Source organism: Streptomyces sp. NPDC014991 (assembly GCF_043080665.1).
Taxonomy (GTDB): domain Bacteria; phylum Actinomycetota; class Actinomycetes; order Streptomycetales; family Streptomycetaceae; genus Streptomyces.
Window position 1 is genome coordinate 559,247 of sequence record NZ_JBIBVY010000001.1, and the last position, 56,030, is coordinate 615,276.

Sequence of the window (56,030 nt, forward strand, 5' to 3'; positions counted from 1 at the left end):
CCAGGCCGTTGCGCAGGAGCAGGTAGAAGGGGATCAGGAAGAGCAGGGCGAGCGCGATCAGCAGCACCAGCCGCAGCGCCCGGCCGGCCCGCACCAGGGCGTCATCCATCGGCGTCCGTCCTTCCCAGCCTCAGCCAGCGCGCCTGCCCCACCGTGACGACGGCGACGACCAGCGCCAGGATCACCGCGCCCGCGCTGCCGAGCCCCAGGTTCTGCCCCTGCCCGAGCGCGGTGTAGTACAGGTAGACCAGGGGCGGCCGGGCGTACGGCGGATAACCCCGCGCGTCCGAGAGCAGGTTGTAGAACTCGTCGAAGGCCTGGAAGGCGTTGACGACGAGGAGCAGCACGACCGCGACCGAGGTGGCCCGCAGCTGGGGCAGGGTGATGTGCCGCAGCACGGTCCAGCCGGGCCGGGCCCCGTCCACGGCCGCCGCCTCGTACAGCACCGGGTCGATCCGCTGGAGCCCGGCGAGGAACAGGAGCATGTAGAACCCGGCCTGGAGCCACAGCCGTACGGTCACGATGACCAGCCAGTACCAGGGCGGGTCGGGGGAGGCCAGCCAGGCGACCGGGCCGGCGCCGAACCAGCCCAGCACGGTGTTCGCCAGCCCGAACCGCACCCCGCTGAAGACGGACATCTTCCACACGAGCGCGGCCACGACGTAACTGCACGCGGCCGGCAGGAAGAACACGGACCGGAAGAAGGCCCGGGCGCGCCGGACCCGGTTGACCATCAGGGCCAGGGAGAGGGAGCACCCGTAGGTGACGGGCACGATGAAGGCGGTGAAGACGAGGAAGGTGCGCAGGCTGTCGACGAAGGCGTGATCCCGCAGCATCGCCGTGTAGTTGCCCAGCCCGGTGAAGTGCGTGGGCATGACGGTGTTGTGCGCGTCGAAGAAGCTGAGCGCCACGCTCCACAGCAGCGGTACGTACGTGAACAGGGCGAGACCGAGTGCGAACGGCCCGACGAACACCCAGAACCACAGCGCCCGCCGACGCCTCACGGCTTCTTCCTCACCCGGTCGAGTTCGGCCGACACCTTCCGTACGACCGGCCTCAGCTCACCCGCGGGATCCGCCCCGTCCCTGATGATCCGGCTGAGCGCGTCCTGGTAGGCGGTCTGGCCGGCCGGGGTCCACAGCAGCGGCTGGGCGTAGCCGTGGTCGGTGGTGAACCGGACGGCGTCGGCGGCGGCCCCCGACCTCAGCCGGGCCGCCTTCTTCGCCAGGGAGATCCGGGCCGGGATGTGGAAGCCGTACGACAACGCGAAGTCCTGCTGGTAGTCGGTCCGTTCGACCCACAGCCACTTCACGTACGCCTTGGCGGCCTCCCGGTGCCTGCTGCGCGCGCTGACGGCGGACCCGTACGCGCCGACGGGTACGGCGGGCCGGCCGCCGGCACCGTCCGCGGGGAACGGCAGCACCCCGAAGTCGTCGCCGAGTTCCTTGCGCACCTGCGGCAGCGCCCACAGCCCGGACCACTGCATCGCGGTCAGCCCCTGGACGAAGGCGGACGGGTCGGACCAGTCGCTGGGCGCGCCCAGGAGCAGCGATCCGTCGGCGTACAGCCGGTGCAGCTTGCCGAGGGTGCGGGCGGCGGCGGGGTCGTCGAAGCCGGGCTTCCCGTCCTCGGTGACGAGGCTGAGTCCCGCCGCGTACAGGGGTGTCCCGCCGAGCACGCCCGCTCCCCCGTCGTTGCCGAGGAACAGGCCCTTGGTCCTGCGGTCGGTGAGTGTGCGCGCCGCGTCCACCAGGGCGTCCAGGGTGGTGGGCGGCTCCACGCCGGCGTCCTTCAGCAGGCTCTTGCGGTAGTAGAGCAGCTGCGTGTCGATGACCTGCGGGACGGCCCAGATCCTGCCGTCGTACGTCTTCGGCGCGAGCACGGCCGGCGCGAAGTCGTCCTTGACGCCCTCCAGCAGCCCGGTGACGTCGACGACCTGGCCGCCCCGGATCTGGTCGAGTGTCGGCCCGTTGACCTCGAAGACGTCGGGCCCGGAGCCGGTGAGCAGCGCGGCGGCGGTCTGCTGGTCGTAGTTCCCCGGCCGCCACTGCACGTCGACGCGCGCCTTCCTGTACGCGCCGGCGTAACGCTGCACGGCCTGTTCGGTGCCCTGCTCGCCGTACTGGTGGTACCACTGCGACAGCGACGGCCCCGAACCACCGCCTCCGCGCCCGGTGTTGCCCCCGCACGCCGTGAGCAGTCCGGCGCCCGCACCCGCGGCCAGCAGGGTCCTGCGGCTGATCGTCATCCTGTGCCCCCAGACATCCGTCATCGATGCACGGCCCAACGATCAACCATCCACGACGATTACGAAAGGGGTGTTGCACGCACGTGTCCGTCGCCGGGGGTTCCTTCCGTCCGCACCGCCCTTGTCCTCCTGTCAGCTCGGCCGTCCCATGCCGGGAACGACCTCGGGCCACTTGCGCAGTTCACTCAGGGTCTTCGTGAGCCCGAGTACCGCCTCGTCCGCCTGCTGTCGGTTCAGGGCGTATTCCATACCGGCCGAGTCCGCTCGCTTCCGCAACTCGGTGAGCACCTCACCGATCTCCGTCGCCCCGTCCACCATCGCGTTGATCTGCGTCGCCAGCTCCCGCACCAGGCGTTCGACTGCCTGGGCGTCGGTTTCGTCCGGTGCCTGCGCGGTGCTCGCCGTGTCCGCGCCGGCCGGGTTGCTTCCGGAACCAGCGAAGGCGTCGAGCGTCACGCCCGTGCCGCCGGTGTCCTGCACGACGGCCTGGGCGCGTTCGATACCCCGGCGTGTGTAGGGGCGGGTACCGGTCTCCTTGGGGAAGGTCCGGTTGAACCAGGCCCGGCTGGCCGTCCCGTCCAGCACGTCACCCAGCAGGGAGACCTTCCGTGGGGTCCGGCCCTCGTCCATGGCCAGGGCCAGCTCCCGCAGCAGGGGAACGGCCGCGGCCGGGTTGTTCCGCAGGGCGTTGAGGTTGTTCTTCACCGTCCGTCGGACGCGCTCGGCCTCCGTGCCGTCCTCGTCCACGGTCTTCTGGCCCTGGAGTGAACCACGGTCGGCATCGATGACGTCATAGGCCGCGAGCCAGTGCGCGGCCCGGAACATGACGAGTTCGTCGAAAGCCACCGGATCGTGGTCCGCGTCGGCGAGCAGCTCGTCCACAAGCCGCTCCGAGGGCGAGAATCCGGCCCTCGCCTGGCTGAGGGGGAACACCTCGGCGATACGCGGGTTCCAGGGCTCGGGGTAACTCTCCGAGGTCAGCGCGGACCACGCACGCGCCCGTCGGTTCGCCTCACGGGAGGTGAGCTGAGAGGGCGGCCCCTCGCTCAGGGCGCGACGAATGATCTCCCGCTTGCGCGGGTCCACGGGGAAGAACTCCCGCAGCAGGCGCATCGACCGCAGATCCCGCAGGGTCGAGATCGACGCGTTCTCCGGAACCCCCGGCAGTTCGGTGATCGGCGCCGCCCCGGACAGGACGTCCGCGGTGGCCTCGTCCAGCACCCCCTGGGCCACATAGGCGCCCAGCACGCTCCGCCCCAGCGCCCGGCCCTGGTCGTTGGGTGTGAACTCGAGCGGCGGATGGACATGGTCACGGCGGTTGCTCACCTGCACGATGCGGAAGAGGCGCATCGGCGTGGGGCTGCCCACGACCAGGTGGGCCTCCACGTCCGCGATCAGACGGGCTCGGTGTGCCCGCGCGTTCGGATCCGGCTTCGATCGCAGGGCAGCGCACTCGGTGTTGAGCCGCTCCGCCAGAGTTCGCAGCCAGTAGCCGGAGTTCACCGCCACGCCGTCGCCCTCGACACCCAGCTTCTTGAAGGGGACGCCGGTCAGCACCTCGGCGGAACTGATGTCGAATATCTCTTGCCGTCGCCGCGTGCGGTTGTTGCCGCGCACCGCCATCCAGCCCCAGTAGGAGGCGGGGCGCAGGGGCTTGCCGTCGGGGCCTTCGCCGATCTCCTCGTCGAGCCGGAAGTGGTGCGCCACCAGCATGCAGGGTTCGTGCTGTCCGTTCAGGACCAGGTCCTCGCCCAGGTTGTACGTGCGGTGACCGTCCCGGTTGTCCAGTTCGGCCGCCGCCTGTTCGACGTTGCCCAGCAGCCGCCCCAGGCTCTCCACGCGGCTCTCCAGCGCGGCGAAGACCTTCTCCCTGCCGTCTTCGGTGGTGCGCGTCCACGGCAGGACACGGGTGAGGGAGCGCCGTCCGGCGGCCGCGGGGTCGGCGGCGGAGTGCCAGGCCGAGCTGATCCTCTCGTTGTGCTCCCAGACAACGCCGCCCACGCCGTTCATGCGCACGACGAGCACCACCATCTCGCCGGCCTCGGTGTGCACCGTACGCAGCCGGTTGGCCTTCAGGCGGCGCCGGCCGTCGGGTTCGGCGTCCGTCAGCGCGTCCTTGGGGCGGACGATGAAGGGGGCGATGTTCTCCAGGGCGTCCCGTGGCACGTTCACCCCGGGCGCGGACACCACCGCGTCGATCCACTTCTCCTGCCAGTCCTGCGGTGCCGGAGCGTGGAAGGGGTTCGTCAGTGCGGCATCGGGCATGGCGGACGACCTCTCTCATGAGCAAGGGACGATCCGTTCGGGCCGGGAGGCCCTCGGGCCGTCAGGGAAGGAGACCGGGGAGGACACAGGAGACACCCGCCCGGATCCAGTAGACGATGCGGTCGTTGCGCCGTCGCCGCTCCAACTCGTCCAGACGGCGCTCGAGTACGCTCAGCCGCTGCGCGCAGTCACCTGCGTGCTCTTCTGACGAGGAGCTGTTCTCCACATGGGGCGAGGTGGGCATGACGGTTCCCTGGTGTCACGCGGTGCGATGGCGCCGCCGCTCAGTCCACCGCCGCCCGGCGGGCGGCGGAGTGGAGGTAGCAGGTGCCCCGCGTGGGGATCGTTGCCGTCACAGCGACCGTGATCCGCCAGAACGGCGGCAGCCGGCGCGATGACCGCCTTCCGGGCGTTCTCCCGTTGCTCCGGTGCTCGTGACGTGCACTGCACGCCTGCGGCACATGAGGAGGCGGACCCTCCGGTGGCATCCGGTACGGCCGACGGGAGTGGTGACCCAGCATGGGCGAGCTCCGCGATCCACTCTGCCCGTCCGGCATCGTCGTCACCCAGGGCTGATCGAAACACGTCACGATCTGCCCAATGGCTGGACATGATCCTCTGAAGGCCGGCCATGTCGTGTCGAGTCGCTTCGCGAATGATCTATTGGTACGTCTGATTCCGGAAGCCCGGACAGCGCACGCGAAGCGGCGGCACCCCCCGCACAGGGATGCCGCCGCTTCTCTTTTCGTGTGCCGGAGCCGTCGCCGATCGGATGAGGGTCGGGGACCGGTGACGGCTCCGGGGTCCGGACCGGACTAGGGTCTTTCGTTCGGATCAGGCCGGACCCGCGAGCCCGGCATGAGCCGAACGAGAGGGCCTAGCGGTGGTCGCTGCCCGTCGACTGCGTGGCCGCGCGGCCGGCCTCCAGGCGGGCGACCGGGATGCGGAACGGGGAGCAGGAGACGTAGTCCAGGCCGACCTCGTGGAAGAAGTGCACCGACTCCGGGTCACCGCCGTGCTCGCCGCAGACGCCGAGCTTCAGGTCGGGGCGGGTACGCCGGCCCGCTTCCGCCGCCGCCTTCACGAGGGAGCCGACGCCGTCCCTGTCGATCGTCTCGAACGGGGAGACGCCGAAGATGCCCTTCTCCAGGTAGGCCGTGAAGAAGGAGGCCTCCACGTCGTCGCGGCTGAAGCCCCACACCGTCTGGGTCAGGTCGTTGGTGCCGAAGCTGAAGAACTCGGCGGCCTCCGCGATCTGGCCGGCGGTCAGCGCGGCGCGCGGCAGCTCGATCATCGTGCCGATCGCCAACCTGAGCTCCGTACCGGTCGCCGCCTGGACGTCGGCGATGACCTGGTCCGCCTCCTCGCGGACGATCTCCAGCTCCTGGACGGTGCCGACCAGCGGGATCATGATCTCCGCACGCGGGTCGCCCTTGGCGGCCTTGCGCTCCGCCGCGGCCTCGGCGATCGCGCGGACCTGCATGGTGAACAGGCCGGGGATGGCCAGACCGAGGCGTACGCCGCGCAGGCCCAGCATCGGGTTCTGCTCGTGCAGGCGGTGGACGGCCTGGAGCAGGCGCAGGTCGTTCTCGTGCGGCTCCTGACGGGACTCGGCCAGGGCCACCCGGACCGACAGCTCGGTGATGTCGGGGAGGAACTCGTGCAGCGGGGGGTCGAGGAGGCGGACGGTGACGGGCAGGCCGTCCATCGCCTCGAACAGTTCCACGAAGTCCTTCTTCTGGAGCGGCAGGAGGCCCTTGAGGGACTCCTCGCGCTCCTCCTCCGTGTCCGCCAGGATCAGGCGCTCGACCAGCTCGCGGCGGTCGCCGAGGAACATGTGCTCGGTGCGGCACAGGCCGATGCCCTGGGCGCCGAAGCGGCGGGCGCGCAGCGCGTCCTCGGCGTTGTCGGCGTTGGCGCGCACGCGCAGGCGGCGCTTGCGGTCGGCGAAGGCCATCATGCGGTGGACCGCCTCGACCAGCTCGTCCGCGTCGTCGGCGCCGGGGTGCATCCGGCCCTCGAAGTACTCCACGACCGGGGAGGGCACGACGGGGACCTCGCCCAGGTAGACCTTGCCGGACGAGCCGTCGATGGAGATCAGGTCGCCCTCCTCCACCACATGGCCACCGGGGACCGTCATCCGGCGGCGCTTGGTGTCGACCTCCAGCTCCTCGGCGCCGCAGACACAGGTCTTGCCCATGCCGCGGGCGACGACGGCCGCGTGGGAGGTCTTGCCGCCGCGCGAGGTCAGGATGCCCTCGGCGGCGATCATGCCGTCGAGGTCGTCGGGGTTGGTCTCGCGGCGGATCAGGATGACCTTCTCGCCCGAGCGGGACCATTTCACGGCGGTGTAGGAGTCGAAGACGGCCTTGCCGACGGCGGCGCCCGGCGAGGCGGCGATGCCCCGGCCGACCTGCGCGGCCTTGGCGTGCTCGTCGAAGCGCGGGAACATCAGCTGGGCCAGCTGGGCGCCGGTGACGCGCTGGAGCGCCTCGGTCTCGTCGATCAGGCCCTGGTCCACGAGCTGGGTGGCGATGCGGAAGGCGGCACCGGCGGTGCGCTTGCCGACACGGGTCTGGAGCATCCAGAGCTGGCCGCGCTCGATGGTGAACTCGATGTCGCAGAGATCCTTGTAGTGGTTCTCCAGGGTCTCCATGATGTGCATGAGCTGGTCGTACGACTTCTTGTCGATCTGCTCCAGCTCCGCCAGCGGGACGGTGTTGCGGATGCCCGCGACGACGTCCTCGCCCTGCGCGTTCTGGAGGTAGTCGCCGTAGACGCCCTGGTGGCCGGAGGCGGGGTCGCGGGTGAAGGCGACACCGGTGCCGGAGTCCGGGCCCAGGTTGCCGAAGACCATGGAACAGACGTTGACGGCGGTGCCGAGGTCGTGCGGGATGCGCTCCTGCCGGCGGTAGAGCTTGGCGCGGTCGCCGTTCCAGGAGTCGAAGACCGCCTTGATGGCGAGGTCCATCTGCTCGCGCGGGTCCTGCGGGAAGTCGCGGCCGGCCTGCGCCTTGACGATCTTCTTGAAGGTCGTGACCAGCTTCTTCAGGTCGGCGGCCTCCAGGTCGGTGTCGACCGTGACCTTCTTGGCGTGCTTGGCCTTGTCGAGGGCCTCCTCGAAGAGGTCACCGTCGACGCCGAGGACGGTCTTGCCGAACATCTGGATCAGGCGGCGGTAGGAGTCCCAGGCGAAGCGGTCGTCGCCGGCCTGCTTGGCCAGGCCCTGCACCGACTTGTCGGAGAGGCCGATGTTCAGGACGGTGTCCATCATGCCGGGCATGGAGAACTTGGCGCCGGAGCGGACGGAGACCAGCAGCGGGTCGTCGGGCTGGCCGAGCTTCTTGCCCATCTTCTGCTCGAGGGCGTCGAGGTGCGCACTCACCTCGTCACGCAGTGCCGCGGGCTCCTCACCGCTGTCCAGGTAGACCTTGCAGGCCTCCGTGGTGATGGTGAAGCCGGGAGGGACCGGGAGACCCAGGTTGGTCATCTCGGCGAGGTTGGCACCCTTGCCACCGAGGAGGTCCTTGAGGTCCTTGTTGCCCTCGGTGAAGTCGTAAACGAACTTCGCTACGTGGGGATCTTTGTTTTCCGACACGGGTCTCGACTCCTTGAGGCCACGGTGGCTGCCCTGACGGCGAGGAACATACCCAGATCGAAGGCCCCTGGGTACGTCCACTTGCGCGTCATACGCCCGTAACCACCTGTCCGCCAGCGGATCGAAAGTCAAGGCTTGGCAAGCCAAGCGCGGTTTGTGTTTTCACTTCTTGAAGGCAACGCCTCCTCTGATGCGCAATTTCATGCTCATGTGAGCACCACTCGGCACGCCTGAGTTCGATCGATGAACGATCAGAGGGTGGCACCCAGTGCCACCCCTTGGAGAAGTGCAACCGCGCATGATCCGCTCATGTGAGCGCAACTCTTATCAGAGGTGGCGAGAATCACGCTGCCACACGGCGGCCCGTTCCACCATGCGGACCCGGTCGCGGACGGGCCGTGCCCCGCCGGTCCCCCGCGTCACACGCCCATCGCCGTGAGCCGCTCCTCCACCCGCTCCGGCGCGTACAGGTGCTCCACCACCAGCGCGCCGGCGCCCAGCAGCCCGGCCCGCTCCCCGAGCCGGGAGGTGACGACCTCCAGGCGGGCCGTGGAGCGGGGCAGCGCCCGCTGGTAGAGCAGCTCGCGCACGCCGGTGACGAACGGCGTCCCTGCCAGGTCACCCGCGATCATCAGAACCCCCGGGTTGAGCAGCGTCACGACGGTCGCCAGCACGTCCCCGACCCGGCGCCCGGCCTCCCGGGCCAGCGCGGCGGCCTCCGGATGGCCTGCGGCCAACAGGTCCCGTACGTCCGAGCCGGAGGCGGCCGGCACCCCGGACGCGGCGAGCCGGCGGGCCACGGCGCCACCGCTCGCGACGGCGGCGAGACAGCCGTACGAGCCGCACCGGCACAGCGTGTCGGTGCCCACCCGGATGTGCCCGATGTCGCCGGCGCCGCCGTCCACGCCCCGGTAGACCGAGCCGTGCACGACCACCCCGGCGCCGATGCCGGTGGACACCTTGACCAGAACGAAGGCCGTGCAGTCGGGGTGTCCGGCGCGCTGTTCGCCGTACGCCATCAGGTTGGCGTCGTTGTCGACCAGGACCGGGACCGGGTGGGCGCCGGTGTGCTCGGTGAAGGCCCGGGACAGCCGGCCACGTATGTCGTAACCGTCCCAGCCCGGCATGATCGGGGGCTGCACGACCCGGCCGGTCTCACTGTCCACCGGGCCGGGTACGCCGAGTCCGATGCCGCAGACCTCCCCGGCCCGGTGCCCGGTCCCGGACAGCAACCGGGCGAACCAGCGGCCCAGTTCGCCCAGGACGGCCTCCGGGCCGTCGTCGACGGCGAGCGTGCCGGAGTGTTCGGCGAGGAGCTCGCCGGTCAGGGTGAGGACGGCCGCGCGGGCGTGCCGGGTGTCGAGGTCGGCGGCGAGGACGACCGCGTGGGAGTCGTCGAACTCCAGGGTGAGGGCGGGGCGTCCGCCGAGCGGCGAGCCGGCCGGGCCGCCGGCGCCCTCGCGCAGCCAGCCGGCCCGGAACAGCCGGTCCAGGCGGTGGCCGACGGTGGCCCGGGACAGTCCGGTCGCCTGCTGGAGCGCACCCCGTGTCACGGCCCGTCCGCTGCGCACCAGTTCGAGCATGTCGCCGGAGCTGGCCTGCCCCGCGCCCCTGCCCGTCCGTCCCGCCCGCCCGGTCATGCGCACCCCCTTGTGTTCATCAAGCTTCCCTTACATATTGGGTTTTGCGTGTTAAATAGACGTAACCCTGCGGTAGCCGTAGCCAAACCCGGTCGGCCGGACGTCTTCGGGGAGCCCCGAGTGGATCGCACTGCCCAGCTCACAGCCTGTCCCACGCCCGGCGTGACCGCATACGATCCGCCGGGCGTGGCGGCCGCCGCCCACGTCGCAGCGGCCCGGGTGCTGGACGCCAACTGGACCGGCGGCTCGACGGTCCCGTCCCGCAACCTGTATCCGCACCAGTGGTCCTGGGACTCCGCGTTCATCGCCATCGGACTGCGGCACGTCTCGCCGCTGCGCGCCCAGACCGAGCTGGAGACGCTGCTGGCGGCCCAGTGGGCCGACGGGCGCGTCCCGCACATCGTGTTCAATCCCTCCGTACCGCTCGACGCGTACTTCCCGAGCCCCGACTTCTGGCGCTCCGCCACGGCCGGGCGTGCCGCGGGCGCCCCGCGCACCGTACAGACGTCCGGGATCGTGCAGCCACCCGTGCACGCGCTGGCGGCCTGGCTGGTGCACCGCGCCGACCCCGTACTGTCCCGGGCCCGCGGCTTCCTGGCCCGGGTCCACCCGCGGCTGGCCGCCTGGCACCGGTATCTGCTGCACCGGCGGGACCTCGGCGGCGGCGGCCTGGTGTCCGTCGTCCACCCCTGGGAGCAGGGCATGGACAACAGCCCCTGCTGGGACGCCCCGCTCGCCCGGATCGCTCCGGCCCCGGCCCGTTCCTTCCGCCGCGCCGACCTCGACCACGGCGCGCCCGGGGACCGGCCGACGGACCTGGACTACGGGCGGTACGTGCGGCTGGCCGCCGACTACCGGGACCGCGGATACACCCGGGAGGACGGGGAGTTCGCCGTCGAGGACCCGTCGTTCAACGCGCTCCTCATCGCCTCCGAGTACGCCCTCGCCCGGATCGCCCGGGAACTGGGCGCGGCCGGCACCGCCCGCCTCGCCCGCGCCGAACGGCTGACGGCGGCGCTGGTGGACCGGCTGTGGGACCCGCGGGCCGGGATGTTCCGCTGCCGGGACCTGCGGGGCGGGGGCCTCGTCGCCGAGCGCGGTGTCTCCGGCCTGGTCCCGCTGCTGCTGCCGGGCCTGCCCCGGGACATCGCCGCCGCGCTCGTCCGCACCCTGCGGGGGCCGCACTTCTCGTTCGGCGACCGCACCCGGCTCGTGCCGAGCTACGACCTCCTCGGCGAGGCCTTCGACCCGCACCGGTACTGGCGCGGCCCGGCCTGGTTCAACACCGGCTGGCTGGTGGAGCGCGGGCTGCGGGTGCACGGCGAGACGGCGGCGGCCGACGCCCTGCGCGCGGCCGTGGTGCGGCTGGCCGGCGCCTCCGGTTTCGCCGAGTACGTCGACCCGTTCACCGGTGAGGCCTGCGGCGCGACCGGCTTCAGCTGGACCGCCGCGCTCGCGCTCGACCTGCTGGCCACGGACCGCCCGGAGCCGGGCGTGTCCCCGACGGGCACCGGCGCGTTCGACAACAGTGACAAGGGAGGGGACCGGAGATGACGGAACGGCATCATCTGCTCGTGCACGGTGCGACGTTCGCCGCCGTGGGTGACCGGGGTGACATCGGCGGGGTGCGGGGCGGGTGTGTGCCGGACGGGTTGTTCGTCCGGGACGCCCGGCACCTCAGCCGCTGGCAGCTCACCGTCGACGGCGCGGTGCCCGAGGTGCTCGCACCGGTCGCGGACGGGGACGCGGCCCGCTGCGTGCTGGTCCCGCGCGGCGGCCGGCAGGAACCGCCGGCCCACACCCTCTTCCGTGAACAGGCCGTCGGGGACCGTTCGTTGGTGGACTCGGTGAAGGTGACCAGCAACCGCCCCGTGTCCACCACCGTGCGGCTCGCGCTCACCGTCGACGCCGACTTCACCGACCAGTTCGAACTCCGCTCCGACCACCGCACCTACGTCAAGGCCGGCGCCGTACGCTCCCGCGAGATCCTCGACGACGGCATCGAGTTCACCTACCGGCGCGCCGAGTGGCGGTCCAGTACGACGATCACCGCCGACCCGCCCCCCGACTCCGTGGAGGAGACGGGCACCGGCGCCCGCCGGCTGGTGTGGACCCTCGGTCTCGCACCGCACGGCACGACGGAGCTGGTGCTGCGGGTCATCGCCCGGCCGCACGGCGAGAAGCGCGCCGTGCGCGTGCCCCGCGACCCGGCCGCCGTGCACGCTCAGGTCCGGGAGCTGCAGGGCGAGTTCGTGGAGGGGGTCGCCTTCCCGACCGGCTGGCCGGAGCTGGCGACGGCCTGCGCGCGGGGCCTGGCCGACCTGGCGACGCTCCAGGTCCCGGCGCGCGGGCCCGACGGCGAGGAGCTGCGGGTCCCGGCGGCCGGCGCCCCCTGGTTCCTCACCCTGATCGCCCGTGACGCGCTCCTCACCTCCCTCTTCGCCCTGCCCTACCGCCCCCGGCCGGCCGCCGCCACGCTCCTCGCCCTGGCCGCCACCCAGGCGACCGGTGGTGGGATCTCCCCGCTGGCCCAGCCCGGCAAGATCGTGCACGAGGTCCGGCACGGCGAACTGGCCCACTTCGGGCAGGTGCCCTACGGCCGCTACTACGGCTCGGTGGACGCCACCCCGCTGTTCCTGATCCTGCTCGGCGCGTACGTCGAGCGGACCGGCGACACGGTCCTGGCCCGGCGTCTGGAGCCGCACGCGCGCGCCGCCGTCGGCTGGATGCTCGACCACGGCGGCCTCACCTCACGCGGCTACCTCGTCTACCGCGCCGACGAGGGCGGCCTCGCCAACCAGAACTGGAAGGACTCCCCCGGCGCGATCTGTTGCGCCGACGGCACCCGGCCCACCGGCTCGGTGATGGCGGCGGGCGCCCAGGGTTACGCGTACGACGCGCTGCGCCGCACGGCGGGGGTGGCGCGCGGGGTGTGGGCCGACGAGACGTACGCGGCGCTGCTGGAGCAGGCGGCGGCCGACCTCCGGGACCGGTTCCAGCGCGACTTCTGGATGCGCGAGCACTCCTTCCCGGCGCTCGCGCTGGACGGGCAGGGCCGCCGCATCGACGCGCTGGCGTCCGACGCCGGGCACCTGCTGTGGTCGGGGCTGCTGGACAAGGAGTACGGGGAGGTGGTGGGCCGGCGGCTGCTGGAGCCGGACTTCTTCTCCGGCTGGGGCGTGCGCACGGTCGCCGCGGGCCAGCCGGCGTACCACCCGCTGTCCTATCACCGTGGCTCGGTCTGGCCTCACGACAACGCGCTGATCACACTGGGGCTGGCGCGGTACGGGCTGCACGACGAGGCCCGTACGGTCGCGCACGCGCTGGTCGACGCGGCGGCGGCGACCGGGCACCGGCTGCCGGAGGTGTGGGCGGGGTACGGGCGGGACACCCGCGGTGAGCCGGTGCCGTATCCGCACGCGTGTGTGCGGGAGGCCCGCTCGGCGGCGGCACCGCTGGCTCTGCTGACCGCGGTCGGTGGCGTCTAGGTGTAGGAGGGCCGAACGTTGGTGACGCCGTTCTTGAGGCGTGCTGCGGGCGGCAGGCCGCCCGTTCCGCTGTGCGGGCGGTGGTAGTTGTAGTGGATGTTCCAGTTGCCGAGGGCGGCAGCGCGGTCTTCCTCGCTGGTGAACTCGCGGGCGTGGAGGATCTCTTCGGCCATGATCCGTTGGTAGCGTTCCACCTTCCCGTTGTGGCGGGGCGTGTAGGGCTTGGTCTTCTGGTGCCGGGTTCGGTTGCCGATGATGCGGGCGAAGTCGCGCGAGCGGTAGCAGGCGCCGTTGTCGGTGACGACGCGCTGGAGGTGGTTGATGCCGTGGGCGGCGAACCAGACCTTCGCCCGGGCCAGAAAAGCGGCTGCCGTGGCGCCCTTCTCGTCAGCGAGCGGCTCGGTATAGGCGAGCCGGGAGAAGCCGTCGATGGCGGAGTGGAGGTATACGTAGCCACGCTTCGCGCCCGCTGACTTCGCGCGGCCTGCTGCCTTGGCCTGTTTGGAGTCGCGACCGTGGATACGCCAGCCGCCACCGTGGGGAATCCGTCCGACCTTCTTCACGTCCAGGTGCACCATGTGGCCGGGCCAGCGGGCGGTGATCTTTCCTGGCGTCCGGTTGCTGGCTCCGCACGGATCGAGGAACCGGCGGCGTCCGAGTCCCAGCCGGTGCGGCGGTTGACCGTGTAGCCGAGCTCGGCCAGCTCGTAAGTGATCCGCTGCGCGGACCACTTCTTCTGGCGTCGCCAGGATTCGATCTTCTCGATGACCCATGCCGGGGTCGCACGCGGGATGTGGTGTGGGGTCGACGGACGGTCGAGCAGACCGAGGTCACCATGACGGCGCCACCGGTTGACCCACTTCGAGGCGCACGCCCGAGAGATACCCATCTCAGCGGCGACGTGCGCGATCGGGCGGGCGCGGCAGCGTTCGACGAGGCGACGTCGGCCTTCGATGGTCAGTGGTGCGTTGCGGTGTGGCGTCGTCATCGGATGATCGGGGCGGTGCCGGTCGCGGCGATGGACAGGTCCCACAGCCGTGCGGCTGCATCGGGGTCGATGGCGTAGGCGCGGACGCCGCCGTCGTCCATGGGCGCTTCGGGGGCGGAGATGCCGGCGATGTCGCAGTCCTCCAGGTAGAGGCCGCCGCAGTCGGCGAGGAGAGGGGAGGTGGCGGCCCACAGGCCGGTGGCGGCGCCCTGGGAGGGGGTCTTGAAGTCGGTGGCGATCACGTTGCCGTGCTCGTCCACCCACCCGCGGTCGATCTGTTCTTGGAGTGCCATTTCCCGCTGCAGCCCGGTGATGATCTTGCCTGGATGAAGTGAGAAGGCCCGGACGCCCTCGCCGCGCCCGAGCGTGTCGAGGTGTACGGCGAAGAGGGCGTTGGCGGTCTTGGCCTGGCCGTAGGCCAGCCACTTGTCGTAGCCGGTGCGGAAGTGCGGGTCGTGCCAGCGGATGTCGGTCAGGGTGTGGCCGGCGGAGCTGTTGACCACGACGCGTGCACCGTCGGCGGCGGCCAGGAGCGGGTAGAGCTCGCAGGCGAGGGCGAAGTGCCCGAAGTGGTTGGCGGCGAGCTGGCCCTCCCAGCCGGGTCCCACGCGCCGTTCGGGGGTGGCCATGACTCCGGCGACGGCCATGAGCAGATCGAGCCTGGCCAGGTAGTCGCGGATGTGTGCGGCGGCGGCCCGCACGCTGGCGAGGTCGGTCAAATCCATGGGGATGACCTCGCAGCCCTTCACATTCGCGAGTGCTGCCCGCGCGATGTCAGGCCGGCGCGCCGGAACGATGACGCGGGCTCCGGCGGCCGCGAGGGTACAGGTGGTTTCCAGGCCGAGCCCGGAGTAGCCCCCGGTCACCACGGCGTTCGTGCCGGACAGGTCGAGGCCCGCGGTGACGTCCTCGGCAGTGCTGGTGGCGGAGAAGGGCGAGCCGAGCGGCTGTTGATCAATGCTGGTCATGCCGTCGAAGCTACGATCTAGAGCGAGGTCTAGATCAAGTCCTAGACTGCGACGCATGGCTGACACCGAGACTCCTGCAACGCCACTGAGCATCGGCGACGTGGCCGAGCAGACCGGACTCAGCGTCCACGCGCTGCGCTTCTACGAGCGCGAGGGACTGCTCGTCGGACCGGTCCAGCGAACCTCCGGAGGCCGGCGACGGTACAGCGCGTTCGACGTCGACTGGCTGCTGATCTGCGTCAAGCTACGGGAATCCGGGATGCCGCTGGCCGACCTCAAGCAGTTCGCCGAGCTGGTGCGGCACGGTCCGGGAAACGAGGCGGAACGCCTGCAGCTTCTGGAAGCCCACCGGCGGCGCGTCGACGCACAGATCCAGGCACTGGAGGAGTGCCGGTCCGTCATCACCTGGAAGGTCGGCGTCTACGCCGACCACCTCGCCCGCGGCAAGGCCGAAGGACTCTGGGACCCCACGACCTGAAACCTCACCGGCAGCGTCAGCAACCTTCCACCCCGCAACATCTAGGGTCTTTCGTTCGGATCAGGCCGGATCAGGGAGCGGGTCCTGGTGCCGTGCATCGCACGGCGGAGGAGGGCGCCATGGCGGAGCCATGGCAACCGACGACAACGCGGCGAGGCGCGGCACCAGGACCCGCGAGCCCGGCATGATCCGAACGAGAGGGCCTAGGTCTCATCGGCGTGCGGGTGTCTCCCCGAGCCGCTACGGCCGCTGTTGACCAGGTGTTTGCCCGGCGGGCGTGAACGGTGCTTCCCGGTGAGCCGTAACGGTGGGCATGAGCTCGCTCCAGTCAGCCGAGGAGGCGGTTGCCGCAGAGGTGGCCGCACCTGCCCCGCGCCCCTTCCGCCGTCCCTGGGCCCTCTGGTCGGCGTGGCGGCGGCGGTGGCGGGAGGAGCATCCGGCCGCCGCCCGCGCGCTGTCCGTCGCCGTCACGGTGCTCGCCGCCGCCCTCGTCGTCGTCGCGCTGGTGATGCCCGACAGGACGGTGGGGCTGGGTCCCGCGAAGTTCCTGCGGATTCCCGCCGAGGCGGTCGTCGGCGCCGCCGTGCTGCTCGCGCTGCCGCGCCGGCCCCGGGTGGTGCTGGCGGCGGTGTCCGGGGTCGCGCTCGGGGCGATGACCGTGCTGAACGCCCTCGACATGGGCTTCAACCAGTACCTGGGGCGCGGCTTCAACGTGATCCTCGACTGGGAGCTGTTCGGCGACGCGGAGTCGTATCTGGAGGACTCCCTCGGCCGCACGACGACCCTGGCCGCCGTGGCCGGGGTGATCGTCGCCGTCCTGCTCCTCCTCGTGCTGCCGGCGCTGGCCATGGTCCGGCTGAGCAACCTGCTCGCCCGGCACACCGGCGCCGCGACCCGCGGCACGCTGGTCGCCGGGGTCGTCTGGATCACCTGCTCCTCACTCGGTCTGGAGGTCGCCGGCGTGCCGCTCGCCGCCGACCGCACCGCCACCGCGCTGAAGGCCCAGGCCCGCCTGGTCTCGGCCACGCTGCACGACGAGGCGGAGTTCCGGAAGGTGGCCCGCGTCGACGCGTTCGGGAACACCCCGGGCAGCCAGCTGGTCCCCGACCTGCGCGGCAAGGACGTGATCTTCACGTTCATCGAGAGCTACGGTCGCAGCGCCGTCGAGGACCCCGTCATGGCCCCGGGCGTCGACGCGACCCTCGACACCCGCACCAAGGCCCTCGCCAGGGCCGGCTTCCACGCGAAGAGCGGCTGGCTGACCTCGGCGACCTACGGCGGCAGCAGCTGGCTCGGCCACTCCACCACCATGTCGGGCCTGTGGATCAGCAACCAGCAGCGCTACCGCACCGTCATGGCCAGCGACCACCTCAGCCTGACGGAGGCGTTCCGGAAGACCGGCGCGTTCGACACGGTCGGGGTCATGCCGGGCGTGCAGAAGGGGTGGCCGGAGCAGAAGTGGTACGGCCTCGGCAAGGTCTACAACGCCTTCCAGCTCGGCTACCGGGGCCCGAAGTTCAGCTGGTCGACCATGCCCGACCAGTACGCCCTCCAGCAGTACCAGGAGCGGGTGCACAGCAAGCGGCCGGCCGACGGCAGGTCGCGGATGTCACTGCTCATCCTGACCTCCAGCCATCAGCCGTGGGCACCGATCCCGAAGATGGTCGGCTGGGACCGGCTGGGTGACGGCTCGGTCTTCAAGGGCATCGAGGCGGCGGGCAACGACCCGGCGGACGTCATCGCCGACACCGCCAGATCCCGCGAGGAGTACGGCAAGTCGGTCCAGTACTCGGTGACGGCGCTCACCCAGTGGCTGGAGCGCTACGGCAGCAAGGACACCGTCCTGGTGTTCCTCGGCGACCACCAGCCCATCGCCCGGGTCAGCGGCAACCACGCCAGCCGGGACGTGCCGGTCTCGATCGTCGCCAAGGACCCGAAGGTGCTGGACAAGGTCGCCGACTGGGGCTGGACCGACGGGCTGCGGCCCGCGCACGACGCCCCGGTGTGGAAGATGAGTTCCTTCCGGGACCGTTTCCTCAGGGCGTACGGCTCCACACCGCACCCGAAGAAGGGCTGATCAGCCGCCGGACGTGTCCAGTTCCGCGTCCTCGCCCACGCCCGCGCAGTCGTACGGGTCCCTCAGCCAGCCGTCCGGCAGCACCACCCGGTTGTTGCCGGACGTACGGCCGCGCGGCCCGTCCGCGCCGGCCGGCCACCCCTGGCCGAGGTCCAGCTCGTCCAGGCCGGCCCGCAGTTCCGCCAGCGAGGACGTCACCGCGAGCCGCTTGCGCATCTCCGAGCCGACCGCGAACCCCTTGAGGTACCAGGCCACGTGCTTGCGGAAGTCGATGACACCGCGCGCCTCGTCGCCGAGCCACTCCCCGAGCAGGGTGGCGTGCCGCACCATGACGTCGGCCACCTCGCGCAGGGCCGGCCGGCGGAAGTCCTCGCGCCCCTCGAACGCCGCCACCAGGTCCGCGAACAACCACGGCCGCCCCAGACAGCCGCGGCCCACGACCACCCCGTCGCAGCCCGTCTCGCGCACCATCCGCAGCGCGTCCTGCGCCGACCAGATGTCGCCGTTGCCGAGCACCGGGATCTCCGGGACGTGTTCCTTCAGGCGCGCGATGGCGTCCCAGTCGGCGGTGCCGCCGTAGTGCTGGGCTGCCGTGCGGCCGTGCAGGGCGATCGCGGTGACCCCCTCCTCGACGGCGATACGCCCGGCGTCGAGGTAGGTGATGTGGTCGTCGTCGATGCCCTTGCGCATCTTCATGGTCACCGGCAGGTCGCCCGCACCGGCGACCGCCTCGCGCAGGATGGCCCGCAGCAGGTTCCGCTTGTAGGGGAGGGCGGAGCCGCCGCCCTTGCGCGTGACCTTCGGGACGGGGCAGCCGAAGTTCAGGTCGATGTGGTCGGCGAGGTCCTCCTCCGCGATCATGCGGACGGCCTTGCCGACGGTCGCCGGATCGACGCCGTACAGCTGGAGGGAGCGGGGGCGCTCGCTCGCGTCGAACCTGATCAGCTGCATCGTCTTGTCGTTGCGCTCGACCAGCGCCCGGGTCGTGATCATCTCGCTCACGAACAGGCCCTTGCCGCCGCTGAACTCCCGGCACAGCGTGCGGAAGGGCGCGTTGGTGATCCCCGCCATGGGGGCGAGCACGACGGGCGGCACGACGGCGTGCGGGCCGATGGTCAGCGGGTGGGTCATCGCGGGGCTCCGGAACGGACGTACGGCACAGGGCGAGCACCCATTGTCCCTCACCGCGCGCGTCACCCGTCCGCCGGTGCCGCCGGCCTCTCCCCACCCCGAAAATGATGTATAGCTCATTAGTTAGCCGCACTATCGAAATCGGCGTACGATGGAGCGCATGCCCGAGCTGAGCCCTCGCCGACGTCTGCTCGTGCTCGCGATCTGCTGCATGAGCCTGCTGATCGTGAGCCTCGACAACACCGCCCTGAACGTGGCGCTGCCCTCCATGCAGCGCGACCTGCGCGCCGACACGTCCGGTCTCCAGTGGACGATCGACGCGTACACGCTCGTCCTGGCCTCCCTGCTCATGCTCGCCGGCTCCACCGCCGACCGCATCGGCCGCAAACGCGTCTTCATGGCCGGCCTGGTCGTGTTCTCCATCGGCTCGCTGCTCTGCTCCCTCGCCCCGAACCTGGAACTGCTCATCGTGTTCCGCATGGTCCAGGCGGTGGGCGGCTCGATGCTCAACCCGGTCGCCATGTCGATCATCACCAACACCTTCACCGACGCCCGGGAACGCGCCCGCGCGATCGGCGTGTGGGGCGCCGTGGTCGGCATCTCCATGGCGGCCGGCCCGCTGGTCGGCGGCCTGCTGGTGCAGTCGGTGAGCTGGCGCGCGATCTTCTGGGTCAACCTCCCGGTCGGCCTCGCCGCCCTCCTGCTCACCCTCCGCTTCGTCCCCGAGTCCCGCGCGCCCAGGGCCCGCCGCCCCGACCCGGTCGGCCAGCTGCTGGTGATCGTCCTGTTCGGCTCGCTGACCTACGCCATCATCGAGGCGCCGGACGCGGGCGCCGGCACGGTGGCGCCGTTCGCCGTGCTCGCCGTGGTGGCCCTGCTGGCCCTGCTCCGCTACGAGCCCCGGCGCGACGAACCCCTCATCGACCTGCGCTTCTTCCGCTCGGCTCCGTTCAGCGGGGCCACCGTGATCGCGATCAGCGCGTTCGCGGCCCTGGGTGGCTTCCTGTTCCTGTCCACCCTGTACCTCCAGAACGTGCGCGGCCTCGACGCGCTGCACGCCGGCCTGTGGATGCTCCCGATGGCGGTGCCGACGTTCCTGTGCGCACCCCTGTCCGGCCGCCTGGTCGGCAGCCGCGGCCCCCGCATCCCCCTCCTGGTGGCCGGTACGGCGATGACCGCGAGCGCCGTCCTGTTCGCCGCGTTCGACGCGCAGACCACCGGCGCCACCCGCCTGGCCGGATACGTCCTCTTCGGCATCGGCTTCGGCTTCGTGAACGCGCCGATCACCAACACGGCGGTCTCGGGCATGCCCCGGGCGCAGGCCGGTGTCGCCGCGGCCGTCGCCTCCACCAGCCGGCAGCTGGGGCAGACGCTCGGCGTCGCGGTGATCGGCGCGGTCCTGGCGTCCGGCATCGGCTCGTCGCCGTACCGGCACACGTTCGTCGCCGCCGCCCGCCCCGGCTGGTGGACTCTCGCCGGATGCGGCCTGGCCGTCCTGGTCCTCGGCCTGCTGACCAGCGGCCGCTGGGCCCGCCGCACGGCCGAACGCACGGCGGGCCAACTGGAGCCGACGGAGACACGCGAGCCGGTGGGGGCCACGCGCCGCTGACACACACCCGCTGCGGGTGCTGGCGCTCTCAGTTCCCCTGGACGCGAATCACGGGAGCGTGGGTGATGGGGAAGTTCACCGAGCGGGCGATGAAGCACACGGCGGGTACGTCGCCGTGCAGGGAGCGCGCCTTCTCCACCATCGACGCGTCGGCGACCGTCACCTCGGGGCGCAGGGCGACCTCGGTGATCCGGCCCCCTCCGCCGCTCTCGTCCATGGTCATGACTCCGTGGGCGTGGTCCTCGTAGTCCGTGACGACGACCCCGCCGACAGCACAGAAGTGGAGGTACCAGAGCATGTGGCACTGAGCGACGGACGCCACGAGCAACTCCTCGGGGTTCCAGCGCGCGGGGTCACCGCGGAACGCGGGATCCGAGGAGGCGGCGATCCCGGCCTTGCCGTCCGCCAACACCTCGTGGTCCCGGCCGAAGGACCGGTAACCGTCCGTGCCCGATCCGAGGTTGCCCGTCCACTCGACCGTGACGTCGTAGGTGTGCGTTGTCGTCGTCATGGGCCAGAGCCTAGAAGTCGCTCGGCCTGAGCGCCGTGGTTCCCCGTCAGGCAGGTGTACAACAAGTCGTTCTCCGGCCACCTCACGATGCTGCCCCCGCGATGAGTTCTGGCGGGGGGCGGGGTCGTAGAAGGTGACGGCCGCGCAGCGCCGTCGATCGCCGACCGGGAGCCGAGGAGCAGGACCATGACCGCACTGCACGCGATGCTGCACGGGTACGTCGAGAGCGGCGTCGTGCCCGGCGCCGTGGCCCTGGTCGCCCGCGGGGACGACGTCGAGTCGGTGGCCGTCGGGCACCGGCACGTGGGTGGTCCGGCGCCGATGACCCGGGACTCGCTCTTCCGGATCGCCTCGCTCACCAAGCCGGTGACGGCGGCGGGCGTGCTGACGCTGGTGGACGAGGGGCGGATCGCGCTGGAGGACCCGGTGGAGCGGTGGCTGCCGGAGCTGGCGCAGCCGGTGGTGGTGCGCACCCCGTCCGCCGCCGTGGACGACGTGGTCCCCGCGCGCCGGCCGATCACGGTCGAGGACCTGCTCAGTTCGCGCACCGGCTGGGGCTTCCCGTCCGACTTCGCGCTGCCGGCGGTCACCGCGCTGTTCCAGGTGCAGAAGGACGGCCGCGCCCCGCAGGCCTACCCCGCCCCGGACGACTGGCTGGCCGAGCTGGCCCGGGTGCCGCTGCTGTACCAGCCGGGCGAGGCCTGGCTGTACGGCACCTCGTCCGACCTCCAGGGCGTGCTGATCGCTCGGGTGTCGGGCCGTACGCTCCCGGAGTTCCTGGCCGAGCGGATCTTCGAGCCGCTCGGCATGCGGGACACGGCGTTCGAGGCGCCGGCGGCGAAGCGGGACCGGTTCACCTCCTACTACCGGCCGGGTACCGGTGGCGTGCCGGAGCCGGCGGACGGCCCGGACGGCGACTGGAGCCGGGTGCCGGCGTTCCCCTCCGGGCAGGGCGGCCTCGTCTCGACGGCCGACGACTGGCTGCGCTTCGCCCGCATGCTGCTGGCCGGCGGGGAGGCGCACGGCCGCCCGCTGCTCTCCGCGGCCTCCGTCAGCCGGATGACGAGCGACCAGCTGAGCGCCGGGCAGCGGGAGATCGGCCGGCTGTTCCTGGAGGGGCAGGGCTGGGGCTACGGCGGCCAGGTCGACATCAACCGGGCCGAGCCCTGGAACGTGCCGGGCCGCTACGGCTGGGTCGGCGGCACGGGCACCACCGCCCATCTGGTCCCGGCCACCGGCACGGTCGCGATCCTGCTCACCCAGGTCGCGATGACCGGCCCCACGCCGACCGCGCTGATGCGGGACTTCTGGCGGATCACGGCGTGACGCGTCAGGGCGTGCCGGGTGCGGACAGGCCGCGCACCAGCAGGTCCACCACGGCCTGGAACTCCTCCTCGGCGCCGGGGCGCCGCCACTCCCCGGCGTGGCAGGGGTCGTGGAAACGGCTGGTGGCGTGGAAGACCGCGCGCGCCGCGACGGCCGGATCGGGCACCGAGAAGACGCCCGTCACGGTCCCCGCCGTGATGATCCCGGTCAGCTGGGCGAGCAGATCGGCTATGTGCTCGCCGACCGCTGTCCCGTTCTCCGTGGTCAGCACCCCGTACGTGGCGAACAGCTCGGGATCGTCGTGCGCCTTGCGGCGTTTGGCGTCGAACAGCCCCGTCAGCCAGGCGCGCAGCCGCTCCTCCGGGTCACGGTCCTCGGCCGCGGTGCCGGCGAGCGACCGGCACGTACGGTCCAGCCACCGTTTCGTGACCGCCTCACGCAGCGCCGCCTTGGTCCGGAAGTGCCGGTAGACGCTGCCGTGGCTGACGCCGAGCGCGCGGGCCACGTCGACCACGGTGGCCTTGGCCGGGCCGTGGCGGCGCAGCACTTCCTCCGTCGCCTCGAGGATGCGCTCGGCGGTCAGGATCTCGCTGGTCGGTGGCATGCTCTAGACCGTACCCGCCGGGGGTTCAGCGCTCGCTGTCGAGGAGTGCCATCTGCGCGGCCGGGTAGCGCTCGCCGGCCGCCGCGTCCGCCGGGACGGCTTCCTCGACGGCCGCGAGGTCGGCCGCGTCCAGGGTGACGTCGAGGGCGCCCAGCGCTTCGGTCAGCCGCTCGCGGGTGCGGGCGCCGACCAGCGGGACGATGTCCTCGCCGCGGGAGAGGACCCAGGCGATGGCGATCTGGGCGACGGTGGCCTCCTTGCGCTCGGCGATCTCGCGGAGGGCGTCGACCAGGCCGAGGTTGTGCCGGAGGTTGTCGCCCTGGAAGCGGGGTGAGTGGGCGCGGAAGTCGTTCGCGGCCAGCTGCCTGTCGCGGGTGAAGTGGCCGGAGATGAGCCCGCGGGAGAGCACGCCGTAGGCGGTGATGCCGATGCCCAGTTCGCGGGTGGTGGGCAGGATGCCCTGCTCGATGCCGCGCGACAGGAGGGAGTACTCGATCTGGAGGTCGGCGATCGGGGCGGTGGCGGCGGCCCGGCGGACGGTCTCGGCGCCGACCTCGCTGAGGCCGACGTGCCGGACGTACCCCTTCTCGACCAGTTCGGCGATGGCGCCGACGGTCTCCTCGATCGGCACCTGTGGGTCGAGGCGGGCGATGCGGTAGACGTCGATGTGGTCGACGCCCAGGCGCTGGAGGGAGTAGGCGGCGAAGTTGCGGACGGCGGCGGGGCGGCCGTCGACGCCGATCCAGTCGCCCGCCGGGTCGCGCAGGGCGCCGAACTTCACGCTGACCAGCGCCTGTTCACGGCGGGCCGGCGGGGCGGTGCGCAGAGCCTCGCCGATGAGCATCTCGTTGTGGCCCATGCCGTAGAAGTCGCCGGTGTCGAGGAGGGTGACGCCCGCTTCCAGGGCGGCGTGGACGGTCGCCACGGACTCCACGCGGTCGGCGTCGCCGTAGAGGGCGGACATGCCCATGCAGCCCAGGCCGAGGGCGGAGACACGGGGGCCGGTGGTTCCGAGGTTTCGGGTTCGCAGCGTCATGCCTCCACACTGCCATGACAGATGACAGATTTCAATATCTGTCATTTGTCATTCCCTACCGCCTCCTTCCGTTTCGGTGCCTGGTCCAGACCTCTTGACGAAAGGTCTGGACCAGACGCACTGTCATAACCGCTGACTGTCATGCCTGCGACACCCCACCTCACCGCACCCCCACCTCACCGCACCCCACACCGGGAGGACCGCATGCTCCGCCGAACGTTGCGCCTGCTCACCGCCGCCGTCACCACGGCCGTCCTGGCCCCGCTCGCCGTCGCCACCGCACCCACCGCCTCCGCCGCCGCCGACACCTGCGCGGTGAAGTCACGGCCCGCGGGCAAGGTGCTCCAGGGCTACTGGGAGAACTGGGACGGCTCCGCCAACGGCGTCCACCCGCCCTTCGGCTGGACCCCGATCACCGACTCCCGCATCCCCGCCCACGGCTACAACGTGATCAACGCGGCCTTCCCGGTGATCCGTTCGGACGGCACGGCCCTGTGGGAGGACGGCATGGACTCCGGCGTGAAGGTGGCCACGCCCGCCGAGATGTGTCAGGCGAAGGCGTCCGGCCAGACGATCCTGCTCTCCATCGGCGGCGCGGCGGCCGGCATCGACCTGTCGTCCTCGACGGTCGCCGACCGCTTCGTGGCGACCATCGTGCCGATCCTGAAGAAGTACAACTTCGACGGCATCGACATCGACATCGAGACGGGCCTCACGGGCAGCGGGAACATCGGCCGGCTCTCCGCCTCCCAGGCCAACCTGATCCGCATCATCGACGGCATCCTCGACCGGATGCCGTCCGGCTTCGGCCTGACGATGGCCCCGGAGACCGCGTACGTCACCGGCGGCAGCGTCACCTACGGTTCGATCTGGGGCGCGTACCTGCCGGTGATCAAGAAGTACGCGGACAACGGCCGCCTGTGGTGGCTGAACATGCAGTACTACAACGGCAGCATGTACGGCTGCTCCGGCGACTCCTGGTCGGCGGGCACGGTGCAGGGCTTCACCGCGCAGACCGACTGCCTGGACAAGGGCCTGGTGGTGCAGGGCACGACGGTCCGGGTGCCCTACGACAAGCAGGTCCCGGGCCTGCCCGCCCAGCCCGGCGCGGGCGGCGGCTACATGTCCCCCTCCCTGGTCTCCCAGGCGTGGAAGCACTACGGCACCTCGCTCAAGGGTTTGATGACGTGGTCGCTCAACTGGGACGGCTCGAAGAACTGGACGTTCGGCGACAACGTCAAGGCGCTCCAGGGCCGTTGACCGGACAGCTCGGCCGCCGGCCCCGCCTCCCGGCGCCGGCGGCCACCGCGTCCTGTTCCCGCGGTTCCGCCAGGGCCCTGACGGCCGGCCGGAGCAGCGCGGCCGTGCGGTCGGCCGGGGCGTCCCTCAGCGGGGGCGGACCGAGGAGCTGACGGCCGATGGTGACACCGAGCAGGGTGGTGACGTCAGCGCGGCGCGCAGCTCGGGGTCCGCGCCCGCGGGCAGGGCGGCGGCGACGGCGACGGCGACGGCCTGCCGGCCGAGGGTGTCGCGGAGGTGGTCGGCGGTTGCCGGGCCGGTGAGCACGGACCGCACCATCGTCGGCGCGCCCTCGGGAAGACCGCCCAGTTCGAGGCCGAGCGCGGCCGGCGGCTGTTCGACGAGCGCGTCGGCGTCGGTGGCCGTCGGCAGCGCGGAGAACGTCCGCGCGGCGCGGTCGCTCCCGGCTTTCCCCCGTGCTTCGAGGGGCGCGAGGCGCTACGCGCGGGACACCGGGCGGCCTGGGGCGCCGGTCCCGCCCGGGTGCGGGAGATCAGGCAGGTCGCGGTGCTCGGCAGCGCCGACCCGGAGGTGCTCGTGGCCGAGCACGTCGTGGTGGGGACGCTGCCGCCCGGGGAGACGGCCTTCAGCGTCCCCGGCCTGCCGGCCCTCCACGTCCGCGACGGGCTGCTGATCCGGGTCCGCGACCACATGGACGGCGCGGATGTCGCCGCCGCGCGGGCCTGAACGGCACAAGACCCGTCCGGCGGCCCGAACAGCACAGGGCCCGCCCGCCTCCCTGAGTCCGGGAGGGCGGGCGGGCCCGGGTGGCCGGTGCGGCCGGGGTCAGCAGCCCAGCAGGCGGCTGGCCAGGTAGCCCTCGATCTGGTCGAGGGACACGCGCTCCTGCTTCATGGTGTCCCGCTCGCGCACGGTCACCGCGTTGTCCTCGAGCGTGTCGAAGTCGACGGTCACGCAGAACGGCGTACCGATCTCGTCCTGGCGGCGGTAGCGGCGGCCGATGGCGCCCGCGTCGTCGAACTCGATGTTCCAGTTCTGCCGCAGGGCCTGGGCGAGGCCCTTGGCCTTCGGGGACAGCTCCGGGTTGCGCGACAGGGGGAGGACGGCCACCTTCACCGGGGCCAGACGGTGGTCGAGGCGCAGTACCGTCCGCTTCTCCATCTTGCCCTTGGCGTTGGGCGCCTCGTCCTCGACGTAGGCGTCGAGCAGGAAGGCCAGCATGGTGCGGCCGACGCCCGCCGCGGGCTCGATGACGTACGGCGTCCAGCGCTCGCCGGCCTCCTGGTCGAAGTAGGAGAGGTCCTGGCCGGAGGCCTTGGAGTGGGCGCCGAGGTCGTAGTCGGTGCGGTTGGCGACACCCTCCAGCTCGCCCCACTCCGAGCCGCCGAACCGGAAGCGGTACTCGATGTCGGCGGTGCGCTTGGAGTAGTGGGAGAGCTTCTCCTTCGGGTGCTCGTACCAGCGCATGTTCTCCTCACGCAGGCCCAGCCCGGTGTACCAGTTCCAGCGCTGCTCCATCCAGTACTCCTGCCACTGCTCGTCCTCGCCCGGCTTGACGAAGAACTCCATCTCCATCTGCTCGAACTCGCGGGTGCGGAAGATGAAGTTGCCAGGAGTGATCTCGTTGCGGAACGACTTGCCCATCTGGGCGATGCCGAACGGCGGCTTGCGACGCGAAGTGGTCTGCACCTGGGCGAAGTTGGTGAAGATGCCCTGGGCGGTCTCGGGGCGCAGGTAGGCGACGGAGCCGGAGTCCTGGGTCGGACCGAGGTGGGTGGAGAGCAGGCCGGAGAACTGCTTGGGCTCGGTGAACTGGCCCTTGTTGCCGCAGTTCGGGCAGTTGACGTCCGCGAGGCCGTTCGCCGGGGCGTGGCCCTTCTTCTCCTCGTACGACTCTTCCAGGTGGTCGGCACGGAACCGCTTGTGGCACGAGGTGCACTCGGTCAGCGGGTCCGTGAAGGTGGCGACGTGACCGGAGGCGACCCAGACCTCGGAGGCCAGGATGACGGACGAGTCGATACCGACCACGTCCTCGCGCGACGTCACCATGTAGCGCCACCACTGGCGCTTGATGTTCTCCTTCAGCTCGACACCCAGCGGTCCGTAGTCCCAGGCGGCACGCTGTCCGCCGTAGATCTCACTGCACGGGAAAACGAAGCCACGGCGCTTGCTCAGGCTGACGATGGTGTCGATCTTGTCGGCGGCCACGGTGCTCTCTTCATTACGACGACGGGCGTTGAAGCGAGATGCTTCCAGCGAATGATTCAGGTTACCGGCGCATGCTCCCCCACGACCAAATCGGCCCCCGCGAAGACCGACTGGTGAGCGTAGTTGACAACGGTTTCCATGTTTGTTGAAAATGACTGTCATGAACGTACGACGACGCCTCATACCCGCCGCCGCGGCCGCCGCGGTCGCCGCCCTCGGGGCCGGCACGCTGTCCGGCTGCTCCGGCGGCACGGCGGTCGTGGCCAACACCAGCAAGTTCGACGTCGTCGCGTCGTTCTACCCGATGACCTTCCTCGCCGAGCAGATCGGCGGGAAGCACGTCCACGTCACCACGCTCACCTCCCCCGGCCAGGAGCCGCACGACCTGGAGATCAGCCCCCGCCAGATCGCCCAGCTCGAGGAGTCCGACGCCGTCCTGTACCTGAAGGGCCTCCAGCCCTCCGTCGACGAGGCGGTGGCCCAGTCCCCGGTCGGCACCAAGATCGACGCGGCCGGCCTGACCACGCTTGAGGAGCACGGCACCGAGGTCGGCGGCCACGCGGCCGGGAACGACACCCACCAGGACGGCGAAGGGGCGGGCAAGGACCCGCACATCTGGCTCGACCCGGTGAAGTACACCCAGGTCGCCGAGGGTGTCGGCAGGGCCTTCGAGAAGGCCGACCCCGAGCACGCGGCCGACTACCGGAAGAACACCGCGACCCTGGCCGGCAAGCTGGGCGCCCTGGACCTCGAGTTCCACCAGAGCCTCGCGCACACCCGGAGCAAGGTCTTCCTCACCACGCACGCCGCCTTCGGCTACCTCGCCGAGCGCTACGGCCTCACCGAGGAATCCGTAAGCGGCCTCGACCCCGAGTCCGAGCCGAGCGCCGCGCGCGTGAAGGACCTTGAGCGGACGGCCCGCGCCGACGGCGTCAGCACCGTCTTCTACGAGACGCTCGTCAGCGACAGGACCGCACGGACCCTCGCCCACGACACGGGCCTGCGGACCGACGTCCTCGATCCGCTCGAGGGCATCACCGACAGGTCCCGCGGCAAGGACTACTTCGCCGTCCAGCAGGCCAACCTCAAGGCGCTCCGCCAGGCCCTGGGCGCCAAGTGACCGGCACGGAAGGCAGGATCATGCGAGAGCCCGTCATAGCCCTGCGGGGAGTGAGCGCCGAACTCGGCGCGCGCCCCGTGCTGCGGGGCATCGACCTCACCGTCGGCCGCGGCGAGGTCGTCGCCCTGCTCGGCGCCAACGGCTCCGGCAAGTCGACGGCGATCCGCACCGTCATCGGCCAGGTGCCGGTCAGCGGCGGCACCGTCGAACTGTTCGGCACCCCGCGCCGGTCCTTCCGCGACTGGGCGCGCGTCGGCTACGTACCGCAGCGCACCACGGCCGCGGGCGGGGTCCCGGCGACCGTGACCGAGATCGTCTCCTCGGGCCGGCTGTCCCGCACCCGCTTCGGCGTCTTCCGCAGGGCCGACCGGCAGGCCGTGCACCGGGCCCTGGAGCTGGTCGGCATGGCCGACCGCGCCAAGGACTCCGTCGACGCCCTCTCCGGCGGCCAGCACCAGCGGGTGCTGATCGCCCGCGCGCTGGTCTCCGAGCCCGAGCTGCTGATCATGGATGAGCCGATGGCGGGTGTCGACCTGGCCAGCCAGGAGGTGCTGGCGCGGACGCTGCGGCAGCAGGTCGAGGCCGGTACGACCGTCCTGCTGGTCCTGCACGAACTGGGCCCGCTGGAGCCCCTGATCGACCGGGCGGTCGTCCTGCGGGACGGCTGCGTGCTGCACGACGGCCCGCCGCCCCGCGCGGTCGGCCAGCACGCGCTGCCCGGCCACGACCACGTACACCCGCACGCACCGGCGGGCACCGAACCGATCCGCACGGGACTGCTGAGCTGATGGAATTCCTGGACTACGCCTTCATGCAGCGGGCGCTGCTCGCGGCCGTGCTGGTCGGCATCACCGCGCCCGCGGTCGGCATCTACCTGGTCCAGCGCCGTCAGGCGCTGATGGGCGACGGCATCGGACACGTGGCCATGACCGGCGTCGGCCTGGGCTTCCTGCTGTCCACGTCCCCGGTGTGGATGGCGACGGCGGTCTCGGTGCTCGGCGCGGTGCTGATGGAACTGATCCGCTGGTACGGCAGGACCCGCGGCGACATCGCCCTGGCCATGCTGTTCTACGGCGGCATGGCCGGCGGCGTGATGCTGATCAACCTCGCGCCGGGCGGCTCCAACGCCAACCTGACCTCGTACCTGTTCGGCTCGCTGTCCACGGTGTCGCGTTCCGACGTGAGCACGATCTGCGTCCTGGCCGCCTTCGTGCTGCTGGTCACACTGGGCCTGCGCCGCCAGCTGTTCGCGGTCAGCCAGGACGAGGAGTTCGCGCGGGTCACGGGCCTGCCGGTGCGCGCGCTCAACCTGCTGACGGCGGTCACCGCGGCGGTGACCGTCACGGTGGCCATGCGGGTCGTCGGCCTGCTGCTGGTGTCCGCGCTGATGGTCGTGCCCGTGGCCGCGGCGCAGCAGCTCAGCCGCAGCTTCACCGTCACGCTGGTGATCGCGGTGGCGATCGGGGTGGCCGTGACCGTCAGCGGCACGGTCACCTCCTACTACCAGGACGTCCCGCCGGGTGCCACGATCGTCCTCCTGACCATCGCCGCTTTCGTCGCGCTGACCGCCCTGGCCGCCCCGCTGGCCAGGCGACGCGCCCGCGCGGCAGCCGCGGCCCAGCCCGCGGGCGACCCGGCGGAGTGCTCGATTCCGGCTACGCGGGGTGCCGGGGACCAGGTCGGCGCCTGACCGCTGTCGGTGCGGACTGGCACAATGGCCCGGCAGACGCCAGACGTGAGGAGGCAACCGGTGACCACCGCTGGACCGCCCGTTAAGGGCCGCGCGACCCGACAGCGTGCAGCCGTGGCGGCGGCCCTGGACGAGGTCGACGAGTTCCGCAGCGCGCAGGAACTGCACGACATGCTCAAGCACAAGGGCGACTCGGTCGGGCTCACCACCGTCTACCGCACGCTCCAGAACCTCGCCGAGGCCGGCGAGGTCGACGTCCTGCGCACCTCCGACGGCGAGTCCGTCTACCGCCGCTGCTCCACCGGCGAGCACCACCACCACCTGGTCTGCCGCGCCTGCGGCAGGGCGGTGGAGGTGGAGGGCCCGGCCGTCGAGAAGTGGGCGGAGGCGATCGCCGCGGAACACGGGTACGTGAACGTGGCGCACACGGTGGAGATCTTCGGCACGTGCGCCGACTGCGCGGCGGGCTGAGCGCACCTCCACGGCCGCGGGTCCGTCGTGGCCGTTCGCGCGGCTGCCCGCGCCCCCTCGGGCCGCCGGCTCAGTCCCGGCCGAAGCAGCGCTCCAGTTCGTCCAGGTCGTAGAAGGCGCTGTTCCTGGCGACGGGACGGCAGCCGGCCCTGAAAGCCGTCTCGTTCTCGTTGTAGAGCATGCGGACCAGGTAGCGGTCGCCCTTCTGGAACACGTCCCACTGGATGTTCGCGCCCAGCGGGGAGACCGAGGCGCCGCGCCACGGGTTGCCGGCGTACGTGTACGGCTCCCCCGGTGCCGCCGGCCGGGTGCTGCCCGGCAGGCCCATCAGCGCGGCCAGCGGGATGAGCTCCTCGGCGTGGGTGAAGCGCAGCTCGGCCCCGAGGTCGCTGGTCCCGGCGCGCTTGGCCTCGGCCTGCTCGAAGAGGTCGTCGAGCAGGACGCCGGCCATCCTGTAGGTGATGTCGCTGTCCGAGAAGCCGGGGCCCTTCTCGTAGAAGTCCTCGGCGTCGCCGAGGTAGCCGAACCAGGCCGCGTCCGTGCGGGAGAGGTAGCGCTCCAGGCCCCAGCCCTCGCCGTCCGGGCTCTCCTCGCTCATCGCGGGGGCGATGGCGTACAGGTCGTAGACGGCCTGGGCGGCGCCGGCCGGGTCCTGGATCCGTGCGACGAAGGAGTCCGTGAAGATCTTCCGCAGGACGCTGCGGGCGGCCTGCCGCGTGCGGTCCTGGCCGGTGATGCCGTTCAGGGTGTCCTTGAGGCGCTGGTCGTGGTCGATGTAGTCGCGGTAGGCCGCACCGCCCGCCGCCTTGTGGAAGTACAGCAGGTCCTTGTCGGTGCGGGTCGGCCCGATCAGCGGCCTCAGCGCGGGGTCGGCGTCGGCGAGGGCGCCGGCGAACACGTTGCCGCTGTCCACGGCCCGGCCCTGGCCGGAGCTGACGACGTCGATCTTCTCGCCGTCGCGGGCGATCGTCGCGAACAGGGAGGGCAGCCGCTTGTGCATGCGGGCGGCGGTGTCCGCCAGCTCCTGCCGGCCGCGCCCGCTGAGGCTGCCGTAGCCGGTCTTCGCCATGGCGGCGAGCAGCGCCCGCACCCGGGGCCCGAACTCCTCGCCCTTGCGGGTGAGTTGCCCCTCGGCCTCCGCCTCGTCCCACAGCGCGAGGATCAGATCCCCGTCCTCGCTGTCGGAGGCCGCGCGCGAACCGTGCCGGGAGACGTTCTCGGTGAGGACGGGAACGAAGCCGGCCGGGGGCCTCTGGTAGTCGCGCGGGTTCCGCTGGGGCGCATAGGGCGCCTTGGTGCCGTAACTCTCGCGGTGTGCGGGGCCGTCGTCGGCCGCGTGCGCGGGCAGGGCGGCGAGCAGCAGGGCGCCGAGGGTGAGGACAGGGGTGAGGCGTCTCATGATCCGCATCCTCGGCGGCCCGTGTGAACTCCCGGTGGCTACGAGGTGGAGTCGCCCCTCATGGCGGCCTCCATGGCCAGCAGTTCCTCGTTCGGGACGGCGCCGCCGAAACGCCGGTCGCGGGAGGCGAACTCGACGCAGGCCCGCCACAGGTCACGGCGGTCGAAGTCGGGCCACAGCACGTCCTGGAAGACCATCTCGGCGTACGCGCTCTGCCAGAGCAGGTAGTTGGAGGTGCGCTGCTCGCCGCTCGGACGCAGGAACAGGTCGACGTCCGGCATGTCCGGGTAGTACAGGTACTTCTGGATGGTCTTCTCGTTGACCTTGGCCGGGTCCAGCCGGCCGGCCTTCACGTCCTCGGCGAGGGCCTTCGCCGCGTCGGCCAGCTCGGCCCGGCCGCCGTAGTTCATGCAGAAGTACAGGGTGAGCAGGTCGTTGTCCTTGGTCTGCTCCTGGGCGACCTGCAGTTCCTTGGCGACCGACTTCCACAGTCTGGGCATCCGGCCCACCCAGCGCACCCGGATGCCGAGCGAGTCGAGCTGGTCGCGGGTGCGGCGGATGAAGTCGCGGTTGAAGTTCATCAGGAAGCGGACCTCGTCGGGCGACCGCTTCCAGTTCTCGGTGGAGAAGGCGTACAGGGAGATGTTGCGCACACCGACCTCGATGGAGCCCTGGAGCACGTCCAGCACGCGTTCGGCGCCGACCTTGTGCCCCTCGGTGCGCGGCAGCCCACGCTCCTTGGCCCACCGGCCGTTACCGTCCATGACGATCGCCACGTGCTCCGGGATCAGCTCGGCCGGGAGCTTCGGCGGGCGGGCACCGGACGGATGCGGCTCCGGCGCCGTGTACTCGCGCCGCTGGCGCCCCAGGAACCCGCGTACCACCATGTGCTTCTCGTCTCCTCGACCGTGGACTACTTCTCTACGTACCGCAGGGAGCGCAGCCCGCGCTCCAGATGCCAGTGCAGGTAGGCGGACACCAGTCCGCTGCCCTCGCGGACGTAGCGCGCCTCGCACGCGTCCGCCGTCTCCCAGTCTCCCGTAAGCAGCGCCCCCAGCAGAACCAGGGTCTGCGGGGACGGTACGACGCTGCCGGGCATCCGGCAGTCGACACAGACGGAGCCGCCCGAGGCCACGGAGAAGAACCGGTTGGGGCCGGGCATGCCGCACCGCGCGCAGTCGCCGAAGCTGGGCGCGTACCCGTTGACGGCGAGGGACCGCAGCAGGAAGGCGTCCAGGACGAGGTGGGGTGCGTGCTCGCCGCGGGCGAGCGTCCGCAGGGCCCCGACCAGCAGCAGGTACTGCTGTACGGCCGGCTCCCCCTCGTGGTCCGTGAACCGCTCGGCCGTCTCCAGCATGGCGGTGCCCGCCGTGTACCGCGCGTAGTCGGTGACGATCCCCCCGCCGTACGGCGCGATCGTCTCGCTCTGGGTGCACAGCGGCAGGCCGCGCCCGACCAGCTCGCTGCCGCGCGCGAAGAACTGCACATCCACGTGGGAGAACGGCTCCAGCCGGGCCCCGAACTTCGACTTGGTGCGCCGCACCCCGCGCGCCACCGCGCGTACGCGTCCGTGACCACGGGTGAGCAGGGTGATGATCCGGTCCGCCTCACCCAGCTTCTGGGTGCGCAGCACGATGCCGTCGTCGCGGAACAGACTCATGCCCCCATTCTCGCCCATGCGGCGAGCGGCCCGGGGACACCGGGCACTTTCCCGCCGCCTGACGGAACCACTCGGGACGACGCCGGCGCAGGTCGTCCATCGCGGGCAGGAAGCCGCGGAGTGCCTTCTGTACGGGCGCCATGGAGAACTCGTCGAACTCCAGGGTGCGGTGTCCGAAGGTGACGCGCGTGATGAAGTGACGACTGTCGTCCGAGAATCCTCCCTGATCCGTGACGGTGACCGTGCGGACCGTTTTGGACGAGGTGGCGAGGGACACGTCTTCGAGCGCGGAGTAGGGAATCCTCATCAAGGCCGAGGAGCTCAGACACAGGTGGGTGTCCGTGCAGGCCATCGCCCCCTTCTCGGCGTAGCCGATCAGGCGCTCCGCTCCGGAGGCACCGCATCTCTCCCTCAGCCGGCGGCCTCCGGGGTCGCCGTCGGGCAGGACGGTGATGCCCTGCCGTGCCAGCACCAGGCGCAGCGCGTCGACGAACTCGGTGGGTTCGGCGCGCTGCTGCTCGATATGGGCGTCGACCTGCCGCATGTCGTACCCCCAGATCCACCTGACCGACACGGTGCGGAAGTGGGGTGACCGGGCCCGCCACCCGAGGCGGGGATCCTCCACGGTCGCGAGGACGCCGTCCAGCTGCCGCTTGACCGCGCCGATCCGGTATCCGCCGCCCTTGACGGTGTCGAACGGGAACTCTGCGGAGAGGGCGGCCGAACGGGGTGCCGGGCCCGTCCCGGCGTGCGGGACGGGCCGGGGCGGTGCCTCCTGTGAGCCCTTGTCAGCGCGGTTGCGGACCCAGGACTCCTCTCCTGCGGCATTGTGGTCGGCGCACTGGGGCCGTGGACACCCCAGCCTCCGGAGGCGGTCCCCGGCCTCCTTCGCGATCCGGTCGAAGGTCAGCGTCGGTCCCGCCCCGGCGACCCCGTGCTCCAGGACGTCGATCAGGGCACCGGTGAAGTAGGGGTAACCGTGGGGTGGCGAGAACGAGAGTTCCGTCCTCGACGTGGATGTCATGATCCAGCTGGCGAAGCCGCTGTCGCCCGGCCCGCTGCCCTCCCCCGCGTCCGGTTCGCTCACCAGGTGGCCCAGAGCGGTGGCGGAGTCCCCCATCGGAATGGCCAGGCCGCTGTAGCAGCAGTCGAGGAGCATGACGCGACGTCGTGCACCATGCCCCGCCCTTCTGGCGAGGCCGAGCAGCAACGAATACGGCAACGCCCCGATCTCCACGTGGTCCCTGTCCGCCTCGGCCAGCGCCAGGTGCAGCTGATCACCGTTGTGCTCGCGCCGCCCGTGCCCCGCGAAGTAGACGAGAAGAGTGGCGGTCGTCGCCTGCCCGGCGTCGCGCACCGCCTTGAGGATGTCGTCCGCCGAGGCCCGGCCGCCGACGACGGTGACGTTGCGCCGGGGCAGGCCCCAGACCTCGCGGTCGCACAGCAGCTCGGCCAGTCTGCCGACACCGGCTTCGACACCGGGCAGGGGGTCGAGCTGCCGGTAGTCGTGCACGCCGATGAGCACGGCGTGGCTCTGTCCCGGGTCAGGCAGTGGCACGGCCGGGCGTCCCCTCGTCCGGCGCCGGGAGGAGGCCCAGCGCCCGCGCCACGCGCGCGGCGTCCTCCGGTGTCTCCTCGTCGATGAGGTAGCGTTTCCCGCCGTACTCCACCACCAGCCGCGCGGACGCCTGCTCACGCCGGGGCAGCGCGGCGCGGAAAGCGCCGAACAGCGCGATCAGGCCGGTCAGGAACGAACCGGAGTCGACGGCGAGGCTGATCCAGTCCAGCGCGCCCGGTGACATAGCGCCGTCGGGGGCCGGGACGCGCGTCCACCGTACGACGACGGAACGCCCCAGCCGGCGGTCTTCGGTGATCCAGCCGGCGAAGGACTCCGTCCATCCCCCGCTGCCGTGCCGCTCTTCACCCACGCTGCCCCCGGGCGGACGGACGTGCGCGACTCTGACCTGTAACTCCATGTGAGAGGCCCCCTCTTGGCCGCGGACGTCCGCGACCGGATCAGAGTAGAGCGCGCCCGGCGCCCGTGTCCGGACATCTGGCGTGATGGAGTGACTGGCCGGCCGGCGGAGCTAGAGCGCCTCTCCGCGGCTGCGCGCGTTGGCGTACGCGGTGGCCGCGCTCAGCCGTTCGGCGAGCGTCGCCCCGCGCAGCGCCTCCGGCTCGGCGTCCCACTCCCGGCCTCCGCCGTAGGGTTTCACCTGTACGTACGGCCCCTCGTGCCCCATGACGACGCCGACCCGGCCGGTACGGGTGTCGACCACATGGCTGCCGGCGGGAGGCTTCACCGCGCCACCCCCGGGGAAGCCGTCAGGGCCGCCGTGAGGCTCCGCGCGGTCTCCACCGAACAGCGGCCCAGTTCCACGAGCGGGCACGGCACCTCCCTCGCGAGACTCACCGGGTCGAGTCCCAGCGACGGGAGAACGACCCCGGCCTTCTCCAGAGCCGACCGCAATTCCCGCAACGTCTCCTCCGCCTCTTCGACAGCCCTCACTGTGCTTCCCTGCCTTTCCGGTTTTCACGCTTCGTGCACCCAGGGTGACGCTCCGCGTCCACACTCGGCAATCGCCCGCGCCCTACAAGCGCACGGCAGCTGAAGAGGGTTGGCCATGGCCGACGGTGCCCCTGATCGGATCGGCGGCGGAGGACTTCAGACGATGCGCGAGTACGACCTGAGCAACGCCCGCTGGAGCAGGAGCAGTCACAGCAACGGTGAGGGCGGCGACTGCGTCGAGGTCGCCGACGGGGTCCCCGGTGTCGTGCCCGTCCGGGACAGCAAGGTGCCCGACGGGGCCGTGCTGGTGGTCGGGGCCCCGGTCTGGGCGGAGTTCGTCGGCGCCTGACGGCCTGAGCGCACCGACTCGACAGCCCAGTTGCCGGTCGGCTCCGTCATTGGCCCGACCTCTGGCGACTGGGCCATTCGTGCATGCCGTCTTGACCGCCCCCACAGCCCCTCCTAAGGTCGCGCTACCGACCGGACGTAGGACGTAGGACGTCGTATCTCCCGCCCCTCCCCACCGACCTGCTGGAGGACCCGTGCGCGACGACGTGATTCCCGGCGTACCGGCGCCGCGCCGCCGGTCGTTCCTGAGGGGCGCCGGAGCGCTGGGGGCGGGCGCCGCACTGACCGCCTGCTCCGGCGGCCCGCAGTCCACGAACGACACCGGGCACGGGGGCAGCGGCAAGGAGCGGACGCTGACCGCCGTGATCGGGTACGGCAACGACGGCAGCTGGGACCCGACGCAGACGGCGTCGGCGTTCGCGATGGCCGCCAACAACCACGTCTACGAAGGGCTGCTGGACACCGACCCGATCACCCGGGTGCCGTATCCGGCGCTGGGCACCGAGGTGCCGGGGGATCCGGGCGCCACCCGCTGGCGGTTCACCCTCCGCCCGGGCGCCGTCTTCCACGACGGCAGGCCCGTCACCGCCGACGACGTCGTGTTCGTCTTCGAGCGGATCCTGGACCCGGCCACCCAGACTCTCGCCAAGGGGTTCTTCGCCGGCTGGCTGGACAGGGTGCGGAAGATCGACGCACGCACGGTCGAGCTGGTGCTCCGGTTCCCGTTCCCGGACGGGCTCGCCCGGCTCACCCTCGCCAAGATCATGCCGAGGCACGTCTTCTCCCGGCCGGGTGCCTGGGACGAGGCGGTCCGGGGGCTGGCCGTCGGCTCGGGGCCGTACCGGCAGACCGCGCACCACCCGAAGTCCAACACCACCTTCGAGGCGTTCGCCGCCTACAACGGCCCCCGCGAACCGGCCTTCACACGCATGAACTGGCTCACCATCGTGGACGCGGCCTCGCGCGTCGCGAAGATCTCGGGGACCGACGCCGGAGCGCAGATCGCCGACAACGTCCCCTACGCCAACATCCCGCGCCTGGAGCAGGGCGGGCTGAAGGTCGCGGGCGGCGCCGGGATGAACAACCTCTTCCTGATGTTCAACACCCGGCACAGGCCCTTCGACGACGTGCGGGTCCGCCAGGCGCTGCACCACGCCATCGACAGGGAGAAGATGGTGCGGGTGGCCCTCAAGGGGCACGGGAGACCCGCGTCCTCCTTCCTCGACGAGGGCAACCCCGCCTACCGGCCGGCCAGGACCGTCTACGGGCACGACCCGGAAAAGGCGAAGGCGCTGCTGAAGGCCGCCGGGGTGAGGAACCTCAAGGTCGAGATCCTCGCCGTCAACGTCAGCTGGATCGTCGACTGCCTGCCGACCGTCAAGGCCTCCTGGGACGCCATCGGTGTGGAGACCACCCTCGCCCCGCAGGAGACCACGGCCGTCTTCACCAAGATGGACCAGAAGCGGGACTACCAGGTCGTCGCCGCCGCCTCCAACCCCAACCAGTTCGGGCTCGACGCGGACCTGATCATGCACTACAACTACGGGCCCCAGAACCTGTGGATGCGCTACACCCGGTGGGCCGACGACCCCGTCGCCCGGCAGCTCTTCAAGGACATGGAGCGGGCGACCCGGGAACCCGACCCCGCGAAGAAGAAGGCCATGGTCCAGGACTACATCGACGTGGTCGCCGAACAGGCCGTGCTGTACCCGGTGGTGCACAACGAGCTGATGACGGCCTGGGACCCGCGCAGGCTCACCGGGATACGGGCCCAGCCGTACCCGGGCGTCAACCTGCTGCGCGCGCGGTGGACCTGACGGCATGACGGCCGTCGTACGCATTCTGCTCCGCCGGGTCGTCCTGCTCGTACCGCTGCTCCTCGGCATCGTGCTGTTCGTCTTCCTGGTGATGCGGTTCTCGGACGCCGACCCCGCGTCCGCGTTCTTCCAGGGCGCCAATCCGACCCCCCGGCAGCTGCACGACTTCCGGGAACGCAACGGGCTGCTGGACCCGCTGCCCGTGCGCTACGTCCACTTCGTCGGCGACCTGCTCCACGGCGACCTCGGCACCAGCGCCCTCACCCGTGCCCCGGTGGCCGACCAGGTCGCCACCGCGCTGCCGCTCACCCTCCAGCTGACCTTCCTCGGTCTCGCGCTCGCGGTCGTGGTGGCGCTGGCGGGCGGGGTGACGGCGGCCGTGTACCGGGACCGGGTGCCGGACCAGGTCATCCGGGTCGTCTCGCTGGTCGGCGTGGCGGCGCCGGGATTCTGGCTGGCGCTGCTGATGATCCAGTACCTGGCCGTCGACCGGGGCTGGTTCCCGACCGGCGGTTACGTCAACCTCGCCGACTCCGTCACCGGCTGGCTGCGGACCATGACCCTGCCCGCCGTCGCGCTGTCCCTGCCGGTGGCCGCGCAGCTGACCCGGATCGTGCGGACGTCGGTCGTGGAGGAGCTGGACAAGGACTACGTGCGCACCGCGATCGGCAGCGGCCTGCCGCCCCGGGTGGTGGTCGGCCGGAACGTTCTGAGGAACGCGCTGGTCAACCCGCTGACCGTGCTGGGGCTGCGCGTCGGCTACCTGCTGGGCGGTGCCGTCGTCATCGAGACGATCTTCTCGTTGCCGGGCATGGGCAAGCTGATGATCGACGCCGTGCAGAACGGTGACCCGGCCGTCGTGCAGGGGGTCGTCCTGACCACCGCCACCGGGTTCGTCGTCGTCAACCTCGTCATCGACCTCCTGTACCTGCTGGTCAACCCACGTCTGAGGGCGGGCTGATGATCACGCGTGCGCGTCTCACCGAGCGGCTCTCCCGGCCCGGCGTCCGGCTGCGCGGCTCGCGCCGGCTGCCGCTGTCGTCGAAGGCGGCCGTCTGCTTCCTGGCCCTGGTCGTCCTGGTCGCCGTACTCGCCCCGCTGCTCGCCCCGGACGACCCGCTGGACCAGCAGGACCCGGCCGGCGGCACCGGGCAGCCGTCCGCCGCGCACTGGATGGGGCAGGACAGCCTGGGCCGGGACGTCCTGAGCCGGCTGATGTACGGCGCGCGGTGGTCCCTCGCGATCGGGCTGGGCGCCACCGGACTGGCCCTGGTCGCCGGGGCACTGCTCGGGGCGCTCGCCGCCACCTCCCGCCGGGCCGTCGACGAGACGCTGATGCGCTGCCTCGACGTGGTGATGGCGTTCCCCGGCATCGCCCTCGCGGCCGTCCTCGTCGCCGTGTTCGGCGGTGGGATCGGCGTGCTGATCTGCGCCCTCGCCTTCCTGTTCACCCCGCCGGTGGCCCGCGTCGTCCGCGCCAACGTCCTGGACCAGTACGGCGAGGACTACGTCACCGCCGAACGGGTCATCGGCGCCCGCACCCCGCACATCGTGCTGCGGCACGTGGCCGTCAACTGTGCCGCCCCGGTGCTGGTGTTCTGCACCGTCCAGGTCGCCGAGGCCATCGTGTTCGAGGCGTCGCTGTCCTTCATCGGCGCGGGCGTACGACCGCCCGACCCGTCCTGGGGCAGTGTCATCGCCGACGGCAAGAACATGGTGCTGACCGGCGGCTGGTGGGCCACCGTCTTCCCCGGGCTGCTGATCCTGCTCACCGTGCTGTCGCTGAACATCCTGTCCGAGGGCGTCTCCGACGCCTGGGCGGCGCCCGCACCGCGCGAGGTGGCGGCGCCACCGGACCGGCTGGAGACACCCGAGCCCGGCAGCGGCGAGGTGCTCCCGCTGCCCGGCCTGACCGAGGCCGCCCGGCGGCTGCGCTCCCGGGCCCGGCCGCTGCCCTCCCGGGACGGGCAGCCGGTGCTCGCCGTGGAGAACCTCACCATCGGCTTCCCCGGCCGGCACCGGGGCGTGGACATCGTGGCCGGGGTCGGCTTCGAGCTGTACCCCGGCGAGGTGCTGGGCCTGGTGGGCGAGTCGGGCTGCGGGAAGTCGCTGACCGCGCTCACCGTCATGGGCCTGCAACCCGAGGGGGCGCGGGTCCGGGGCCAGGTACGGTTCCGGCAGCGGGACCTGCTCGCCGAACCGGCGCGGGCCCGGCGGCGGCTGCTCGGCCACGAGATGGCCATGGTCCACCAGGACGCCCTGTCCGCGCTGAACCCCGCCATGACCGTCCGCGCCCAGCTCCGGCAGCTGGTCCGGCGCGGAGGCCGCCGCAGCCCGCGCGAACTGCTGACGCTGGTCGGCCTCGATCCGGAACGCACCCTGCGCAGCTACCCGCACGAACTGTCCGGCGGGCAGCGCCAGCGCGTCCTCATCGCCATGGCCCTCTCCCGCGACCCGTCCCTGATCGTCGCCGACGAACCCACGACGGCCCTGGACGTCACCGTGCAGGCCCAGGTCATGGAACTGCTGCTGCGGCTGCGCGGGGAACTGGGCTTCGCGCTGCTCCTCGTCTCGCACGACCTCGCGCTCGTCGCCGACGTCACCGACCGGGTGGTGGTCATGTACGGCGGGCAGATCGTGGAGAGCGGGGTCACCTCCGACCTGGTGGCCGCGCCGGCCCACCACTACACGCGCGGCCTGCTCGCCAGTGTGCTGTCGCTGGAGTCCGCCGAGGAACGGCTGGCGCAGATCAAGGGGGTCGTACCGGCTCCCGCCGGGTTCCCCGCGGGCTGCCGCTTCGCCGACCGCTGCCCGCTCGCCGGCGAGGTGTGCCGTACGACCGCCCCGGTCCTCGCGGGCGCCCCCGCGCACACGGCCGCCTGCCACCACCCGGCGGTGGACCTGACGTCGGCGTGGAGCGAGGAGGCCCGGCCGTGACCGCTGTCGTCGAGGTACGGGACGCGCACGTCGTCCACCGGGCACGCGGCGGCGGCCTGTTCCGGCGCGACCGGGTGTACGCGCTGACCGGCGCCACCCTCGCCGTCGGTGCCGGTGAGACGGTCGGCGTGGTCGGCGAGTCGGGATGCGGGAAGTCGACGCTGGCGAAGGTGCTCGTGGGCGTCGAGCGGCCGGCCCGCGGAACGGTGTCGTTCCGGGGCCGGGACCTGTGGACGATGCCGCCCGCCGAACGCCGGGCCACGGTGGGCGCGGGCGTCGGCATGGTCTTCCAGGACCCGTCGACGGCCCTGAACCGCCGGCTGACCGTCCGCCGTGTCCTGCGCGATCCGCTGGACGTCCACGCACGCGGCACACGGGCCGAACGGGAGGACCGGGTGCGGGAACTGATGGGTCTGGTCGGCCTGCCCGGGGCCCTCGCCGACGCCGTGCCCGGGCAGTTGTCCGGCGGGCAGCGGCAGCGCGTCGCGATCGCCCGCGCGCTGGCCCTGGACCCCGTCCTGCTCGTCGCCGACGAACCGACCAGCGCCCTGGACGTCTCGGTCCGCGCGCAGATCCTCAACCTGCTGCTCGACCTGCGGGAACGCCTCGGCCTCGCCATGGTGTTCGTCTCCCACGACATCCAGACGGTGCGGCGGATGAGCGACCGGGTGATCACCATGTACCTCGGCCGGATCGTGGAGGAGACCCCGGCCGGCCACGTCACCCACGCCGCCCGGCACCCGTACACCCGCGCCCTGTTCTCGGCCACGCCCGGCCTGCTGGACCCCGTCGAACCGATCCCGCTGACCGGGCCGGTGCCCTCGGCGACCCGGCCGCCGAGCGGCTGCCCGTTCCGCACCCGCTGCCGGCAGGCGGACGCGGTGTGCGCCGAGGCGATGCCGGACTTCTCGGCCGCGTCGCAGCCGGGACACCGCTACCGCTGTCACCATCCTGTGGAGGAGGACCAGCCGACCCGCGACCCAGCTCGCCAGGAGCCCCGATGACCTTCCCCGTCCCGCTCACCGGTGTCGTCCCGCCCGTCTGCACGCCCCTGACCCCGGAGCGCGAGGTGGACGTGCCCTCGCTGCTGCGCCTGGTCGGGCACCTGGTGGAGGGCGGGGTGCACGGGCTGTTCCTGCTCGGCTCCACGTCGGAGGCGGCCTTCCTGACGGACACGCAGCGCAGCCGGGTGGTGGCGGCCGTGACGGCTCACGTGGCCGGTCAGCTGCCCGTCCTCGCGGGCGCCATCGACATGACCACCCCGCGGGTGCTCGAACACGTGGCGGCGGTCACCGCGGCCGGCGCGCAGGCCGTCGTCGTCACCGCGCCGTTCTACGCCCGCACCCACCCCGCGGAGATCGTCCACCACTACCGCCGGATCGCCGCCGCCAGCCCCGTCCCGGTCATCGCCTACGACATCCCCGTCGCCGTGCACACCAAGCTCCCCGCCGACCTGGTGCTGGGGCTCGCCGGGGACGGGGTGCTGGCCGGCGTCAAGGACTCCAGCGGGGATCTGGCCGCCTTCCGTGAGGTCGTCACGGGCGCCCGCGCCCACCCCGGGTTCAGCGTGCTGACCGGCTCCGAGCTGATCGCCGACGCGGCCCTGGCGCTGGGCGCCGACGGGGCCGTGCCGGGGCTGGCCAACGTCGACCCGCACGGCTACGTCCGCCTGTACCGGTTGTGCCGGGCGGGTGACGCGGAGGGCGCGCGGGCCGAACAGGAGCGGCTGTGCGCGCTGTTCGGGCTGACCGGGGCCGGGGACCCGGCGCGGATGGGCGGCAGCTCGTCGGCGCTGGGCGCGTTCAAGGCGGCACTGCACCTGCGGGGCGTCATCGACTGCCCGGTGACGGCCGAGCCGCAGGTGCCGCTGTCCGGCGAGGAGGTCGAGAGGGTCGGCAGGTTCCTGGCGGCGGCCGGACTGCTCGACCCCGGCTCTCAGGGCAGCGGGATCCTGCGGAACTCCAGCGACTCGTACGGACTCTGACCGCCGGTCTCGTACAGGACACCGACGGTGCCGGGGCCGAGCTGGACCAGGTCGGAGTAGGCGGCCGGGCGGTCCGGGAGGGTGAGCAGCCGGGTGAAGGTGTGACCGGCGTCCGTGCTGGACCACAGGGCCAGGGCGCGGCGGGCGGTCGGCACGGACGGCGCGGAGAACAGCAGCGGGCCACCGGGGCGCTGGAGCCGCAGGACGCTGCCCTGGACCACCGGGACGTCGTTCAGGGCCGGCTGGACGGCGTAGGGGCGGTCCAGGGTGCGTCCGCCGTCGGACGAGTAGCTGTCGAGGCGGTTGCCGGGGGCGGTGCCGTCCTGGTCGCGGGAGCTGAGGTACAGGCGGCCGTCGGCCAGTTCGGCGGCGCTGGTCTCGTCGGCGTCGGTCACGCCGTCGTAGCCGGCGTCCACGCCCAGGTGCCAGGTGCGGCCGGAGTCGTCGCTGTAGAGGGCGTGGCCGCCGTGGTAGCGGGGCTCCTGGCCGGTGTCCCGGGAACCGGCGGGCGGGGCGGCGGAGTGGTTGGCGGGGACCAGCAGGCGGCCGGCGTGCGGGCCGCGGGTGAGGGCGACCGCGTGGCCGGGGCCGGTGGCGTACCAGCGCCAGTCCGGGCGCGTCACCCCGGCCGTGATGTCCCGGGGGACCGTGAAGTGCCGGCCGTCGTCCACGCTGCGTTGCACGAACACCCGGCGGCCCCGCTCCGGGGAGACCTCGCCGCGCATGATCTGCGCCTGGGTGACGGCCCCGCTGTTGGCGCAGGTCACCAGGACGACCGCACCGGTGCGCGGGTCGATGACGGGCACCGGGTTGCCGCGGGTGTCACCCCGCCCGGCGGTCACGACCGCCGGCGGGCCCCAGGTGCAGCCGCCGTCGGTCGAGCGGCGCAGCACGACGTCGATGTCCCCGGTGTCGCCCACACCGTCCCGCCGTCCCTCGGCGAAGGCCAGGACGGTGCCCTGCCGGGTGACGACGACCGCGGGAATCCGGTGCGCGGCGTAACCGTGCCCGGAGACGTAGGGCACGGAGGAGACGCACCCGACGGGCGAGGCGTACGCGGGCGACGGCACGCCGCACAGGCCGAGCAGACCCACCCCGACGAACAACCAGCGGCACAGTCCGATCACCTCCTGATACTCCCCACATCCACCGACCCACCCCTCCACGGGACCCGAACGAGCGAGGACCAGCGGGGGGGGGCGGCCGGGCGGGCGCCGGGCAAGCGGGACCCGGAATCCCCGGACAGCGGCCGGACCGGGGCGGGGCGGGCAGTCGGACGACCAGGCGGGGGACGGCGGCCCGAACCGGCGGTCAGGTGCCTGGTCGGGACGCCGGGCGGGCAGGCGGGCCCCCAGGGGGCAAGCTGGGGGCGGGGAGCAGGCGGCCGGGCGGGTGAGCGGGTCGTGCGGGCGCCGGGCGGTGTACGGACCAGCGGCTCCGGGTCCCGGGCGCCCGGGCCGGGGCCAGTCAGGCGGACGCAGGCGGCCGGCCGGACGAGTGCCGGGAGCCGTCGGCGGTCACACGGGGGCAGGCAGGCCGGGCGGGCAGACGGACGCCGCACGAACGCCGGGTGGTCAGGCCCGGAGGCCGGGTCAGCACGAGTCGCCGCGGGGCAGGCCCCGGGCCTGGCAGAAGGGCGGGCGGCCGGACAGGCGCCGGGCAGACGGCGGCCCTGCGGGCGGCAGGCAGGCGGGCGGCCGAGCGACCAGGCAGGTGCCCGCGGCCCGGACCGGCGCTCAGCTGCCGGACGGGACACTGGGCGGGCAGGCGGGCAGGCGGGCAGGCGGGCAGGCGGGCCGCAGCGGGGCAGGCGGAGGTCAAGCGGACCACTTCGGGGCGCGGGCCCGGGATGCGCCGGCCCGGCGGCCGGCCGGCGGCGGTCAGGCAGGCGGACGCAGGCGGCCGAGCGGGCGGCCGAGCGACCGGGCGGGGACCCGGCGGTCCGAGCCGGTGGTCGGGTGACCGGACGGGGACGCTGGGCGGGCAGGCGGGCTTCCGGGGGACCGCCCCGGCGGGTGCCGGGGCGGAGGCCCGGAACCCCCCGGTGGTCAGGACGGCGTCCGGGCTGCTGTCAGGAGGCGGGTCACGTCGTCGGCGCAGATCGTGAGGGCCGCGCCCACCGTGGCGAGGGCGTCGCGTTCGGCCGGGGTGTACGGGCCGTCGGCGAGGGCGATGCGGGCTGCCTGCACGAGCAGCGCCTCACGGCCGGCCGGGGCCAGGTGCGGGGCGAGCGGGCCGAGGGCCTCGTGCAGCTCTATGGTCAGGCTCGTGCTGCCCGGCTGCTCGAAGAACCGGCCCGTGTCCGCGGCGAGCGCGTCGACCAGGGCGGCCAGCTGGTCCTCGGTGCAGTCGGTGAAGCCGGCGGCGCGGACGGCGGTGACGGCCGCCTCCAGGGCCGTACGGGAGCCGGTGCCGCCCGCGGCGAGCACGGCGAGGGCGACGGTGTGCACGGCGTCGCGGAGCATCGCGGAGAAGCGGCGGGTGGTGGGGTGGTCCAGGACGTCGGTGCCGTAGTGCCGGCGGCAGGCAGCGCACTCCACGACCGGTCCGGTCGCCCCGCGCGGCAGCACGGGCACGCCCAGCAGGGTGAGGCGGCGACGGCCGGTGAGCCGCTGGTAGTTGCGGTCGCCGCCGCAGCCGGGGCAGTAGAAGTCGCCGTCCCCGGCGGGGGTCCACGCGGTGCGGGTGCCCAGGATGCGCGCAGCCCTGGCGGCACGGCCGTCTCGTCCCCGTACTGGCAGCACGTCGCACCTCCGTAACCGCACGGCAACATCGCCGCACTGGCGTGATGTTAGCCACAGTCAGGACGCTGAGTCAGTACCCCGGAAGAGACCTTTCCGTGACCTGGGGCGCGCGATGGCCGAGAACCGACGGGGCCCCGACCGTCGTACCGCACGGTCGGGGCCTTGAAACAGCCGGTCGGAGGCGTCAGCGGGCGGCGCGGTTGACGGCGGAGACGACCGCCTTCAGCGACGCACGCGTCGTGTTCGCGTCGATGCCGATGCCCCACAGGACCTTGTCGCCGATCGCGCACTCGATGTACGAGGCGGCCTGCGCGGAGGCGCCCTCGCTCATCGTGTGCTCCTGGTAGTCCAGCAGGCGTACGTCGACGCCGACGGACTGGAGGGCGTCGAAGAAGGCCGAGATCGGACCGTTGCCGGAGCCGGTCAGGACGGTGTCCTCGCCGTCCACGGTGGCCTCGACGGTCAGGGTGTCCACCCCGTCCGTGTCGGTCGTGGACTGGCCGGTCTTCAGCTGGATGCGGCCCCACGGGTTGCCGGGGTTCGGCAGGTACTCGTCCTGGAAGACCGCCCAGATGTCCTTCGGCGTGATCTCGCCGCCCTCGGCGTCCGTCTTCGCCTGGATGATCTTGGAGAACTCGATCTGCATCCGGCGCGGCAGCTCCAGCTTGTGGTCGTTCTTCAGGACGTAGGAGACACCGCCCTTGCCGGACTGCGAGTTGACGCGGATGACGGCCTCGTAGGAGCGGCCGACGTCCTTGGGGTCGATGGGCAGGTACGGCACGGCCCACTCGAGGTCGTCCACCGTGACGCCCTTGGCCCTGGCGTCGGCCTCCATGGCGTCGAAGCCCTTCTTGATGGCGTCCTGGTGGGAGCCGGAGAAGGACGTGTAGACCAGGTCGCCCACGTACGGGTGGCGCGGGTGGACCTCCATCTGGTTGCAGTACTCCCACGTACGACGGATCTCGTCGATGTCGGAGAAGTCGATCTGCGGGTCGACACCCTGGGAGAACAGGTTCATGCCCAGGGTGACCAGGTCGACGTTGCCGGTGCGCTCGCCCTGCCCGAACAGGCAGCCCTCGATGCGGTCGGCGCCGGCCATCAGCGCCAGCTCGGCCGCCGCCACCGCCGTACCGCGGTCGTTGTGCGGGTGGACGGACAGGCACACGTACTCGCGGCGGGAGAGGTTGCGGTGCATCCACTCGAAGCGGTCCGCGTGCGTGGACGGGGTCGAACGCTCCACGGTGGCGGGCAGGTTGAGAATGATCTCGCGGCCCGGGCCCGGCTGATAGACGTCCATCACCGCCTCGCAGACCTCCAGGGCGAAGTCCAGCTCGGTGTCGGTGAAGATCTCGGGACTGTACTGGTAGCCGAACTCGGTCTCCGGGCCCAGCAGCTTCTCGGCGTACTCCATCACCAGGCGGGTGCCGTCGACGGCGATCTGCTTGATGTCGTCCTTGGAGCCGCGGAAGACGACGCGGCGGAAGACCGGCGCGGTCGCGTTGTACAGGTGGACGGTGGCCCGGCGGGCGCCCTTCAGGGACTCCACGGTCCGCTCGATCAGGTCCTCGCGGGCCTGGGTGAGGACGGAGACGGTCACGTCCTCGGGGATCGCGCCCTCCTCCTCGATGATGGAGCGCACGAAGTCGAAGTCGGTCTGGCCGGAGGCGGGGAAGCCGACCTCGATCTCCTTGTAGCCCATCGCGACCAGCTGGTCGAACATCCGGCGCTTGCGCTCGGGCGACATGGGGTCGATCAGGGACTGGTTGCCGTCGCGCAGGTCCGTCGAGAGCCAGCGGGGGGCTGCGGTGATCCGCTTCCCGGGCCAGCTGCGGTCGGGGATGTCGACCTGCTCGTAACGGCCGTACTTGTGGATCGGCATGCGGCTGGGCTGCTGGCGGTTGGCCATGATGCGTAAGGCTCCTCAAGGGGTCCGGAAGGACGGCCGACGACGCAACGCCAAGCTCCGCGGGGAGGGAGTCGGCCTCGACTACAGGCCCTCGCCGCGGCAGCTAAGAAGGAGCAGCCAGGAACGCATGATGCTCCGCAGCCTAGCCGAGCCGCTCCGGGGGCGGGGGCTCGTCCCAGTATGCGGGACCGACGACATCAGTCCATACAAAAGGTGCATAAAGTGCGTCGGACCACACCGTCCTACCACAGCGTGACGGAGCGTGGCGCTCCCTGTCCCGGTATTTCACCAATCATGGTGGCAGGTAGTGACATAGCCATCACGTAATGCAATGGTGCCGGACATGACGACCCACGGGGGCTTGACGCCCGTCTTCTGCACGATCGTGCCGCCGCACGTCCTCGACCGGCTCGCCCGCCACGAGGACCCCGCGCTCTCCGGCCCGGCCCGCCGGTCCCTGGAGCACGACGCCTACCAGCGCACCAAGCGCCGCCTGACCACGGTCGTCGGCGCGCCCGCCGTCGCCGCGCCGGCCGGCACCGCCGCCGACCAGCCGCACCGTACCGTCTACGACGCCGAGCACACCCAGGACCTGCCCGGCACCCGCGTCCGCACGGAGGGCTCCGACCCCGGCTCCGACGCCACCGTCAACCGCGCCTACGCGGGCCTCGGCGCCACCTTCGACCTGTATCTGAAGGCGTACGGCCGGCGCTCCATCGACGACGACGGGCTGCCGCTGGACGCCACCGTGCACTTCGGGGAGGGCTACGACAACGCCTTCTGGAACGGCGAGCAGATGGTGTTCGGCGACGGGGACAACGAGATCTTCCTCGACTTCACCATCCCGGTCGACGTCATCGGGCACGAGCTGACCCACGGCGTCACCCAGCACACCGCCAACCTGACCTACTTCGGGCAGTCCGGCGCGCTCAACGAGTCCCTCTCCGACGTCTTCGGCTCGCTGATCAAGCAGTACACGCTCGGCCAGACCGCCGCCGACGCCGACTGGCTGATCGGCGCCGGACTCCTCGCGCCGCGGGTCAACGGCACCGCCCTGCGCTCGATGAAGGCACCGGGCACGGCGTACGACGACGACGTCCTCGGCAAGGACCCGCAGCCGTCCACCATGGAGGACTACGTCCGCACCGGCCGTGACAACGGCGGTGTGCACATCAACTCGGGCATCCCCAACCACGCCTTCTACCTCGCCGCCACCGCCCTCGGCGGCTACGCCTGGGAGAAGGCCGGGCGCATCTGGTACGACGTGCTCACCGGCGGCCGGCTGAAGGAGGACGCCCGCTTCGGCGACTTCGCCACGCTGACGGTGAAGGCGGCGCGCGAGCGGTACGGCGCCGGGGACGAACTCCAGGCGGTGCAGAAGGCCTGGGAGGAGGTGGGGGTGCGGACGCTGTAGTTCCGTACTAGACAGGGACCCATGCGTATTCAAGTGCGGCGTACGGGCGGTTTCGCGGGCATCGAGCGCCGGGCCGAGGTCGACACCTCGGGCCGGCCCGACGCCGACGAGTGGCGGACCCTGGCCGAACACGTCCTCGCGTCCGGCCCCCACACGCCACCGGCGGGCGTCCCGGACGGCTTCCGGTACGAGATTACGGTGGACGGCCGCACGGTGTACGCGGCGGATCCCCGGCTCACCGAGGAGCAGCGGGAGTTGGTGTCACGGCTGCTGAAGGAGGGCGCCTGAGGCCGCCCAGTCCTCACGGAGGAGGCCGAACTCCACGGTGTCGTACCACTTCTCCCCCACGCGTACGGCGGCCCGCCGGCGCCCCTCCTCCACGAAGCCGAGGCGCCGGAACGCGCGCAGGGCACGTTCGTTCCCGCTCCAGGTGTCCAGCTCGACGCGGCGCAGCCGGCAGGCCCCGAAGAGATGGCCGAGCAGCAGCCGCAGCACCTCGGAGCCGTGCCCGCCGCCCCAGCGGTCCCGCTCGCCGATGGTGATGCCGACGGTCGCCCGCCCCGCGAACGCGTCCAGGCCGCGGTAGTCGGCCATGCCGATGGGGCGTTCGCCGTCCAGCTCCTCGACGGTGAAGGTGGCCCCGTCCCGCGGGTCCTCGCGCAGCCGGGCCTCGTGGAAGCGCTCCACGGCCTCCCGGGTCACCGGGCCGAAGTGCGGGTGGCCTCCGGTCGCCCAGTGCGCCACCTCCGGGTCGTTGCGCCAGCGCAGCTGGGCGTCCAGGTCGCCGGCGCGCAGGGCGCGGAGTCGTACGAGCTTGCCTTCGAACATCCGGTGATCATAAGGCTCCCGCGCAACAACCCTCGGACGCAGGGGCGTTGACGTGGATCACCCGGGGTGAGGATGATCCGGGCATGGCGACCGACGCGGGTACTCCCCGCCCTCACGCCCAGGGCCCGGGTGCTCCGGTCCCGCGGTTCCCGGACGGCTTCCTGTGGGGGGTGTCGACCTCGGCGCACCAGATCGAGGGAGCGGCCGGGCAGCGGGAGGCGTCCGTCTGGGACGTGTTCACGGCCGAGCCGGGCCGGGTGAAGGACGGCTCGACGGCGGCCGTGGCCTGCGACCACTACCACCGCTACGCCGAGGACGTGGCCCTCCTCGCCGGCCTCGGCGTGGACGCCTACCGCTTCTCCGTCTCCTGGCCCCGGGTGAACTCCCCCGGTGGCCTGGACTTCTACGACCGGCTGGTGGACGAGCTGTGCGCGGCGGGCGTACGGCCCGTGCCCACCCTCTTCCACTGGGACCTGCCCGCCTCGCTGGACTGGCTCCGGCGGGACACCGCGGAGCGTTTCGCCGCGTACGTCACGGTCGTCGCCGAACGGCTCGGGGACCGCGTCGGCACCTGGATCACCCTCAACGAGCCCGCCGAACACACCCTGCTGGGCCACGCGCTGGGGGTCCACGCACCGGGCAGGCAGCTGCTCTTCGACGCCCTCCCGGCCGCCCACCACCAGCTCCTCGCCCACGGCCTCGCCGTACGGGCCCTGCGCGCGGCCGGCGCGACCGACATCGGCATAGCCAACTCCCACGGCCCGACCTGGCCGGCCTCCGGCGACCCGGCGGACACGGAGGCGGCCGGCTTCCACGACGTCCTGCTCAACCGGTTGTTCGCCGAGCCGGTGATCCTCGGGCGGTACCCGGAGGGGATGGGCGCGCTGATGCCCGGTGACGTGGAGGCCGACCTGCTCGTGATCGCCGAGCCCGTCGACTGGTACGGCGTCAACTACTACGCCCCGACCCGGGTGGGCGCCCCCCGGGACGGCGGCACCGAGTACGGCGGGGTGACGCTGCCCGCCGGACTCCCCTTCTCCGTGCGGGAGATCGAGGGGCGGCCGGTGACCGACTTCGGCTGGCCGGTGGTGCCCGAGGGGCTGACGCAACTGCTGACGGACTTCCGCGACCGCTACGGCGACCGGCTCCCGCCCGTCGTCATCACCGAGAACGGCTGCTCCTACGAGGGCGTCGACGACCAGGAACGCATCGCCTACCTGGACGGCCACATCCGGGCGCTGCACACCGCGCTGACGGCGGGGGTCGACGTACGCGGCTACTTCGTGTGGTCCCTGCTGGACAACTTCGAGTGGGCGGAGGGCTACGCCCGCCGGTTCGGGCTCGTCCACGTGGACCGCGAGACGCTGCGGCGCACCCCCAAGGCCTCCTACCACTGGTTCCGGGACCTGCTGCGGGCCCAGAGGTGACGCCCGCCCGTGCCCGGGCGGGCGCCCGGGCACGGCCCCTGGGCGGCCGCTGCCGGGCCCGCCGGGACCGAACCTAGAAGCCCAGCTTGCGGAGCTGCTTCGGGTCGCGCTGCCAGTCCTTGGCCACCTTGACGTGCAGGTCCAGGAAGACCGGCGTGCCCAGGAGCGCCTCGATCTGCTGGCGGGACCTGATGCCGACCTCCTTCAGGCGCTTGCCCTTGGGGCCGATGATGATGCCCTTCTGGCTGGGGCGTTCGATGTAGACGTTGGCGTGGATGTCGAGCAGCGGGCGGTCGGCGGGACGGTCCTCGCGGGGCAGCATCTCCTCCACGACCACCGCGATGGAGTGCGGCAGTTCGTCGCGGACGCCCTCCAGCGCGGCCTCGCGGATCAGCTCGGCCACCATCACCTGCTCGGGCTCGTCCGTGAGGTCGCCCTCGGGGTAGAGCGCGGGGCCCTCGGGCAGGAGGGGGACCAGCAGGTCGGCGAGCAGGTCGACCTGCTGGGAGCCGACCGCCGACACCGGGACGATCTCCGCCCACTCGAAGCCCAGCTCCTTGCTCATCTGGTCGATGGCGATCAGCTGCTCGGCGAGGGCCCTGCTGTCGACGAGGTCGGTCTTGGTGACGACGGCGATCTTGGGGGTCTTGCGGATGCCCGCGAGTTCCTTGGCGATGAAACGGTCGCCGGGACCGATCTTCTGGTCGGCGGGCAGGCAGAAGCCGATCACGTCGACCTCGGCCCACGTGGTGCGGACCACGTCGTTGAGGCGCTCGCCCAGCAGCGTGCGCGGCTTGTGCAGCCCGGGGGTGTCCACCAGGATCAGCTGCGCGTCCGGGCGGTGGACGATGCCCCGCACGGTGTGCCGGGTCGTCTGGGGGCGGTTGGAGGTGATCGCCACCTTCTGCCCGACCAGAGCGTTCGTGAGGGTGGACTTGCCCGCGTTGGGGCGGCCCACGAAGCAGGCGAAGCCGGCGCGGTGGATGGTCTCCGCCGGCTGCTCGGATGACTGGGTACGAACACTCATGCCGCCCATTCTCCCTGATCCACGGAGCCCCGCCGTACCAGCGTCCGTGACCGCCTTCCACCCGTGAGCTTCCGGAAACCCGCTCGCAACGAAACGTCACGGAAACACACCCGTACGCGACCGGAAACGCCCACCGGTGACCCTCTGACGAGCCCGCACACCGTTGGAGACGCCCGTGACCCTGGCCGCACCCCACGTGAACACCGGCGACACCGCCTGGCTGCTCGCCGCCACCGCCCTCGTCCTGCTGATGACCCCGGGCCTCGCCCTGTTCTACGGCGGCATGGTCCGCACGAAGAGCGTCCTCAACATGCTGATGATGAGCTTCGTGTCGATCGCCCTGGTCACGGTGGTGTGGCTGGCGGCCGGCTACTCCCTCGCCTTCGGGGACGACTCGTTCGGCGGACTGATCGGCGGCCTGGACCACGCCGGCATGAGCGGACTCGGCCCGGACAGCGTCCACGGGTCGGTCCCGACGCTGCTCTTCGCCACCTTCCAGCTGACCTTCGCGGTCGTCACGGCCGCGCTGATCAGCGGCGCGGTCGCCGACCGCACGCGGTTCGCGGCGTGGCTGGTCTTCGTACCGGTGTGGACGCTGGCCGTGTACGTCCCGGTCACCCACTGGGTGTGGGGTCCCGGTGGCTGGATCCTGGAGCGGCTCGGCGCCCTCGACTTCGCCGGCGGCCTGCCCGTCGAGATCACCTCCGGCGCCTCGGGACTGGCCCTGTGCCTGGTCCTCGGGCCACGCCTCGGCTTCAAGAAGGACGCCATGCGCCCGCACAACCTGCCGATGGTGATCCTCGGCGCGGGTCTGCTCTGGTTCGGCTGGTTCGGGTTCAACGCGGGCTCCGCGCTCGGTGCGAACGGCCTCGCCGCCGCCGCGTTCCTCAACACGCTCGCCGCCGGCTGCACCGGTCTGCTCGGCTGGCTCTTCGTCGAGCAGCGGCGCGACGGCCACCCGACCACCCTGGGTGCGGCGTCCGGCGCGGTGGCGGGCCTGGTCGCGATCACCCCGTCGTGCGGGTCGGTCTCCCTGCTGGGCGCGCTCGCCGTGGGCCTGGCCGCCGGTGTCGTCTGCTCGTACGCGGTGAGCTGGAAGTTCCGGCTGAACTACGACGACTCCCTCGACGTCGTCGGCGTTCACCTGGTCGGCGGTGTCATCGGCACCCTGCTGATCGGCCTGTTCGCCGAGAAGGCGATGACCGGTGGCCCCCAGGGGCTGTTCTACGGCGGCGGACTCGCCCCGTTCGGCAGGCAGCTGCTCGCCGTGGTGGTCGTCGCGGTGTACGCGTTCTCGGTGACGTACGGCCTCGGGAAACTGCTCGACCGGGTGCTGGGCTTCCGGGCGAGCGAGGAGCAGGAGTACACCGGTCTGGACCTTACCGTGCACGCCGAGACCGCATACGATCACGGTGTACTGGGCCACGGCGCCCCGGTCAGCTCCTCCCTCCACACCTCCGGCCAGAAGGTCAGCAACCAGGCATGAAGCTCATCACCTCGATCGTCAAGCCGTACCGTCTGGACGAGGTCAAGACCGCCCTCCAGGAGCTGGGGGTGCACGGTCTGACCGTGACCGAGGCGAGCGGGTACGGCCGGCAGCGCGGTCACACCGAGGTGTACCGGGGGGCCGAGTACCGCGTCGACCTGGTGCCGAAGGTGCGCATCGAGGTCGTGGTGGAGGACGCGGTCGCCGACGACGTGATCGACGCGGTCGTCAGGGCCGCGCACACCGGGAAGATCGGGGACGGCAAGGTGTGGGCCGTCCCCGTGGAGACGGTCGTGCGGGTACGGACCGGCGAGCGCGGCCCCGACGCGCTCTGACCGGCACCGCCCCGGGCGGCCGGGTCAGCCCGCGGGGACGGTGAGGCGGACCGTTCCGTCGGCGCCGGCGAGCAGCACCGGTGTTCCCGCACCGCCGAGATCGGCGACGGCGGCCAGGTCGGCGGCGGGCACGGACTCCGCGTCGCTCACCACGGCCGCCGCCTCCAGCGACGTCGCGCCGGACGCCACGGCCATCGCCACGGCGGTGCGCAGGGCGCTGAGACTCAGCGAGGCCAGCTCCACCGACCCGGCGACGTACGTACGCCCGGTCTCGTCCCGTACGGCCGCCCCCTCGGGCACACCGTTGCGGGCCCGTGCCGAACGGGCCAGGGTGACGATCTTGCGGTCCTCGGGGTCAAGCGCGTTGGTCTCGGTCATGCCCAGAGCATACGAAGCCCCGGGGCCGGTCATCCCGCCACGGGGTACATCGCGCCCCGGCGGCCCTCCGGCGAGGCCAGCCACTCCAGCTTGGCCGCGGTGTTCGCCTCGTCCAGCGGGGTGTGCAGCACGATCATCAGATCGGGGCGGGACGGCACCTTCATCACCGTGGACTCCACGACCAGCAGCCCGACCAGGGGGTGGTCCAGCTCCTTGCGGAGCTGGCCCTGGTCCTCGATGTCACGCTCGGCCCACAGCGCCGTGAACTCCGTGCTGCGCGCCGACACCTCGGCGAGCACCGCCTGGAACCCCTCGTCGTCCGGCCGTGCCGCGCACGCGGCCCTGAACTGCGCCACGACCGTGCGCGCGTTCCGCTCCCAGCTGTTGCTGCGCGAGCGGTACAGCGGATCGGTGAAGAAGTCGACGAGGCAGTTCTGGGTGATGTCCGGCCGCATGCCGAGGACCAGCGTCGCCGCGTCGTTGTACATCACGCAGTTGTAGTACGGGTCCATGATGTGGGCCGGGTACGGCATCCAGGTGTCGATCAGCCGCCGCAGTCCGTCGCACATGTCCCTCTTCCCGGGCACGACCTGGGGCGCGGGCGGGTTCAGCCCGGCCAGCAGGTACAGGTGCCGGCGCTCGGCGTCGCTGAGCCGCAGCACCCGGGCCACGGCGTCGAGGACCTGCGGGGAGACGGAGATGTCCCGCCCCTGCTCCAGCCACTGGTACCAGGAGGCACCCACGCCGGCGAGCACGGCGACCTCCTCCCGGCGCAGCCCGGGCGTGCGGCGCCGGCCCCCGCCGCCCGGCAGCCCGGCGGCCTCGGGAGTGACCCGGGCCCGCCTGCTCATCAGGAACTCGCGCAGCTCCTCACGCCGATGACTCCTCGTCGCCTCCGCAGCAGGCACGTGCCGCTCCTCCCCCGTCGTGTCCGGTGGTGCCACCACCACCATAAGTTCCGACTCCCCACGGATGTTCCGGCCGCCGCAAGCTCGTGCCATGGCGATCGACACCACCACCCGGCCCACCACCCCCGCAGACACACCGCTCGGCACCCCCCGGCTGTCGACGCGCGACAAGCTCGTCCTCTTCGTGCTGTGCGCCGCCCAGTTCAT

Annotated in this window: 52 protein-coding genes and 1 pseudogene (2 of these 53 running past the window's edge); 24 read left to right on the forward strand and 29 right to left on the reverse strand. The window is 71.9% G+C overall.

The genetic code is table 11. The features are described 5' to 3' along the window. The 7 genes from ACF1BE_RS02515 to ACF1BE_RS02545 form a co-directional block, all read right to left on the reverse strand. Positions 1–109: the 5' end (the start) of a carbohydrate ABC transporter permease gene (locus ACF1BE_RS02515; RefSeq protein ID WP_392197124.1), read on the reverse strand. Its footprint begins 725 nt before the window's first position; the window shows 109 of its 834 coding nt (coding positions 1–109); the start codon lies at positions 107–109; the stop codon falls past the left edge of the window. Further along, positions 102–1,004, reverse strand: a complete 903-nt coding sequence (locus ACF1BE_RS02520) for a carbohydrate ABC transporter permease (RefSeq protein ID WP_392197125.1) — start codon at positions 1,002–1,004, stop codon at positions 102–104. Before ACF1BE_RS02520 ends, ACF1BE_RS02515 begins: the two co-directional genes overlap by 8 nt. Continuing rightward, positions 1,001–2,248, reverse strand: coding sequence for an ABC transporter substrate-binding protein (locus tag ACF1BE_RS02525; protein ID WP_392197126.1), 1,248 nt, complete (start codon positions 2,246–2,248; stop codon positions 1,001–1,003). Before ACF1BE_RS02525 ends, ACF1BE_RS02520 begins: the two co-directional genes overlap by 4 nt. 132 nt (positions 2,249–2,380) lie before the next feature. Further along, entirely contained in the window at positions 2,381–4,513 is a 2,133-nt protein-coding gene (locus ACF1BE_RS02530) for a hypothetical protein (RefSeq protein ID WP_392197127.1), read from the reverse strand. Between the two features lie 61 nt (positions 4,514–4,574). Beyond that, positions 4,575–4,757 (reverse strand): hypothetical protein, encoded by a 183-nt coding sequence (locus ACF1BE_RS02535; protein WP_392197128.1) that lies wholly within the window; start codon positions 4,755–4,757, stop codon positions 4,575–4,577. Positions 4,758–5,390: 633 nt separating this feature from the next. Beyond that, positions 5,391–8,111 carry a pyruvate, phosphate dikinase gene (gene ppdK / locus ACF1BE_RS02540; RefSeq protein WP_392197129.1) on the reverse strand — a complete coding sequence of 907 codons (2,721 nt, stop codon included), beginning with the start codon at positions 8,109–8,111 and terminating at the stop codon, positions 5,391–5,393. Positions 8,112–8,530: 419 nt separating this feature from the next. Further along, positions 8,531–9,751, reverse strand: a complete 1,221-nt coding sequence (locus ACF1BE_RS02545; protein ID WP_392197130.1) for an ROK family protein — start codon at positions 9,749–9,751, stop codon at positions 8,531–8,533. 120 nt (positions 9,752–9,871) lie between these two features. On the opposite strand from ACF1BE_RS02545, the gene ACF1BE_RS02550 reads away from it, so the two are divergent. Together ACF1BE_RS02550 and ACF1BE_RS02555 are read left to right on the forward strand one after the other, a co-directional pair. Further along, on the forward strand, positions 9,872–11,305 hold the full coding sequence (locus tag ACF1BE_RS02550; RefSeq protein ID WP_392197131.1) for a hypothetical protein: 1,434 nt from the start codon (positions 9,872–9,874) through the stop codon (positions 11,303–11,305). Next, a complete protein-coding gene (locus ACF1BE_RS02555) occupies positions 11,302–13,239 on the forward strand; it encodes a glycogen debranching N-terminal domain-containing protein (protein ID WP_392197132.1) in 1,938 nt (645 codons plus the stop codon). Before ACF1BE_RS02550 ends, ACF1BE_RS02555 begins: the two co-directional genes overlap by 4 nt. Here ACF1BE_RS02555 and ACF1BE_RS02560 read toward each other — a convergent pair. Together ACF1BE_RS02560 and ACF1BE_RS02565 are read right to left on the reverse strand one after the other, a co-directional pair. After that, positions 13,236–14,227, reverse strand: a pseudogene (locus ACF1BE_RS02560) (IS481 family transposase). The gene ACF1BE_RS02555 and the pseudogene ACF1BE_RS02560 overlap by 4 nt on opposite strands. Beyond that, complete coding sequence (locus ACF1BE_RS02565; protein ID WP_392197133.1) at positions 14,224–15,195, reverse strand: SDR family NAD(P)-dependent oxidoreductase; 972 nt, start codon at positions 15,193–15,195, stop codon at positions 14,224–14,226. The pseudogene ACF1BE_RS02560 and the gene ACF1BE_RS02565 overlap by 4 nt, the downstream one beginning before the upstream one ends. A 55-nt stretch (positions 15,196–15,250) precedes the next feature. On the opposite strand from ACF1BE_RS02565, the gene ACF1BE_RS02570 reads away from it, so the two are divergent. Continuing rightward, positions 15,251–15,673, forward strand: a complete 423-nt coding sequence (locus tag ACF1BE_RS02570; protein ID WP_392197134.1) for a MerR family transcriptional regulator — start codon at positions 15,251–15,253, stop codon at positions 15,671–15,673. A gap of 313 nt (positions 15,674–15,986) precedes the next feature. After that, positions 15,987–17,750 carry a CDP-alcohol phosphatidyltransferase gene (locus tag ACF1BE_RS02575; protein ID WP_392197135.1) on the forward strand — a complete coding sequence of 588 codons (1,764 nt, stop codon included), beginning with the start codon at positions 15,987–15,989 and terminating at the stop codon, positions 17,748–17,750. On the opposite strand, the gene dusB is transcribed toward ACF1BE_RS02575, so the two are convergent. Next, on the reverse strand, positions 17,751–18,881 hold the full coding sequence (gene dusB, locus ACF1BE_RS02580) for a tRNA dihydrouridine synthase DusB (protein WP_392197136.1): 1,131 nt from the start codon (positions 18,879–18,881) through the stop codon (positions 17,751–17,753). It abuts the gene before it with no gap. A gap of 160 nt (positions 18,882–19,041) precedes the next feature. Here dusB and ACF1BE_RS02585 point away from each other — a divergent pair, with 160 nt between their 5' ends. Continuing rightward, complete coding sequence (locus ACF1BE_RS02585; protein WP_392197137.1) at positions 19,042–20,490, forward strand: MFS transporter; 1,449 nt, start codon at positions 19,042–19,044, stop codon at positions 20,488–20,490. A gap of 28 nt (positions 20,491–20,518) precedes the next feature. Here ACF1BE_RS02585 and ACF1BE_RS02590 read toward each other — a convergent pair whose 3' ends face one another. Beyond that, a complete protein-coding gene (locus ACF1BE_RS02590; protein ID WP_392197138.1) occupies positions 20,519–21,001 on the reverse strand; it encodes an OsmC family protein in 483 nt (160 codons plus the stop codon). Between the two features lie 186 nt (positions 21,002–21,187). Between ACF1BE_RS02590 and ACF1BE_RS02595 the strand changes: the two genes are divergently transcribed. Beyond that, the gene (locus ACF1BE_RS02595; protein ID WP_392197139.1) at positions 21,188–22,327 is read left to right on the forward strand and encodes a serine hydrolase domain-containing protein; all 1,140 of its coding nucleotides are present in this window, start codon (positions 21,188–21,190) and stop codon (positions 22,325–22,327) included. Positions 22,328–22,331: 4 nt separating this feature from the next. On the opposite strand, the gene ACF1BE_RS02600 is transcribed toward ACF1BE_RS02595, so the two are convergent. Then, the gene (locus ACF1BE_RS02600; protein ID WP_392197140.1) at positions 22,332–22,931 is read right to left on the reverse strand and encodes a TetR family transcriptional regulator; all 600 of its coding nucleotides are present in this window, start codon (positions 22,929–22,931) and stop codon (positions 22,332–22,334) included. Between the two features lie 25 nt (positions 22,932–22,956). Continuing rightward, the gene (locus ACF1BE_RS02605) at positions 22,957–23,967 is read right to left on the reverse strand and encodes an aldo/keto reductase (protein WP_392197141.1); all 1,011 of its coding nucleotides are present in this window, start codon (positions 23,965–23,967) and stop codon (positions 22,957–22,959) included. A gap of 204 nt (positions 23,968–24,171) precedes the next feature. Here ACF1BE_RS02605 and ACF1BE_RS02610 point away from each other — a divergent pair, with 204 nt between their 5' ends. Beyond that, positions 24,172–25,227 carry a chitinase gene (locus tag ACF1BE_RS02610; RefSeq protein WP_392197142.1) on the forward strand — a complete coding sequence of 352 codons (1,056 nt, stop codon included), beginning with the start codon at positions 24,172–24,174 and terminating at the stop codon, positions 25,225–25,227. A 126-nt stretch (positions 25,228–25,353) separates the two neighbouring features. On the opposite strand, the gene ACF1BE_RS02615 is transcribed toward ACF1BE_RS02610, so the two are convergent. Next, positions 25,354–25,533, reverse strand: a complete 180-nt coding sequence (locus tag ACF1BE_RS02615; RefSeq protein ID WP_392197143.1) for a hypothetical protein — start codon at positions 25,531–25,533, stop codon at positions 25,354–25,356. On the opposite strand from ACF1BE_RS02615, the gene ACF1BE_RS02620 reads away from it, so the two are divergent. Beyond that, positions 25,504–25,953, forward strand: a complete 450-nt coding sequence (locus ACF1BE_RS02620; RefSeq protein WP_392197144.1) for a nuclear transport factor 2 family protein — start codon at positions 25,504–25,506, stop codon at positions 25,951–25,953. The genes ACF1BE_RS02615 and ACF1BE_RS02620 overlap by 30 nt on opposite strands. 99 nt (positions 25,954–26,052) lie before the next feature. Here the strand turns inward: ACF1BE_RS02620 and ACF1BE_RS02625 are convergent, their stop codons facing one another. Further along, complete coding sequence (locus ACF1BE_RS02625) at positions 26,053–27,435, reverse strand: glycine--tRNA ligase (protein ID WP_392197145.1); 1,383 nt, start codon at positions 27,433–27,435, stop codon at positions 26,053–26,055. 160 nt (positions 27,436–27,595) lie between these two features. Between ACF1BE_RS02625 and ACF1BE_RS02630 the strand changes: the two genes are divergently transcribed. From ACF1BE_RS02630 to ACF1BE_RS02645, 4 genes are read left to right on the forward strand one after another with little or no spacing between them, the layout of a single operon-like run. After that, positions 27,596–28,555 (forward strand): metal ABC transporter substrate-binding protein, encoded by a 960-nt coding sequence (locus ACF1BE_RS02630; protein ID WP_392197146.1) that lies wholly within the window; start codon positions 27,596–27,598, stop codon positions 28,553–28,555. A gap of 20 nt (positions 28,556–28,575) precedes the next feature. After that, positions 28,576–29,343, forward strand: coding sequence for a metal ABC transporter ATP-binding protein (locus tag ACF1BE_RS02635; RefSeq protein ID WP_392197147.1), 768 nt, complete (start codon positions 28,576–28,578; stop codon positions 29,341–29,343). Continuing rightward, positions 29,343–30,245, forward strand: a complete 903-nt coding sequence (locus tag ACF1BE_RS02640) for a metal ABC transporter permease (RefSeq protein ID WP_392197148.1) — start codon at positions 29,343–29,345, stop codon at positions 30,243–30,245. Before ACF1BE_RS02635 ends, ACF1BE_RS02640 begins: the two co-directional genes overlap by 1 nt. 60 nt (positions 30,246–30,305) lie before the next feature. Next, positions 30,306–30,716, forward strand: coding sequence for a Fur family transcriptional regulator (locus ACF1BE_RS02645; RefSeq protein WP_121788903.1), 411 nt, complete (start codon positions 30,306–30,308; stop codon positions 30,714–30,716). Positions 30,717–30,786: 70 nt separating this feature from the next. On the opposite strand, the gene ACF1BE_RS02650 is transcribed toward ACF1BE_RS02645, so the two are convergent. The 7 genes from ACF1BE_RS02650 to ACF1BE_RS02680 form a co-directional block, all read right to left on the reverse strand. Next, on the reverse strand, positions 30,787–32,115 hold the full coding sequence (locus ACF1BE_RS02650) for a histidine-type phosphatase (RefSeq protein ID WP_392197149.1): 1,329 nt from the start codon (positions 32,113–32,115) through the stop codon (positions 30,787–30,789). Positions 32,116–32,153: 38 nt separating this feature from the next. Further along, positions 32,154–33,002 (reverse strand): isoprenyl transferase, encoded by an 849-nt coding sequence (locus ACF1BE_RS02655; protein ID WP_392197150.1) that lies wholly within the window; start codon positions 33,000–33,002, stop codon positions 32,154–32,156. 26 nt (positions 33,003–33,028) lie between these two features. Continuing rightward, positions 33,029–33,775: a DNA repair protein RecO gene (recO, locus tag ACF1BE_RS02660; protein ID WP_392197151.1), complete on the reverse strand. Its 747-nt coding sequence runs from the start codon at positions 33,773–33,775 to the stop codon at positions 33,029–33,031. After that, on the reverse strand, positions 33,723–35,333 hold the full coding sequence (locus tag ACF1BE_RS02665) for a caspase domain-containing protein (RefSeq protein ID WP_392197152.1): 1,611 nt from the start codon (positions 35,331–35,333) through the stop codon (positions 33,723–33,725). Before ACF1BE_RS02665 ends, recO begins: the two co-directional genes overlap by 53 nt. Next, on the reverse strand, positions 35,320–35,751 hold the full coding sequence (locus ACF1BE_RS02670) for a hypothetical protein (protein WP_392197153.1): 432 nt from the start codon (positions 35,749–35,751) through the stop codon (positions 35,320–35,322). The genes ACF1BE_RS02665 and ACF1BE_RS02670 overlap by 14 nt, the downstream gene beginning before the upstream one ends. A gap of 111 nt (positions 35,752–35,862) precedes the next feature. Next, on the reverse strand, positions 35,863–36,078 hold the full coding sequence (locus ACF1BE_RS02675; protein WP_392197154.1) for a hypothetical protein: 216 nt from the start codon (positions 36,076–36,078) through the stop codon (positions 35,863–35,865). Next, complete coding sequence (locus ACF1BE_RS02680) at positions 36,075–36,284, reverse strand: hypothetical protein (RefSeq protein WP_392197155.1); 210 nt, start codon at positions 36,282–36,284, stop codon at positions 36,075–36,077. Before ACF1BE_RS02680 ends, ACF1BE_RS02675 begins: the two co-directional genes overlap by 4 nt. A 163-nt stretch (positions 36,285–36,447) precedes the next feature. Here ACF1BE_RS02680 and ACF1BE_RS02685 point away from each other — a divergent pair, with 163 nt between their 5' ends. From ACF1BE_RS02685 to ACF1BE_RS02710, 6 genes are all read left to right on the forward strand, one after another. After that, positions 36,448–36,633 (forward strand): DUF397 domain-containing protein, encoded by a 186-nt coding sequence (locus ACF1BE_RS02685; RefSeq protein WP_392197156.1) that lies wholly within the window; start codon positions 36,448–36,450, stop codon positions 36,631–36,633. Positions 36,634–36,826: 193 nt separating this feature from the next. Continuing rightward, positions 36,827–38,449 (forward strand): ABC transporter substrate-binding protein, encoded by a 1,623-nt coding sequence (locus ACF1BE_RS02690; RefSeq protein WP_392197157.1) that lies wholly within the window; start codon positions 36,827–36,829, stop codon positions 38,447–38,449. A 4-nt stretch (positions 38,450–38,453) separates the two neighbouring features. After that, positions 38,454–39,410 (forward strand): ABC transporter permease, encoded by a 957-nt coding sequence (locus ACF1BE_RS02695; RefSeq protein WP_392197158.1) that lies wholly within the window; start codon positions 38,454–38,456, stop codon positions 39,408–39,410. After that, positions 39,410–41,386 carry a dipeptide/oligopeptide/nickel ABC transporter permease/ATP-binding protein gene (locus ACF1BE_RS02700; protein ID WP_392197159.1) on the forward strand — a complete coding sequence of 659 codons (1,977 nt, stop codon included), beginning with the start codon at positions 39,410–39,412 and terminating at the stop codon, positions 41,384–41,386. Before ACF1BE_RS02695 ends, ACF1BE_RS02700 begins: the two co-directional genes overlap by 1 nt. Beyond that, positions 41,383–42,390: an ABC transporter ATP-binding protein gene (locus tag ACF1BE_RS02705; RefSeq protein ID WP_392197160.1), complete on the forward strand. Its 1,008-nt coding sequence runs from the start codon at positions 41,383–41,385 to the stop codon at positions 42,388–42,390. Before ACF1BE_RS02700 ends, ACF1BE_RS02705 begins: the two co-directional genes overlap by 4 nt. Then, entirely contained in the window at positions 42,387–43,370 is a 984-nt protein-coding gene (locus tag ACF1BE_RS02710; protein ID WP_392197161.1) for a dihydrodipicolinate synthase family protein, read from the forward strand. Before ACF1BE_RS02705 ends, ACF1BE_RS02710 begins: the two co-directional genes overlap by 4 nt. Here ACF1BE_RS02710 and ACF1BE_RS02715 read toward each other — a convergent pair. The 3 genes from ACF1BE_RS02715 to leuA form a co-directional block, all read right to left on the reverse strand. After that, a complete protein-coding gene (locus tag ACF1BE_RS02715) occupies positions 43,322–44,464 on the reverse strand; it encodes an exo-alpha-sialidase (protein ID WP_392197396.1) in 1,143 nt (380 codons plus the stop codon). The genes ACF1BE_RS02710 and ACF1BE_RS02715 overlap by 49 nt on opposite strands. A 954-nt stretch (positions 44,465–45,418) precedes the next feature. Continuing rightward, positions 45,419–46,114, reverse strand: coding sequence for a TerB family tellurite resistance protein (locus ACF1BE_RS02720; RefSeq protein WP_392197162.1), 696 nt, complete (start codon positions 46,112–46,114; stop codon positions 45,419–45,421). A gap of 184 nt (positions 46,115–46,298) precedes the next feature. Then, a complete protein-coding gene (gene leuA / locus ACF1BE_RS02725; RefSeq protein WP_392197163.1) occupies positions 46,299–48,020 on the reverse strand; it encodes a 2-isopropylmalate synthase in 1,722 nt (573 codons plus the stop codon). A 343-nt stretch (positions 48,021–48,363) separates the two neighbouring features. On the opposite strand from leuA, the gene ACF1BE_RS02730 reads away from it, so the two are divergent. Both ACF1BE_RS02730 and ACF1BE_RS02735 read left to right on the forward strand, forming a co-directional pair. Further along, positions 48,364–49,434, forward strand: a complete 1,071-nt coding sequence (locus ACF1BE_RS02730) for a M4 family metallopeptidase (RefSeq protein WP_392197164.1) — start codon at positions 48,364–48,366, stop codon at positions 49,432–49,434. A 21-nt stretch (positions 49,435–49,455) separates the two neighbouring features. Further along, on the forward strand, positions 49,456–49,722 hold the full coding sequence (locus ACF1BE_RS02735) for a protealysin inhibitor emfourin (RefSeq protein ID WP_392197165.1): 267 nt from the start codon (positions 49,456–49,458) through the stop codon (positions 49,720–49,722). Here the strand turns inward: ACF1BE_RS02735 and ACF1BE_RS02740 are convergent. Further along, the gene (locus ACF1BE_RS02740; protein WP_392197166.1) at positions 49,696–50,262 is read right to left on the reverse strand and encodes a GNAT family N-acetyltransferase; all 567 of its coding nucleotides are present in this window, start codon (positions 50,260–50,262) and stop codon (positions 49,696–49,698) included. The genes ACF1BE_RS02735 and ACF1BE_RS02740 overlap by 27 nt on opposite strands. Before the next feature lie 83 nt (positions 50,263–50,345). On the opposite strand from ACF1BE_RS02740, the gene ACF1BE_RS02745 reads away from it, so the two are divergent. Continuing rightward, complete coding sequence (locus ACF1BE_RS02745) at positions 50,346–51,689, forward strand: GH1 family beta-glucosidase (protein WP_392197167.1); 1,344 nt, start codon at positions 50,346–50,348, stop codon at positions 51,687–51,689. A gap of 73 nt (positions 51,690–51,762) precedes the next feature. On the opposite strand, the gene era is transcribed toward ACF1BE_RS02745, so the two are convergent. After that, positions 51,763–52,716, reverse strand: coding sequence for a GTPase Era (gene era / locus ACF1BE_RS02750; protein WP_392197168.1), 954 nt, complete (start codon positions 52,714–52,716; stop codon positions 51,763–51,765). A 175-nt stretch (positions 52,717–52,891) separates the two neighbouring features. On the opposite strand from era, the gene ACF1BE_RS02755 reads away from it, so the two are divergent. Both ACF1BE_RS02755 and ACF1BE_RS02760 read left to right on the forward strand, forming a co-directional pair. Further along, on the forward strand, positions 52,892–54,202 hold the full coding sequence (locus tag ACF1BE_RS02755) for an ammonium transporter (RefSeq protein ID WP_392197169.1): 1,311 nt from the start codon (positions 52,892–52,894) through the stop codon (positions 54,200–54,202). Then, a complete protein-coding gene (locus ACF1BE_RS02760) occupies positions 54,199–54,537 on the forward strand; it encodes a P-II family nitrogen regulator (protein ID WP_392197170.1) in 339 nt (112 codons plus the stop codon). Before ACF1BE_RS02755 ends, ACF1BE_RS02760 begins: the two co-directional genes overlap by 4 nt. 24 nt (positions 54,538–54,561) lie before the next feature. Here ACF1BE_RS02760 and ACF1BE_RS02765 read toward each other — a convergent pair whose 3' ends face one another. Together ACF1BE_RS02765 and ACF1BE_RS02770 are read right to left on the reverse strand one after the other, a co-directional pair. Continuing rightward, positions 54,562–54,915 carry a cytidine deaminase gene (locus tag ACF1BE_RS02765; protein WP_392197171.1) on the reverse strand — a complete coding sequence of 118 codons (354 nt, stop codon included), beginning with the start codon at positions 54,913–54,915 and terminating at the stop codon, positions 54,562–54,564. 29 nt (positions 54,916–54,944) lie between these two features. Continuing rightward, entirely contained in the window at positions 54,945–55,766 is an 822-nt protein-coding gene (locus tag ACF1BE_RS02770) for a helix-turn-helix transcriptional regulator (protein WP_392197397.1), read from the reverse strand. Positions 55,767–55,914: 148 nt separating this feature from the next. On the opposite strand from ACF1BE_RS02770, the gene ACF1BE_RS02775 reads away from it, so the two are divergent. Next, positions 55,915–56,030, forward strand: the 5' portion of a protein-coding gene (locus tag ACF1BE_RS02775; RefSeq protein WP_392197172.1) for an MFS transporter. 1,306 nt of this gene lie beyond the right edge of the window; only the first 116 of its 1,422 coding nucleotides appear in the window; its start codon is at positions 55,915–55,917; its stop codon lies off the right edge, out of view.

Excerpts from the sequence above, each read along its gene's own strand:
- ACF1BE_RS02525 (WP_392197126.1), bottom strand. The coding sequence starts at position 2,248 with ATGACGATCAGCCGCAGGACCCTGCTGGCCGCGGGTGCGGGCGCCGGA.
- ACF1BE_RS02530 (WP_392197127.1), bottom strand. The coding sequence starts at position 4,513 with ATGCCCGATGCCGCACTGACGAACCCCTTCCACGCTCCGGCACCGCAG.
- ACF1BE_RS02535 (WP_392197128.1), bottom strand. The coding sequence starts at position 4,757 with ATGCCCACCTCGCCCCATGTGGAGAACAGCTCCTCGTCAGAAGAGCAC.
- ACF1BE_RS02545 (WP_392197130.1), bottom strand. The coding sequence starts at position 9,751 with ATGACCGGGCGGGCGGGACGGACGGGCAGGGGCGCGGGGCAGGCCAGC.
- ACF1BE_RS02555 (WP_392197132.1), top strand. The coding sequence starts at position 11,302 with ATGACGGAACGGCATCATCTGCTCGTGCACGGTGCGACGTTCGCCGCC.
- ACF1BE_RS02565 (WP_392197133.1), bottom strand. The coding sequence starts at position 15,195 with ATGACCAGCATTGATCAACAGCCGCTCGGCTCGCCCTTCTCCGCCACC.
- ACF1BE_RS02570 (WP_392197134.1), top strand. The coding sequence starts at position 15,251 with ATGGCTGACACCGAGACTCCTGCAACGCCACTGAGCATCGGCGACGTG.
- ACF1BE_RS02575 (WP_392197135.1), top strand. The coding sequence starts at position 15,987 with ATGAGCTCGCTCCAGTCAGCCGAGGAGGCGGTTGCCGCAGAGGTGGCC.
- dusB (WP_392197136.1), bottom strand. The coding sequence starts at position 18,881 with ATGACCCACCCGCTGACCATCGGCCCGCACGCCGTCGTGCCGCCCGTC.
- ACF1BE_RS02585 (WP_392197137.1), top strand. The coding sequence starts at position 19,042 with ATGCCCGAGCTGAGCCCTCGCCGACGTCTGCTCGTGCTCGCGATCTGC.
- ACF1BE_RS02590 (WP_392197138.1), bottom strand. The coding sequence starts at position 21,001 with ATGACGACGACAACGCACACCTACGACGTCACGGTCGAGTGGACGGGC.
- ACF1BE_RS02595 (WP_392197139.1), top strand. The coding sequence starts at position 21,188 with ATGACCGCACTGCACGCGATGCTGCACGGGTACGTCGAGAGCGGCGTC.
- ACF1BE_RS02600 (WP_392197140.1), bottom strand. The coding sequence starts at position 22,931 with ATGCCACCGACCAGCGAGATCCTGACCGCCGAGCGCATCCTCGAGGCG.
- ACF1BE_RS02605 (WP_392197141.1), bottom strand. The coding sequence starts at position 23,967 with ATGACGCTGCGAACCCGAAACCTCGGAACCACCGGCCCCCGTGTCTCC.
- ACF1BE_RS02610 (WP_392197142.1), top strand. The coding sequence starts at position 24,172 with ATGCTCCGCCGAACGTTGCGCCTGCTCACCGCCGCCGTCACCACGGCC.
- ACF1BE_RS02630 (WP_392197146.1), top strand. The coding sequence starts at position 27,596 with ATGAACGTACGACGACGCCTCATACCCGCCGCCGCGGCCGCCGCGGTC.
- ACF1BE_RS02635 (WP_392197147.1), top strand. The coding sequence starts at position 28,576 with ATGCGAGAGCCCGTCATAGCCCTGCGGGGAGTGAGCGCCGAACTCGGC.
- ACF1BE_RS02640 (WP_392197148.1), top strand. The coding sequence starts at position 29,343 with ATGGAATTCCTGGACTACGCCTTCATGCAGCGGGCGCTGCTCGCGGCC.
- ACF1BE_RS02650 (WP_392197149.1), bottom strand. The coding sequence starts at position 32,115 with ATGAGACGCCTCACCCCTGTCCTCACCCTCGGCGCCCTGCTGCTCGCC.
- ACF1BE_RS02655 (WP_392197150.1), bottom strand. The coding sequence starts at position 33,002 with ATGGTGGTACGCGGGTTCCTGGGGCGCCAGCGGCGCGAGTACACGGCG.
- recO (WP_392197151.1), bottom strand. The coding sequence starts at position 33,775 with ATGAGTCTGTTCCGCGACGACGGCATCGTGCTGCGCACCCAGAAGCTG.
- ACF1BE_RS02670 (WP_392197153.1), bottom strand. The coding sequence starts at position 35,751 with ATGGAGTTACAGGTCAGAGTCGCGCACGTCCGTCCGCCCGGGGGCAGC.
- ACF1BE_RS02685 (WP_392197156.1), top strand. The coding sequence starts at position 36,448 with ATGCGCGAGTACGACCTGAGCAACGCCCGCTGGAGCAGGAGCAGTCAC.
- ACF1BE_RS02695 (WP_392197158.1), top strand. The coding sequence starts at position 38,454 with ATGACGGCCGTCGTACGCATTCTGCTCCGCCGGGTCGTCCTGCTCGTA.
- ACF1BE_RS02700 (WP_392197159.1), top strand. The coding sequence starts at position 39,410 with ATGATCACGCGTGCGCGTCTCACCGAGCGGCTCTCCCGGCCCGGCGTC.
- ACF1BE_RS02710 (WP_392197161.1), top strand. The coding sequence starts at position 42,387 with ATGACCTTCCCCGTCCCGCTCACCGGTGTCGTCCCGCCCGTCTGCACG.
- leuA (WP_392197163.1), bottom strand. The coding sequence starts at position 48,020 with ATGGCCAACCGCCAGCAGCCCAGCCGCATGCCGATCCACAAGTACGGC.
- ACF1BE_RS02730 (WP_392197164.1), top strand. The coding sequence starts at position 48,364 with ATGACGACCCACGGGGGCTTGACGCCCGTCTTCTGCACGATCGTGCCG.
- ACF1BE_RS02735 (WP_392197165.1), top strand. The coding sequence starts at position 49,456 with ATGCGTATTCAAGTGCGGCGTACGGGCGGTTTCGCGGGCATCGAGCGC.
- ACF1BE_RS02740 (WP_392197166.1), bottom strand. The coding sequence starts at position 50,262 with ATGTTCGAAGGCAAGCTCGTACGACTCCGCGCCCTGCGCGCCGGCGAC.
- ACF1BE_RS02745 (WP_392197167.1), top strand. The coding sequence starts at position 50,346 with ATGGCGACCGACGCGGGTACTCCCCGCCCTCACGCCCAGGGCCCGGGT.
- era (WP_392197168.1), bottom strand. The coding sequence starts at position 52,716 with ATGAGTGTTCGTACCCAGTCATCCGAGCAGCCGGCGGAGACCATCCAC.
- ACF1BE_RS02760 (WP_392197170.1), top strand. The coding sequence starts at position 54,199 with ATGAAGCTCATCACCTCGATCGTCAAGCCGTACCGTCTGGACGAGGTC.
- ACF1BE_RS02765 (WP_392197171.1), bottom strand. The coding sequence starts at position 54,915 with ATGACCGAGACCAACGCGCTTGACCCCGAGGACCGCAAGATCGTCACC.
- ACF1BE_RS02770 (WP_392197397.1), bottom strand. The coding sequence starts at position 55,766 with ATGAGCAGGCGGGCCCGGGTCACTCCCGAGGCCGCCGGGCTGCCGGGC.